41 protein-coding genes, 3 rRNA genes and 2 pseudogenes are annotated in these 57671 nt (G+C 72.4%); 20 read left to right on the top strand and 26 right to left on the bottom strand.

Annotated features, from left to right (window positions below; all coding sequences use genetic code 11):
- The first annotated feature begins 899 nt into the window (after positions 1-899).
- The 3 genes from FRADC12_RS01675 (at position 900) to rrf (ending at position 6104) form a co-directional block, all read left to right on the top strand.
- A 16S ribosomal RNA gene (locus FRADC12_RS01675) occupies positions 900-2405 on the top strand.
- 364 nt (positions 2406-2769) lie between these two features.
- Positions 2770-5879 (top strand): 23S ribosomal RNA (locus FRADC12_RS01670).
- A gap of 108 nt (positions 5880-5987) precedes the next feature.
- Positions 5988-6104, top strand: a 5S ribosomal RNA gene (gene rrf / locus FRADC12_RS01665).
- The 16S, 23S and 5S rRNA genes sit together here, the layout of an rRNA operon.
- A 69-nt stretch (positions 6105-6173) precedes the next feature.
- Here rrf and FRADC12_RS01660 read toward each other — a convergent pair.
- Positions 6174-7661 carry an amidohydrolase family protein gene (locus FRADC12_RS01660; protein ID WP_045875276.1) on the bottom strand — a complete coding sequence of 496 codons (1488 nt, stop codon included), beginning with the start codon at positions 7659-7661 and terminating at the stop codon, positions 6174-6176.
- 192 nt (positions 7662-7853) lie between these two features.
- The gene (locus FRADC12_RS01655) at positions 7854-8645 is read right to left on the bottom strand and encodes a CTP synthase C-terminal region-related (seleno)protein (RefSeq protein ID WP_045875275.1); all 792 of its coding nucleotides are present in this window, start codon (positions 8643-8645) and stop codon (positions 7854-7856) included.
- 89 nt (positions 8646-8734) lie between these two features.
- On the opposite strand from FRADC12_RS01655, the gene FRADC12_RS01650 reads away from it, so the two are divergent.
- The 4 genes from FRADC12_RS01650 to FRADC12_RS01635 all read left to right on the top strand — a co-directional run bounded on the left by FRADC12_RS01650 (position 8735) and on the right by FRADC12_RS01635 (position 14692).
- On the top strand, positions 8735-9622 hold the full coding sequence (locus FRADC12_RS01650) for a LysR family transcriptional regulator (RefSeq protein WP_045875274.1): 888 nt from the start codon (positions 8735-8737) through the stop codon (positions 9620-9622).
- A gap of 148 nt (positions 9623-9770) precedes the next feature.
- Positions 9771-9977: an antitoxin gene (locus tag FRADC12_RS01645; protein ID WP_045875273.1), complete on the top strand. Its 207-nt coding sequence runs from the start codon at positions 9771-9773 to the stop codon at positions 9975-9977.
- Positions 9978-10184: 207 nt separating this feature from the next.
- Positions 10185-10604: a MarR family winged helix-turn-helix transcriptional regulator gene (locus FRADC12_RS01640; protein ID WP_232303544.1), complete on the top strand. Its 420-nt coding sequence runs from the start codon at positions 10185-10187 to the stop codon at positions 10602-10604.
- A gap of 62 nt (positions 10605-10666) precedes the next feature.
- Positions 10667-14692: an ABC transporter ATP-binding protein gene (locus tag FRADC12_RS01635; protein ID WP_045878938.1), complete on the top strand. Its 4026-nt coding sequence runs from the start codon at positions 10667-10669 to the stop codon at positions 14690-14692.
- On the opposite strand, the pseudogene FRADC12_RS01630 reads toward FRADC12_RS01635, so the two are convergent.
- A pseudogene (locus FRADC12_RS01630) lies at positions 14632-15517 on the bottom strand (SAM-dependent methyltransferase). The gene FRADC12_RS01635 and the pseudogene FRADC12_RS01630 sit on opposite strands and share 61 nt — an antisense overlap.
- A gap of 324 nt (positions 15518-15841) precedes the next feature.
- Between FRADC12_RS01630 and FRADC12_RS01625 the strand changes: the two are divergent.
- On the top strand, positions 15842-17344 hold the full coding sequence (locus FRADC12_RS01625) for an AAA family ATPase (protein WP_045875272.1): 1503 nt from the start codon (positions 15842-15844) through the stop codon (positions 17342-17344).
- 18 nt (positions 17345-17362) lie between these two features.
- Here the strand turns inward: FRADC12_RS01625 and eutC are convergent, their stop codons facing one another.
- The 3 genes from eutC to FRADC12_RS01610 all read right to left on the bottom strand — a co-directional run bounded on the left by eutC (position 17363) and on the right by FRADC12_RS01610 (position 21697).
- Positions 17363-18208 (bottom strand): ethanolamine ammonia-lyase subunit EutC, encoded by an 846-nt coding sequence (gene eutC / locus FRADC12_RS01620; protein ID WP_084010387.1) that lies wholly within the window; start codon positions 18206-18208, stop codon positions 17363-17365.
- On the bottom strand, positions 18205-19650 hold the full coding sequence (gene eutB / locus FRADC12_RS01615) for an ethanolamine ammonia-lyase subunit EutB (protein WP_045875271.1): 1446 nt from the start codon (positions 19648-19650) through the stop codon (positions 18205-18207). The genes eutC and eutB overlap by 4 nt, the downstream gene beginning before the upstream one ends.
- Before the next feature lie 418 nt (positions 19651-20068).
- Positions 20069-21697: an APC family permease gene (locus FRADC12_RS01610; protein ID WP_045875270.1), complete on the bottom strand. Its 1629-nt coding sequence runs from the start codon at positions 21695-21697 to the stop codon at positions 20069-20071.
- Positions 21698-21891: 194 nt separating this feature from the next.
- On the opposite strand from FRADC12_RS01610, the gene FRADC12_RS01605 reads away from it, so the two are divergent.
- From FRADC12_RS01605 to FRADC12_RS01590, 4 genes are all read left to right on the top strand, one after another.
- On the top strand, positions 21892-23268 hold the full coding sequence (locus tag FRADC12_RS01605; protein WP_157488664.1) for an aminotransferase class III-fold pyridoxal phosphate-dependent enzyme: 1377 nt from the start codon (positions 21892-21894) through the stop codon (positions 23266-23268).
- Entirely contained in the window at positions 23265-24362 is a 1098-nt protein-coding gene (locus FRADC12_RS01600; RefSeq protein WP_084011249.1) for a phosphotransferase, read from the top strand. The genes FRADC12_RS01605 and FRADC12_RS01600 overlap by 4 nt, the downstream gene beginning before the upstream one ends.
- Positions 24362-25141, top strand: a complete 780-nt coding sequence (gene fabG, locus FRADC12_RS01595; protein WP_045875269.1) for a 3-oxoacyl-ACP reductase FabG — start codon at positions 24362-24364, stop codon at positions 25139-25141. Before FRADC12_RS01600 ends, fabG begins: the two co-directional genes overlap by 1 nt.
- 119 nt (positions 25142-25260) lie before the next feature.
- The gene (locus FRADC12_RS01590) at positions 25261-26025 is read left to right on the top strand and encodes a GntR family transcriptional regulator (protein WP_045875268.1); all 765 of its coding nucleotides are present in this window, start codon (positions 25261-25263) and stop codon (positions 26023-26025) included.
- Between the two features lie 64 nt (positions 26026-26089).
- Here the strand turns inward: FRADC12_RS01590 and FRADC12_RS01585 are convergent, their stop codons facing one another.
- From FRADC12_RS01585 to FRADC12_RS01565, 5 genes are all read right to left on the bottom strand, one after another.
- Complete coding sequence (locus FRADC12_RS01585; RefSeq protein WP_045875267.1) at positions 26090-26749, bottom strand: DsbA family oxidoreductase; 660 nt, start codon at positions 26747-26749, stop codon at positions 26090-26092.
- Between the two features lie 31 nt (positions 26750-26780).
- Positions 26781-28130, bottom strand: coding sequence for an ATP-dependent 6-phosphofructokinase (locus FRADC12_RS01580; protein ID WP_045878934.1), 1350 nt, complete (start codon positions 28128-28130; stop codon positions 26781-26783).
- Between the two features lie 270 nt (positions 28131-28400).
- Positions 28401-28976 carry an ABC transporter permease family protein gene (locus FRADC12_RS01575; protein WP_052710631.1) on the bottom strand — a complete coding sequence of 192 codons (576 nt, stop codon included), beginning with the start codon at positions 28974-28976 and terminating at the stop codon, positions 28401-28403.
- A gap of 7 nt (positions 28977-28983) precedes the next feature.
- Positions 28984-29889 (bottom strand): metallophosphoesterase, encoded by a 906-nt coding sequence (locus FRADC12_RS01570; RefSeq protein ID WP_045875266.1) that lies wholly within the window; start codon positions 29887-29889, stop codon positions 28984-28986.
- Entirely contained in the window at positions 29877-30929 is a 1053-nt protein-coding gene (locus FRADC12_RS01565; protein WP_198152752.1) for a MurR/RpiR family transcriptional regulator, read from the bottom strand. Before FRADC12_RS01565 ends, FRADC12_RS01570 begins: the two co-directional genes overlap by 13 nt.
- 153 nt (positions 30930-31082) lie before the next feature.
- Between FRADC12_RS01565 and FRADC12_RS01560 the strand changes: the two genes are divergently transcribed.
- Positions 31083-32375 carry a bifunctional o-acetylhomoserine/o-acetylserine sulfhydrylase gene (locus tag FRADC12_RS01560; RefSeq protein WP_045875265.1) on the top strand — a complete coding sequence of 431 codons (1293 nt, stop codon included), beginning with the start codon at positions 31083-31085 and terminating at the stop codon, positions 32373-32375.
- Between the two features lie 93 nt (positions 32376-32468).
- The gene (metX, locus tag FRADC12_RS01555; protein ID WP_045875264.1) at positions 32469-33551 is read left to right on the top strand and encodes a homoserine O-acetyltransferase MetX; all 1083 of its coding nucleotides are present in this window, start codon (positions 32469-32471) and stop codon (positions 33549-33551) included.
- Positions 33552-33600: 49 nt separating this feature from the next.
- Here the strand turns inward: metX and FRADC12_RS01550 are convergent, their stop codons facing one another.
- Positions 33601-34734, bottom strand: coding sequence for an IS630 family transposase (locus FRADC12_RS01550; RefSeq protein ID WP_045878932.1), 1134 nt, complete (start codon positions 34732-34734; stop codon positions 33601-33603).
- Positions 34735-34880: 146 nt separating this feature from the next.
- Between FRADC12_RS01550 and FRADC12_RS01545 the strand changes: the two genes are divergently transcribed.
- Positions 34881-35216, top strand: coding sequence for a hypothetical protein (locus FRADC12_RS01545; RefSeq protein WP_045875263.1), 336 nt, complete (start codon positions 34881-34883; stop codon positions 35214-35216).
- Between the two features lie 234 nt (positions 35217-35450).
- On the opposite strand, the gene FRADC12_RS01540 is transcribed toward FRADC12_RS01545, so the two are convergent.
- The gene (locus tag FRADC12_RS01540; RefSeq protein ID WP_232303542.1) at positions 35451-35966 is read right to left on the bottom strand and encodes a hypothetical protein; all 516 of its coding nucleotides are present in this window, start codon (positions 35964-35966) and stop codon (positions 35451-35453) included.
- A 162-nt stretch (positions 35967-36128) separates the two neighbouring features.
- Here FRADC12_RS01540 and FRADC12_RS01535 point away from each other — a divergent pair, with 162 nt between their 5' ends.
- Together FRADC12_RS01535 and FRADC12_RS01530 are read left to right on the top strand one after the other, a co-directional pair.
- Positions 36129-37058 (top strand): proline dehydrogenase family protein, encoded by a 930-nt coding sequence (locus FRADC12_RS01535; protein ID WP_045875262.1) that lies wholly within the window; start codon positions 36129-36131, stop codon positions 37056-37058.
- Between the two features lie 221 nt (positions 37059-37279).
- Positions 37280-38077: pseudogene (locus FRADC12_RS01530) on the top strand (DMT family transporter); the annotation flags it as partial.
- 102 nt (positions 38078-38179) lie between these two features.
- On the opposite strand, the gene FRADC12_RS01525 reads toward FRADC12_RS01530, so the two are convergent.
- The 3 genes from FRADC12_RS01525 to FRADC12_RS01515 are packed head-to-tail and all read right to left on the bottom strand — an operon-like array spanning position 38180 to position 40878.
- The gene (locus tag FRADC12_RS01525) at positions 38180-39040 is read right to left on the bottom strand and encodes an ABC-2 transporter permease family protein (protein WP_045875261.1); all 861 of its coding nucleotides are present in this window, start codon (positions 39038-39040) and stop codon (positions 38180-38182) included.
- Between the two features lie 48 nt (positions 39041-39088).
- A complete protein-coding gene (locus FRADC12_RS01520; RefSeq protein ID WP_045875260.1) occupies positions 39089-39928 on the bottom strand; it encodes an ABC-2 transporter permease in 840 nt (279 codons plus the stop codon).
- On the bottom strand, positions 39925-40878 hold the full coding sequence (locus FRADC12_RS01515) for an ABC transporter ATP-binding protein (protein WP_045875259.1): 954 nt from the start codon (positions 40876-40878) through the stop codon (positions 39925-39927). The genes FRADC12_RS01520 and FRADC12_RS01515 overlap by 4 nt, the downstream gene beginning before the upstream one ends.
- A 460-nt stretch (positions 40879-41338) precedes the next feature.
- Here FRADC12_RS01515 and FRADC12_RS01510 point away from each other — a divergent pair, with 460 nt between their 5' ends.
- Together FRADC12_RS01510 and FRADC12_RS01505 are read left to right on the top strand one after the other, a co-directional pair.
- Entirely contained in the window at positions 41339-41623 is a 285-nt protein-coding gene (locus tag FRADC12_RS01510) for a hypothetical protein (protein WP_157488663.1), read from the top strand.
- 73 nt (positions 41624-41696) lie between these two features.
- Complete coding sequence (locus FRADC12_RS01505) at positions 41697-44735, top strand: helix-turn-helix transcriptional regulator (protein ID WP_045875257.1); 3039 nt, start codon at positions 41697-41699, stop codon at positions 44733-44735.
- Between the two features lie 46 nt (positions 44736-44781).
- On the opposite strand, the gene cas6 is transcribed toward FRADC12_RS01505, so the two are convergent.
- From cas6 to FRADC12_RS01465, 8 genes are all read right to left on the bottom strand, one after another.
- Positions 44782-45708, bottom strand: a complete 927-nt coding sequence (gene cas6 / locus FRADC12_RS01500) for a CRISPR system precrRNA processing endoribonuclease RAMP protein Cas6 (protein ID WP_045878929.1) — start codon at positions 45706-45708, stop codon at positions 44782-44784.
- A 255-nt stretch (positions 45709-45963) separates the two neighbouring features.
- The gene (locus FRADC12_RS01495; protein ID WP_045875256.1) at positions 45964-46359 is read right to left on the bottom strand and encodes a DUF2267 domain-containing protein; all 396 of its coding nucleotides are present in this window, start codon (positions 46357-46359) and stop codon (positions 45964-45966) included.
- Positions 46360-46470: 111 nt separating this feature from the next.
- Positions 46471-47544 carry a mycofactocin-associated electron transfer flavoprotein beta subunit gene (locus tag FRADC12_RS01490; protein WP_045875255.1) on the bottom strand — a complete coding sequence of 358 codons (1074 nt, stop codon included), beginning with the start codon at positions 47542-47544 and terminating at the stop codon, positions 46471-46473.
- Positions 47545-47547: 3 nt separating this feature from the next.
- Positions 47548-47997 (bottom strand): ferredoxin family protein, encoded by a 450-nt coding sequence (locus tag FRADC12_RS34740; RefSeq protein ID WP_198152751.1) that lies wholly within the window; start codon positions 47995-47997, stop codon positions 47548-47550.
- A complete protein-coding gene (locus FRADC12_RS01480) occupies positions 47994-49382 on the bottom strand; it encodes an FAD-dependent oxidoreductase (RefSeq protein WP_232303541.1) in 1389 nt (462 codons plus the stop codon). Before FRADC12_RS01480 ends, FRADC12_RS34740 begins: the two co-directional genes overlap by 4 nt.
- Complete coding sequence (locus tag FRADC12_RS01475; RefSeq protein ID WP_232303540.1) at positions 49375-50553, bottom strand: mycofactocin-associated electron transfer flavoprotein alpha subunit; 1179 nt, start codon at positions 50551-50553, stop codon at positions 49375-49377. Before FRADC12_RS01475 ends, FRADC12_RS01480 begins: the two co-directional genes overlap by 8 nt.
- 221 nt (positions 50554-50774) lie before the next feature.
- Complete coding sequence (locus tag FRADC12_RS01470; RefSeq protein ID WP_045875254.1) at positions 50775-52766, bottom strand: mycofactocin system FadH/OYE family oxidoreductase 2; 1992 nt, start codon at positions 52764-52766, stop codon at positions 50775-50777.
- Positions 52763-54814, bottom strand: coding sequence for a mycofactocin system FadH/OYE family oxidoreductase 1 (locus FRADC12_RS01465; protein WP_052710629.1), 2052 nt, complete (start codon positions 54812-54814; stop codon positions 52763-52765). The genes FRADC12_RS01470 and FRADC12_RS01465 overlap by 4 nt, the downstream gene beginning before the upstream one ends.
- A 252-nt stretch (positions 54815-55066) precedes the next feature.
- Here FRADC12_RS01465 and mftR point away from each other — a divergent pair, with 252 nt between their 5' ends.
- The gene (gene mftR, locus FRADC12_RS01460; protein WP_045875253.1) at positions 55067-55693 is read left to right on the top strand and encodes a mycofactocin system transcriptional regulator MftR; all 627 of its coding nucleotides are present in this window, start codon (positions 55067-55069) and stop codon (positions 55691-55693) included.
- A 15-nt stretch (positions 55694-55708) separates the two neighbouring features.
- On the opposite strand, the gene FRADC12_RS01455 is transcribed toward mftR, so the two are convergent.
- Entirely contained in the window at positions 55709-56482 is a 774-nt protein-coding gene (locus FRADC12_RS01455) for a DUF4232 domain-containing protein (RefSeq protein ID WP_045875252.1), read from the bottom strand.
- A gap of 175 nt (positions 56483-56657) precedes the next feature.
- Entirely contained in the window at positions 56658-57359 is a 702-nt protein-coding gene (locus FRADC12_RS01450; RefSeq protein WP_084010386.1) for a TetR/AcrR family transcriptional regulator, read from the bottom strand.
- Positions 57360-57671: the final 312 nt, after the last annotated feature.

The raw sequence follows: 57671 nt of genomic DNA, 5'->3' as shown, positions 1-57671 counted from the left end.
GTCCGGGAAACGCCGAAGCCGTCCGAGTCGCCTGTATCCGGCCGTCGGTCTCGCGACCGCCGGCGCGGCAGGCGCCGTAGTGAGGCGGCGGGACGTTCGCCGCGCCGGGTCCGGCGGCCGCCGCGCGCCTACGGACCGGGGCTCGGCCAGGCCGGACGCGCTGGGTGCGGACCGTCACAGCGGCCCCCCGTCATACCGGGTTTGCCTGGGTGTAACGTTACGTCTCGCCTCACCGGCCGGGACGAGTCCCGGCCCACCGGGCCGGCGACATCGCAGGAGCTCCGTGACATCGGACCCCGGTGAGACCGGCGAAAAGGGGATGAGGTACGGTTCTTCAGGTCCCGTAGGTGGCGGTTCACCGGTGCAAGCCGGAGAGAACCGACACGGGAACTCGCTCCGAGGACAGATCCGGAAATGGCTCAACGCAGGTCGCAGGACCGGCGCGAAAGCCCATCTGGTAGGTTCTCGGACACGGCGAGAGCGGCGCCAAATCCAGCTAGCGGCGGGATTTGACAGGCTCTCTCGAAGCTCCGTAAGGTGCGATCGACACGGCGGGCCGGGTAACCGGTTCCGGGAAATGTCGAAATCACCTCACCGGCCTCGGCCGGGAAAGTGGTAGCGTGAGTCCGGTATAAACCGGAACGCGCCGGTGAAGCACTCCGAAAGAGTGTCCAGCCGGTTCATGCGTCCGCTCCTTGAGAACTCAACAGCGTGCCATAGAAGTCAGTGCCATATAACCCCGTCTGTGGGTGGTGCTGGTCTGGGTCCTTCTTTTGGGGGGTTTGGGCTGGTGTTGTCTGCAGGTGGTTTTGTAATTCCTTTGGCATATGACGGGACGATCTACTTGATCTTCTGTCTTTATATGCCGGGGCATCTCCCCGTCGAGGGGTTTTAAAGCATCGATGGAGAGTTTGATCCTGGCTCAGGACGAACGCTGGCGGCGTGCTTAACACATGCAAGTCGAGCGGACCTTCGGGTTAGCGGCGAACGGGTGAGTAACACGTGGGCAACCTGCCCCAGGCTCTGGAATAACTCCGGGAAACCGGGGCTAATGCCGGATATTCACATGCTCGGGCATCTGGGTGTGTGGAAAGATTTATTGGTCTGGGATGGGCCCGCGGCCTATCAGCTTGTTGGTGGGGTGACGGCCTACCAAGGCGACGACGGGTAGCCGGCCTGAGAGGGCGACCGGCCACACTGGGACTGAGACACGGCCCAGACTCCTACGGGAGGCAGCAGTGGGGAATATTGCGCAATGGGCGAAAGCCTGACGCAGCGACGCCGCGTGAGGGATGACGGCCTTCGGGTTGTAAACCTCTTTCAGCAGGGACGAAGCGAGAGTGACGGTACCTGCAGAAGAAGCACCGGCCAACTACGTGCCAGCAGCCGCGGTAATACGTAGGGTGCAAGCGTTGTCCGGAATTATTGGGCGTAAAGAGCTCGTAGGCGGCTTGTCGCGTCGGCTGTGAAAACCCGGGGCTCAACCCCGGGCCTGCAGTCGATACGGGCAGGCTAGAGTCCGGTAGGGGAGACTGGAATTCCTGGTGTAGCGGTGAAATGCGCAGATATCAGGAGGAACACCGGTGGCGAAGGCGGGTCTCTGGGCCGGAACTGACGCTAAGGAGCGAAAGCGTGGGGAGCGAACAGGATTAGATACCCTGGTAGTCCACGCCGTAAACGTTGGGCGCTAGGTGTGGGGGACCTTCCACGGCCTCCGTGCCGCAGCTAACGCATTAAGCGCCCCGCCTGGGGAGTACGGCCGCAAGGCTAAAACTCAAAGGAATTGACGGGGGCCCGCACAAGCGGCGGAGCATGTGGCTTAATTCGATGCAACGCGAAGAACCTTACCAGGGCTTGACATGCGGGGAAATCCTCCAGAGATGGGGGGTCCTTAGGGGTCCCGCACAGGTGGTGCATGGCTGTCGTCAGCTCGTGTCGTGAGATGTTGGGTTAAGTCCCGCAACGAGCGCAACCCTTGTCCTATGTTGCCAGCGGTTCGGCCGGGGACTCATAGGAGACTGCCGGGGTCAACTCGGAGGAAGGTGGGGATGACGTCAAGTCATCATGCCCCTTACGTCCTGGGCTGCACACATGCTACAATGGCCGGTACAATGGGCTGCGATGCCGTGAGGTGGAGCGAATCCCAAAAAGCCGGTCTCAGTTCGGATCGGGGTCTGCAACTCGACCCCGTGAAGTCGGAGTCGCTAGTAATCGCAGATCAGCATTGCTGCGGTGAATACGTTCCCGGGCCTTGTACACACCGCCCGTCACGTCATGAAAGTCGGTAACACCCGAAGCCGGTGGCCCAACCCTTGTGGAGGGAGCCGTCGAAGGTGGGACCGGCGATTAGGACGAAGTCGTAACAAGGTAGCCGTACCGGAAGGTGCGGCTGGATCACCTCCTTTCTAAGGAGCGCATGCCGTTTCCGGATGTTCATGCCGGACGGTTGCTCACTGGCGTGGAACACTGACTTCCAGAGGCTGTCGACGGCCTGGTTTGTGTCTAGTACTCCCTATCTTTTTGCGGGGTGGGGGTGGAACGGGCGGCCGGGCTGGTGGATGGTTCTTGTATGGTGCGCTGTTGGGTCCTGAGGGAGCGGAAGCTTCTTCGGTGGCCATGGAGCCCTCGGGTCCTCGTTGGTTGAGGGTTCGGGGGCTGGCTGCGGTACGGACCATGTCCTCCGTGAAACTGCCCTTGTGGGTGTGTCCGGGTGTGGGTGTGGGGTCGTCCGTTCTTTGAGAACTGCACAGTGGACGCGAGCATCTTTGTGGCCAAGTTAGTAAGGGCGCACGGTGGATGCCTTGGCACCAGGAGCCGATGAAGGACGTGGGAGGCTGCGATATGCCTCGGGGAGCTGTCAACCGAGCTGTGATCCGAGGATTTCCGAATGGGGAAACCCGGCAGGATGCCAAGTCCTGTCACCGCCATCTGAACTCATAGGGTGGCTGGAGGGAACGCGGGGAAGTGAAACATCTCATTACCCGCAGGAAGAGAAAACAACCGTGATTCCGCGAGTAGTGGTGAGCGAAAGCGGATCTAGGCTAAACCTGTGTCGTGTGATAGCCGGCAGGCGTTGCGGCATGGGGGTCGTGGGATTTTCCGGGTTGGGCTGCCGCCCTTCCAGAGAGTCAGAAAACAGTGTGTTAGTCGAGCGGTCTGCGAATGGCCGGCCATAGTGGGTAACAGCCCCGTAGGCGAAAACATGCTGTCTCTCGGAGATATTCCCAAGTAGCACCGAGCCCGTGAAATTCGGTGTGAATCTGGCGGGACCACCCGCTAAGCCTGAATACTCCCTGGTGACCGATAGCGGACTAGTACCGTGAGGGAAAGGTGAAAAGTACCCCGGGAGGGGAGTGAAATAGTACCTGAAACCGTGTGCCTACAATCCGTCGGAGCTGGGTTTCGGCCTGGTGACGGCGTGCCTTTTGAAGAATGAGCCTGCGAGTTTGCGGTGTGTGGCGAGGTTAACCCGTTGTGGGGTAGCCGTAGCGAAAGCGAGTCCGAACAGGGCGTTTGAGTCGCATGTCTAAGACCCGAAGCCGGGTGATCTACCCATGGCCAGGTTGAAGCGCGGGTAAGACCGTGTGGAGGACCGAACCCACCAGTGTTGAAAAACTGGGGGATGAGCTGTGGGTAGGGGTGAAAGGCCAATCAAACCCGGTGATAGCTGGTTCTCCCCGAAATGCATTTAGGTGCAGCGTCGTGTGTTTCGTGCCGGAGGTAGAGCACTGGATGGGCTAGGGGGCTTACCAGCTTACTGAACTCAGCCAAACTCCGAATGCCGGTACGTGAAGCGCGGCAGTGAGACTGCGGGCGATAAGGTTCGTAGTCGAGAGGGATACAGCCCAGATCGCCAGCTAAGGCCCCTAAGCGTACGCTAAGTGGAAAAGGATGTGGAGTCGCACAGACAACCAGGAGGTTGGCTTAGAAGCAGCCACCCTTTAAAGAGTGCGTAATAGCTCACTGGTCAAGTGGTTCTGCGCCGATAATGTAGCGGGGCTCAAGCGTACCGCCGAAGCTGCGGCATTCGCACGTGTAGCCTAGCTGCCTCATGCGTGGGGTGGTTCAGGTGTGTGGATGGGTAGGGGAGCGTCGTGTGGCGTGTGAAGCGGCCGAGTGATCGAGCCGTGGATGCCATGCGAGTGAGAATGCAGGCATGAGTAGCGAATGACGGGTGAGAATCCCGTCCGCCGGATGACCAAGGGTTCCTGGGGCAGGTTCGTCCGCCCAGGGTGAGTCGGGGCCTAAGGCGAGGCCGACAGGCGTAGTCGATGGATAACGGGTTGATATTCCCGTACCGGCGCTGGTGCGCCAATACTGAATCTTCCTGTACTAACCTCCTGTCGAGGTCCTTTCGGGGGCTGAGATGGTTGGGATCTTGGGGGGTAGTAGGTAAGCGATGGGGTGACGCAGGAGGGTAGTCCATCCCGGGCGGTGGTTGTCCCGGGGTAAGCGTGTAGGACGATGTGTAGGTAAATCCGCATGTCATGTGTCTGAGACGTGATGCCGAGCCGATTGTGGCGAAGTGGATGATCCCATGCTGTCGAGAAAAGCCTCTAGCGAGTGCCAGGGCCGCCCGTACCCGAAACCGACACAGGTGGTCAGGTAGAGAATACCGAGGCGATCGAGTGAACTGTGGTTAAGGAACTCGGCAAAATGCCCCCGTAACTTCGGGAGAAGGGGGGCCACCACTGGTGACGGCACTTGCTGTCTGAGCTGGTGGGGGCCGCAGAGACCAGGGGAAAGCGACTGTTTACTAAAAACACAGCTCCGTGCGAAGCCGTAAGGCGATGTATACGGAGTGACGCCTGCCCGGTGCTGGAACGTTAAGGGGACGGGTTAGCTCTTCGGGGCGAAGCTCAGAACTTAAGCGCCAGTAAACGGCGGTGGTAACTATAACCATCCTAAGGTAGCGAAATTCCTTGTCGGGTAAGTTCCGACCTGCACGAATGGCGTAACGACTTTCCTGCTGTCTCAACCACAGACTCGGCGAAATTGCACTACGAGTAAAGATGCTCGTTACGCGCGGCAGGACGGAAAGACCCCGGGACCTTTACTGCAGCTTGATATTGGTGTTCGGTCCGGCTTGTGTAGGATAGGTGGGAGACTGTGAAGCGGCCACGCCAGTGGTTGTGGAGTCATTGTTGAAATACCACTCTGGTCGTGCTGGATGTCTAACCTAGGCCCGTGATCCGGGTCAGGGACAGTGTCAGGTGGGTAGTTTAACTGGGGCGGTTGCCTCCTAAAGAGTAACGGAGGCGCCCAAAGGTTCCCTCAGCCTGGTTGGCAATCAGGTGTCGAGTGCAAGTGCACAAGGGAGCTTGACTGTGAGACCGACGGGTCGAGCAGGTGCGAAAGCAGGGACTAGTGATCCGGCGGTGGCTTGTGGAAGCGCCGTCGCTCAACGGATAAAAGGTACCCCGGGGATAACAGGCTGATCTTGCCCAAGAGTCCATATCGACGGCAAGGTTTGGCACCTCGATGTCGGCTCGTCGCATCCTGGGGCTGGAGTAGGTCCCAAGGGTTGGGCTGTTCGCCCATTAAAGCGGTACGCGAGCTGGGTTTAGAACGTCGTGAGACAGTTCGGTCCCTATCCGCCGCGCGCGTAGGAGTCTTGAGAAGGGCTGTCCCTAGTACGAGAGGACCGGGACGGACGAACCTCTGGTGTGCCAGTTGTCCCGCCAGGGGCATGGCTGGTTGGCTACGTTCGGAAGGGATAACCGCTGAAAGCATCTAAGCGGGAAGCTCGCTTCGAGATGAGGTCTCCCACAGGGTCAACCTGGTAAGGCCCCCGAGAGATGATCGGGTTGATAGGCCAGAAGTGGAAGCACTGCGAGGTGTGGAGCTGACTGGTACTAATAGGCCGAGGGCTTGTCCTACAAAGATGCTACGCGTCCACTGTGCGGTTCCCGAGGAACGGCAGACCACCCCAACCCCCCTCTGCTAGGGGTGTGGGTTGGGGTGAGGTGCCGATATCTCGATAGTGTTTCGGTGGTTTCAGCGGGGAGGGTACGCCCGGTCCCATTCCGAACCCGGAAGCTAAGTTCCCCAGCGCCGATGGTACTGCCCGGGAGACCGGGTGGGAGAGTAGGACACCGCCGAACAATCATTCCGGAACGCCCCCACACCTGACGGTGTGGGGGCGTTCCGCATTCCCGGGAACACTCCACTGCCTACCGGCCCGCCCCGGCCAGCGTGGCGACGGCCGGACTCGCGGCGGCGTGCCCGGCCTCGACGAGCCCGGCCGCGGCGGCGAGCCGGGCCGCGAGCGGGCGGCACCGCGCGATCTGGGCCCGCTCGTCGACGGTGACGCAGCTGTGGCCGACGACAACCTGACGCCCGTCGACCCAGACGTCCCGCACGGAGCGCGGCGACGCTCCGTAGACGACCTGGCCGATCGGGTCGTGCAGCATGGCCACGTCGACGGTGTCCTGGAGCAGCACCAGATCGGCCCGCTTGCCCGGCGCCAGGCTGCCGACCAGCTGGTCGAGGCCGAGCGCGCGGGCGCCGTCGATCGTCGCCATCGCCAGCACGTCGAGGGCGTCGATGACCAGCGCGTCCTGATGGTGCACCTTCTGCAGCAGCGCCGCGGCCTTGACGGCCTGCAGCATGTCCTGGCTGTCGTTCGACGCGGCCCCGTCGGTCCCGATGCCGACCGCGATGCCCGCGGACCGCAGCCGCGGCACCGGGCAGACCCCGGAGCCGAGGATCATGTTCGCCACCGGGTTGTGCGCGACGGCGACCCCGTGGGCGGCGAGCAGCGCGACGTCGGCCTCGGTCAGCCAGACGCAGTGCCCGGCGATCAGCGGCCGTTCCAGGTAGCCGAGCCGGCGCGCGTGCTCGACGGTGCGGTGGCCCCAGCGCAGTCGGGCCATCGTCACCTCCTCGCGCACCTCGGCGAGATGGGTGTGCACCGCCCAGCCGTGCTCGCGGCACAGTGCCACCCCCCGCTCCAGCAGCGGGTCGGACTGGCCGAGCAGCGTGCCGATGCCGTATCGGAAGCCCAGCAGCGGCGCGTCGTCCACCGCCGCGGCGAGCGCCCGCTGCTCGGCGACGACGTCCTCGATGATCTCGATGGCCCGCGCCGGGTCCTCGATGCCGGGCGCCATCGCGTCCTCGGCTCCGTACGACACGACGCCACGCATCCCGGCACGCACCATGCCGTCGACCACGCCGAGGCTCGCCCGCGAGCCGATGTTGGCGTGGCAGAACATGTCGTTGACGGTCGTGACCCCGGACAGCAGCATCTCGACGGCCCGCAGCGCCGTGCCCTCGGCCGCGTCCTCGCGGGTGAGGACGGTGCCGAGCGGCCCGACGATCTCCGCCCCCCACTCGAAGAGGGACAGCTCGCTGCCCATCCCGGTGGCGAGCGCCTCGGACAGGTGGGTGTGCGTACTGACCAGCCCGGGCAGCACGATCCCCGTCCCGTCGCCGTGCACCGGGACGCCGGGAAGGCCCGCGGCCAGCTCGGCGAACGGCCCGACCGAGACGATCGCGCCGTCGTGGACGTGCACCGCGCCGTCCGCCACCACGCCGTCGAGCCGGACTCCCGGCGTCCGGTCACGCACACCCGGGTCCGGTAGGCCGGCCATCGTCAGCACGTAGGCGCCGCGGACCAGGAACTCACCGGGCGGACCAGCGGCGTCCATCAGGTCACTCATCGGTGCACCGGCCTCCCGCCGTCTCGGAGGTCGGTCGTGGCCGACCCTGCCGTGCGGCGACACTAAGCGCGGAGTTTGGCGATCCGGTTTCGTTCCGTCGCTTGTTGACACCTACCGGGGATACCGGGCCTGCCATGCCGCGGTGCGCCGCGCGGGCGCCGGAGCCCGCGAGCCAGGCCTGGCCCGGTCCGGTCAGGCGACCAGGTCCGACAGGGCGGCGTGCTTCGCGGTCCGCCGCCGGGCGGCCTGAGAGATCGCGGCCGTCGCGAAGGCCCGGATCACCGGGTGGACCCGCGGCCGGTCCGAGGCCAGCTCGGGCTGGAACAGCGTGGCCAGGAAGAAGGGGTGGTCGGCGAGCTCCAGCACTCGCGCGCCGCCCGCCTCGTCCACGCCGCTGAACCGCAGCCCGGCCGCCCGCAGCCGGTCCAGATGCCCGGCCGATACGCCGTAGGAGCAGTGGTAGCGCTCGACGGTCCGCTCGACGCCGAACACCCACTCGGCCAGCGAGCCGCGCTCGATCCGCACCGCTGCCTCGTGCCCCTTCAGCGAGCACTCCAGCGGCACGACGACGTGGTCCGCGGCCTCCGGCTCGACCTCGGCGTGCCCGGCGTCCGTGAGGCCGCAGACGTTGCGGGCGTACTCGACGACCGCGTGCTGGAAGCCGCCGCAGGTGCCGAGGAACGGCACCCGCCCGGTGCGCGCGTGCCGGGCCGCCTCGACGGCTCCGGCCTGCTCGACGTAGGGGCTGCCGGGCAGCAGCCAGACCGCGTCGAAGCCGTCGAGCATGCCCGGCTGCGCGGCGTCCGGGGTGGGCACCCAGTAGGCGTCGAGGACGAGGCCGTCGCGGTCGCGCAGCTGGCGCAGGATCGCCGGGACCCGCCCGTGGGCGGCAATGTCGGCGGACCGGTCGCCGACGAGCGCGACCCGGGCGGTGGCGGAGACGGGAGTGGCGGCGGCGGAAGGGCTGGTGGTCGAGGAGGCCATGCCTTGATGCTGGGCAGCCGGCTGGTTCAGGTCCAACGATTATCACTGGTCCCTCGATAAGCGGTCCTGATGTCGGTGACACTGGCCCGGTGGACCTGGTGCTGCTTCGGACCTTCACCGCGGTCGCCCGCTCCGGCTCGTTCTCGGCGGCGGCCCGGGAGCTCGGCTACACCCAGAGCGCGGTGTCCCAGCAGATCGCCGCGCTGGAGGCGTCGCTGGGCGGGGTGGCGGTGCTGACTCGGCGTCCGGTCGCGACGACCGCCGCTGGTGCGCGGCTGCTCGAACACGCCGAGCCGCTGCTGCTGCGGGCGTCCGCCGCCCGCGCCGACGTGCTGCGCGCGGCCGGCGGGCCGCCCGACCAGCTGCGGGTCGCCGCCTGCCCGCTGGCGCTGCCCCGGCTCGCGGCCGCGTTCGGCGCGGCGATGGGCGCGCTGCCGCGGCTGGACGTCACGATCACGGTGGCCGGCCTGGAGACGGTCGCGATCGACGTGGCGCGCGGCGCCTGCGAGCTGGGCCTGGCCGTCGGGCTCGCCACGCCGGGCGACCCGCTGCGGCTGCCGGACGTCGGCCCGCTGCGGGCGGTGGAGATCGTCACCGACCCGGTCAGCGTCATCCTGCCGGCCGACCATCCGCTCGCCCGCCGCCCTGGACTGCGGCTCGCCGACCTCGCAGACGCCCGTTGGCTGGACGCGCCCGCGGCGGCGGCGCCGGCGGTGGACGTCCGTCGTGCTGTTGGCACCGAACGGCTGCCGCACTGCGCCGTCTACGCGGGCACGGACCTCGCCGGCCTCGCGGCGCTCGTCGCCGCCGGCGCCGGCCTCGTCCTGCTGCCGGCCTGGACGGTCGCGGGGCGCGCCGACCTGGCCGCCGTCCCGGTGGCCGAGCCGCGCCTGGAGTACCGCGTCGAGGTGCTCGCCGGGGTCACCGCCGATACCGGCGCCGCCGGCCGGGCCCTCGCCGTCCTCCTCGGCGCCTGACGACGGCCAGCCGGTGTGCGTACGCCCTTTCGTGCCGGCGGGGACGCCGGGAACCAGCTGATCAGACGCTGGATCGGCCAGCAGACCCGCCCCGCTTCCATAGGCTCACTTTTGCCGCGTTCGGAGCCGCACGGAGAGAGGCTTACGCATGTTCGACAACCTGAAGAATCTTGGCGATCTCAAGGACAAGGCCGAGGACCTGGCCGGCGACCACGCTGACGCGATCAAGGGCGGGCTGGAGAAGGCCGGTGACCTCGTCGACGACCGGACCGGCGGCAAATACAGCGACCACATCGACACCGGCGTCGACAAGGCCCAGGACTTCGTCGAGAAGCTCGGCGACCAGAACGACTGACCGGCCGTCCCCAGCCGCTGGCGCGGGGTTCCCGCGCCAGCGCGGGCCCGGTCCTGGCAGGCATCCGCTGACCGGTCCGCGTCGGGTCAATATGGTTCGTTACCCGAACTAATTTGGTACCGTCGGGGCATGGAGAGGTCTGTCCCGGTCGAGCCGCCTGTGGGGGCCGTGGGGGCCGTGCGTGCCGGGGCCGTGTCGGTGGGGGCCGTGCGCGCGCTGGTGGGCGCGGCGCGGGTCCTGGAGCGGGCGTCGGGGGAGCTGAGCCTGGCGCAATACCGGGTGCTGGCCTCCGTCGCGGCCGGCGACGAGCGGGCGTCGCGGATCGCGGCCCGGCTCGCGCTCGGCAAGCCGACCATCAGCGCGACCGTCGAGTCGCTGCGCCGGCGCGGCCTGCTGACCCGCGCCGCCGTCGACGACGACCAGCGAGCCGCCACCCTGCGGCTCACCGACGACGGCCGGGCCGTCCTCGACGCGGCGGAACGGGCGATGCTCGACCGCCTCGGCGAGCTTGCCGCCCGGACCGCCGAACCAGCCGCCGTCCTCGCCGCCCTGCGGGCGCTCGACGGTGCCGTCGACGGCTATCTCGCCGACCGCGCCGCCGCCAGGGGACTCGGGCGGCGCGCCTGAGCCACAGCAAGCTTGGACCGCAGCGGGACTGAAAGACAGCGAGCCTGGACTACGGAGTGCCGATGACCACGAACCCTGGGGACGCCCCGAACACCGGCGCGGCGGCCCGGCCGCAGGCCACGGCTCCCGCGGCGCAGGCGGAGCCGCCGAGCGGGCCGGGGTGGATCCGGCGGCTGTGGGGCTGTCTGCTGCGGCACAAGGGCGCCGTCGTGCTGGCCCTGGTCGGGTCGGTGTTCGGCAGCGGGTCGCAGGCCTTCGTCCCGCTGGTGGCGCGGCAGATCGTCGACAAGGTGGTCGTCGCGCGGAGCGCGCCGCTGTGGCCCTGGCTGCTGCTCCTGCTCGGCATCGCGCTCGCGAGCTTCGGCTTCGCGCACCTGCGGCGCTACTACGGCGGCAAGGCGGCCCTCGCCGTCCAGTACGACCTGCGCAACGCCATGCATGACCATCTGCTGACGATGGACCAGGACAACCTGAGCCGGATGCCCACCGGCCAGCTGGTCGCCCGCGCGAACTCGGACTCGGCGCTGGTCCAGGGCCTGCTGATGTTCCTGCCGCTGCTGTCCGGCAACCTGCTGATGATGCTCGGCTCGCTGGTCGTCATGTTCATCCTGGCCCCCGGCCTCGCCGTCGTCGGCCTGGTCGTCGCGCCGGCGCTGGTCGCCGTCTCCTACCGGCTGCGGACCCGGGTGTTCCCCGCGAGCTGGGACGCCCAGCAGCGCGAGGGCGACGTCGCGCAGATCGTCGACGAGGACGTCAACGGCGTCCGGGTGGTGAAGGCCTTCGGCCAGGAGGACCGGGAGCTGCGCCGGCTCGCCGCCGCGACCGGGACGCTCTACGGCTCGCGGATGCGCGCGGTCCGGATGAAGTCCCGGTACGGGCCCCTGCTGGAGGCGGTCCCGGCGCTCGCCCAGGTCGCGATCCTCGCTCTCGGCGGGTGGATGGCGGTCCGCGGGTCGATCACGATCGGCACGTTCCTTGCGTTCTCCACCTACGTAGCCCAGTTCACCTCGCCGGCCCGGCAGCTCGCCGGCGTGCTGACGATGGGCCAGCAGGCCCGCGCCAGCGTCGAGCGGATCTTCCAGCTGCTCGAGCTGCCGCCCTCGATCGCCGACCGGCCGGATGCGGTGGAGCTCGGCGAGATCCGCGGCGAGATCGTCTTCGAGAACGTCGAGTACGCCTACCCGGATGGCCCGCCGGTGCTGCGCGGCCTCGACCTGCGGATCGGCGCCGGTGAGCGGGTCGCGATCATCGGTCCGAGCGGCAGCGGCAAGTCGACGGTGGCCGCGTTCCTCGGCCGGTTCCACGACCCGGACGCGGGCCGGGTGACCGTCGACGGCCACGACCTGCGTGACGTGCGGCTCGCGTCGCTGCGCCGCCAGGTCGGGTTCGCGTTCGAGGAGAGCTTCCTGTTCTCCGACACGGTCCGCGCCAACATCGCTTACGGCCGGGCCGGCGACGGCGTCACGCAGGATCAGGGTGTAACCCAGGAGCAGGTCGAGGCGGCGGCCCGCGCCGCCGGCGCGCACGACTTCATCGTCGGCCTTCCACTCGGCTACGACACCGTCGTCGGGGAACGCGGCCTGTCGCTGTCCGGCGGGCAGCGCCAGCGGGTCGCGCTCGCCAGGGCGATCCTCGCCGACCCGCGGATCCTCGTGCTCGACGACGCGACCAGCGCCGTCGACGCCCGGACCGAGGCGGTCATCCACGACGCCCTGCGTGACCTGCTGCCCGGCCGCACCACGCTGCTGGTCGCGCACCGGGTCTCCACGCTGCACCTGGCCGACCGGGTCGTCGTCCTCGACCAGGGCCGGGTCGTCGACCAGGGCACCCACGACGAGCTGTCCGAGCGCAGCTCCCTCTACCGGGAGCTGCTCTCCGGCCTCGACCCGGCGCTGGCCGCCCAGCTCGGCGACAGCGTCGAGGCCTTCGCGGCGATCTCCGGAACTGCCGCGATCACGACGACGGCCGACGCCTGGGACGCGGCAAAGGCCCAGCAGTCCGCCGGCCGGGCCGCCGCGACGACTCCATCCGGCAGACGGGCCCAGCTGCTCGCCGGCGGCGGGCTCGGCGCGGGCCTCGGCGGCGGTGCCGCCCGCGGCTCGGCCGGGGGTGCCTGGCGGCTGAACCTCGCGCCCACCCCGGAGCTGCTCGCCCGGGTCGACGCGCTGCCGCCGATCGGTGACGTCGCGGCCGTCGACCTCGCCGCCGAGGGCGGCCCCGAGCCGGACTTCAGCCTGCGCCGGCTGCTGATCCGGTTCCGCCGGCCGATGCTGCTCGGCCTGCTCTTCGTCGTCCTCGACGCGGTCGCGGGCCTCGCCGGGCCCACGCTGGTGAAGATCGGCGTCGACCGGGGCGTCACCGAAGGCTCGATGGCCGCGGTGTGGGTCGTCTCGGCACTCTTCCTGGCCCTGACGGTCTTTGACTGGGCGAACCAGATCGGCGAGACGTTCGTGACCGGCCGGGCCGCGGAGCGCATCATGCTCTCGCTGCGCATCCGTATCTTCGCCCAGCTGCAACGGCTTTCGCTGGACTATTACGAGCGCGAGATGTCCGGCCGGATCATGACCCGGATGACGACCGACGTCGACCAGTTCGAGGCGCTCATCGAGACCGGCCTGCTGGCCGCGCTGGTCGCGCTCGTGACCTTCGTCGGCGTCGGGGTCGCGCTGGTGGTGATGAACCTGGAGCTGGGCCTGCTCACGCTGACGGTGGTGATCCCGCTCGTCGTCGCGACGATCCCGTTCCGCAGCCGGGCGGCGAAGCTGTACGACCTGTCCCGGGAACGGATCGCGATCGTCAACGCCGACTTCCAGGAGTCCGTCTCCGGGGTCCGCGAGGCGCAGGCGTTCGTGCACGAGGCCCGCACCACCGCGCACTTCCACGGCCTCGGCCGGGCGTACCTGGATTCCCGGGTCGCCGCGCAGCGCATCGTCGCGACCTACTTCCCGTTCGTGCAGTTCCTGTCGGCGGTCGCCGACGCGATCGTGCTCGGCGTCGGCTCGGCCCTGATCGCGCACGGGAACCTCACCGCCGGCGGCCTCATCGCGTTCCTGCTCTACATCAACATGTTCTTCTCCCCGATCCAGCAGCTGTCCCAGGTGTTCGACGCCTGGCAGCAGACGCGGGTGTCGGTCAGCCGGATCGCCGAGCTGATGCGGCTGCGCACGCTCACCCCGCCGGCCCCCGACCCGGTCGTCCCGGCCCGGCTGCGCGGCGAGCTGACGCTCGACGACGTCCGGTTCGCCTACCCGACCGGCGCGGTCTCGACCGCGTCGGCCGCCGTGTCCGCCGGGCTCGGCCAGCGTGGCTGGACCGAGGCACTGGCCGCCGGCAAGGACGCGAGGACGATGGCCGCCGCCGCGGCGGCCCGGGCGGCCCGGCCACCGGAGGCGCTGCGCGGCGTCGACCTGCGGGTCCGCGCCGGTGAGACGGTCGCGCTGGTCGGCGAGACAGGCGCGGGCAAGTCGACGGTCATGAAATTGCTCGCCCGGTTCTACGACCCCGACGCCGGATCGGTCCGGGTCGACGGCCAGGACCTGCGCGGGCTGGACCTGCCGGCGTTCCGCCAACAGCTCGGCTACGTGCCGCAGGAGGCGTTCCTGTTCACCGGGACCATCCGGGACAACATCGCCTACGGCCGGCCGTCCGCGGCCGATGCCGAGGTCGAGGCCGCGGCGCGGGCCGTCGGCGCCCACGAGTTCATCGCGACGCTGGCCGGGGGCTACCTGCACGAGGTCGCCGAGCGCGGCCGGTCCCTGTCGGCCGGCCAGCGCCAGCTGATCGCCCTGGCTCGGGCCGAGCTCGTCGACCCGGCCGTCCTGCTGCTCGACGAGGCGACCTCCAACCTCGACCTGGCCACCGAGGCGAGGGTGACGGCGGCCATGCAGCGGATCTCCCGGGCGCGCACCACGATCCTCATCGCCCACCGCCTGCAGACCGCCCGTGGCGCCGACCGCATCGTCGTGCTGGACGGCGGGCGTATCGCCGAGACCGGCACCCACGACGAGCTCCTCGCCGCGGCCGGCCGCTACGCCGCCATGTGGCGCGCCTTCGAGCTGGTTACCGCGACCCCGGCGCCGGTCGACTGACGCTGGTCAGCGTTCTGGCGCGGTGTATGTGCGCAAACGGCGTCGGACTGAAGCCGCTTCCGCGGTGTGCGAAGCGCGTGTCTGTGCCGGCCTGCGTACAGGGGAGCGTCGTCGTCGGCGTACTGGTCGGCGTCGGAGTCCGGGTGCCAGCGGTGCAGGAAGGTGATTCCCGGCTCGATGAGCTCCATTCCGGCCGGGACCTGCGCCGCGACCTCGTCACGGCTGCGCATCTGGATCGATATCTGCTGTTTGCCGTAGAGGTCGACGAGGCGCTGGGTGGCATCCGGGGTCGAACGGTCATCGGTGGCGTGGCTGATCACCAGGTAACTGCCGGTCGGCAGTTCCGCCATGAGTCGCTCGATGAGAGCGCCCGGGTGGGCCGCGTCGGGCAGGAAATCCAGAACCGCGAGAAGTGACAGCGCGACCGGGCGGGACAGATCCAGCGTGCCGCTCAGCACCGGGCTGGTCAGGATGTCCGCCGGCCGGTTCAGATCCGCGTCGAGGTAGGCGGTCTGGCCCTGGGCCGAGCTGGTCAGCAGGGCGCGAGCGTGCGCGAGGACGATTGGGTCATTGTCCACGTAGACGACGCGCGACGCCGGCCGGATGGCCTGGACGACCTCGTGCAGGTTCGGACGTCGGGATTCCCATGCCGATGCCGAGGAACTGGTCGATGCCCTTCTGCTCGGCTAGGAAGCGGCTGGCCCGATGCAGGAACGCCCGGTTCTGCCGCGCCGCGGCCCGGGTGTTCGGGAAGCGGCCATGAGAAGCTCGGCGGCTTCTCGGTCCGGCGGATAGTTCGTCTTGCCGTCCAAGACGTAGTCGTATATCCGCGCGGAATGCGCAACGTCGACGCGCAGTTCGGCCACCCGAGACCTCCGCGAGAAGGCAGAGTTTTCCAGGATCCCACCGCAGGAGAACTCAAACCGCTTTCACGCCCGACCGGGACGTGCCCGCCTCGCCCCGGGCGGCCGGTCCCCCGACTACCTGCCATGCCCAGCCTCTGCGGTGTGGCGACAGTACACCACGGCCCCAAACCGGGACCGGTCCGGCGATACTCCCGCGCCGTCCACATCCTGGGCGCGCCTCCCCCGCCGCGAGATATATAACTGGAGCTATAATAAGCTCGGTTATACATGGGAGGGGTGGTCGGTGGACAGGCCGGCGGAGATGTTCGACCGGGGCTTCGAGTGGGCCGAACTGGCCCGGTTCGTCGGCTATGACGGCGCAGAGCCGACCTTGGGCGTCGTCTCGGGACGGCGGCGGCAGGGCAAGACGTTCCTGCTGGACGCGGTCGCCAGGGCCACGGGCGGCTTCATGTTCACCGCGACGGAGACGACCGCGGGAGACTCGCTGCGCCAGTTCGGCGCGGCGCTCGGCCAGCACCTGGGCGAGCCGACACCGTTCCGGTTCGAGTCCTGGGACGAGGCGATCGGTCGGCTGATGGTGATCGCCGCGACCGGACCGCGCACGGTCGTCCTGGACGAGTTTCCGTTCCTGGCCCAGGCCTCGCCCGCACTGCCTTCGATCATTCAGCGGGAGTTGGATCCGGGCGCGCGGGCCGGGAACACGCCCGTCCGGCTGCTGCTCTGTGGCTCGGTCCTTTCCTTCATGGGAAGGCTTCTGTCCGGCACGGCGCCACTGCGAGGCCGGGCCGGCTTGGAACTGGTCGTGCCGACCCTGGACTACCGGCTGGCGGCCGAGTTCTGGGAGATCGACGACCCACGGGCTGCGGCGTTGACGCATGCCGTGGTCGGTGGGACCCCGGCCTACCGTCGCGAGTTCAGCCTCGGCGACACGCCCTCAGGCCTCGACGACATCGACTCGTGGATTGTCCGCGCCGTCCTCAACCCCGGCCGGCCGTTGTTCCGCGAGGGTCGTTACCTGCTGGCCGAGGAGCCCGAACTGCGGGACGTGGGTCTCTACCACTCGGTCCTGGCCGCGATCGCGGCCGGCAACGCCAGCCGCGGCGGTATCGCCGACTACCTGGGCCGCAAGTCGACGGATCTCGCCCATCCGCTCACCGTGCTCGAGGACGTCGGGCTGATCCGGCGAGAGGAGGACGCGTTCCGCAACAACCGCGCCGCCTACCGGATCGCCGAGCCGCTGGTGACCTTCTACCACGCTGTGATCCGTCCGAGCTGGGGCGACCTGGAACGCCCCGGCCGCGCGGCCCAGATCTGGCGCCGGGTCCGGCCCACCTTTCTCAGCAAGGTCATGGGACCGCATTTCGAGGACCTGTGCCGCGAATGGACCCGCTGGCACGCCTCCCCGGAGACGCTCGGTGGCTTTTCCCGCCGCGTGGCCGCCGGCCAGGTCAACGACCCGGCCGCCCGAACGTCCCACCAGGTCGACGTGGCCGTCTTCGGCGAGCCGACGGCAGGCGCCAGCGATGGCCCGGCTCCGGATGTGCTGCTCGGGATCGGCGAGGCGAAATGGAGCGACGTCCTGGACATGCGGCAACTCACCCGCCTCGCCCACATCCGCGACCTGCTCACCGCGCCCGGGGGCGCCGGGGCCCGCCGCGTCGGCGGGGGTCCGGTCCGCCTCTTCCTTTTCGGAGGTGCCGGCTTCACCGATGAACTCCGCGCGGCGGCCGCGCAGGATTCCACCATCCAACTGGTCGACCTGCCACGGCTTTACCGCGGCGACTAGCCGCCGCGAGGGCCTGTGCTAGGTGCTTAGCGCGGCCGGGCCTTGGCCTTCCTTGATGAGGACGCCTGAGGTGCCCGCGGTGCGCACGGCGGTGGCGAGGGCGAGGATGCGGGCGACGGCTGACGGGGCCTCGACGCCGCGCGGGTGGATGTTGGAGATGAGGTTGCGGTCGGCGTCGGTGTGGCCGGCGCGGGGGCGCCAGGCCAGGTAGGCGCTCAGGCTCTGAGCGGTGACGAGGCCGGGGCGTTCGCCGATGAGCAGGACGACCACGCCGGGGTCGAGCAGCTCGCCGATCTGGTTGAGAAGCCCGACGCGGGCGTTGCGGACGGCGAAGACCTGGCCGACGCTCCAGCCGGCCTCGCGGGCGGCGTCGAACAGCGCGGGCAGCAGGGCCGGGACCTGGGCGTCGACGGCGGCGACGGACAGGCCGTCGCCGATGACGACCTGCAGGTCGGCGCCCGGCGGGCACCGGCGGGTCACCTCGTCGCGCGCCTCGGCGGACAGGGTCCGGCCTAGATCGGGGCGGCGCAGGTAGGTGGCGCGATCGCCGGCGGCCGAGTCGACGGTGAACAGGCCGAGACTGTCGACCAACGGCGCCAGCGGGCCGGTGTCCAGGTCGAGGGCGGCGTGGACGGCGTCCTGGGCCGCCGCGTGGTCCGCGCGCAGCGCGAGCTGGTCGGACGTGCGGTAGGACGTGCCCGACCGGCCGAGGAACAGCCGCGCGGGAGTGACGGCCCGGACCCGTTGCTCCAGCGCGGTCCTTGCCGGGCTGACAGCCAGGTCGCCGGTGGAACCAGAGGAGACCGTTGGCGCGCCGGCCTCCTCCGTCGGTGCCGTCTCGCTGACGGCCTCCGGGCCGGTCACTGGCTGCTCGTCAGCGCGGCGCGGGCGGACGAGGGCACGGCCGCGACCGCCGCGTCGAGGCCGGCGAGGAGCCCGGCGGCGACGTCGGGGTCGGGCTCGTCGAGCCGGCCCGCGCGCATCAGCCCGCGTTCCTCCAGCCAGGCGCCGTACTCGGGGGTGGGCGAGAGACCGAACAGGTCACGCATTCCCGAGGCGTCGTGGTAGCTGGTCGACTGGTAGCTGAGCATGACGTCGTCCGCTCCCGGAACACCCATGACGAAGTTGCAGCCGGCGGCCACGAGCAGCACCAGCAGGTCGTCGTTGGTGTTCTGGTCGGCGTCGACGTGGTTGGTGTAGCAGACGTCGATGCCCATCGGCAGGCCGAGCAGCTTGCCGACGAAATGGTCCTCCAGGCCGGCCCGGGTGATCTGGCGCGCGTCCGCCAGGTACTCCGGTCCGATGAAGCCGACCACCGAGTTCACCAGGAACGGCTCGTAGACCCGGGCGACACCGTGCGCGCGGGCCTCGACGGTCAGCTGGTCGAGGCCGCCGTGCGCGTCCGCCGACAACGCCGAGCCCTGGCCGGTCTCGAAGTACATGACGTTCTCGCCGATGAACTCACCCGGCCGGGCCCGGTGATGCGCGAGGACCGCCGCGCGGCCCTCGGCGAGCATCTCCAGGCTGATTCCGAACGACCTGTTCGCCGCCTCGGTCCCGGCGATCGACTGGAACAGCAGGTCGACGGGTGCGCCGGCCGCGAGGGCTGCGAGCTGGGTCGTAATGTGCGCGAGCACGCAGGTCTGGGTCGGCAGCGAGAACCGGCGAATGAGCCCCTGCAGACCGTGTAGCACGGCGCCGATTCCCGCGACGGACTCGGTGACCGGGTTGACCCCGAGAACCGCGTCGCCGCAGCCATAGAGGATTCCGTCGAGGGCGGAGAGAAGAATGCCCTCCACGTCGTCGGTGGGGTGGTTCGGCTGGACCCGGACGCCCAGCACACCGGCCCCGCCCATGGTGTTGCGGCACCGTGTGACGGTCCGCAGCGGTCTCGCGCCGGTGATCAGATCCTTGTCGCTCATCACCTTCGCGACGGCCGCGGCCAGCTCCGGGGTGATCGCGTTCGCCAGCCCGCGCTCGGCCCAGAGCGCGGGGAAGCCGGGGGAGAGGATCAGTTCCCGGAACTCTCCGACCGTGAGGCTCGCGAGCCCCGAGTGCGTGAAGGTCGCGGCGTCGTGCGACGCCGCGATCAGCTCGGTGACGGCGTCGTCGAGCAGGGGAGTGGCGAGAATGTCGGCCAGCCGGACGTCCGCGAGCGCGAGCTTCGCCGCGACCCGCTCGGTGGCGGTGCTCGCCGCGAGCCCGGCGAGCTGGTCGCCGGACTTCTCCTCGTTCGCCTTCGCCAGCAGGGTCGCGAGGTCGGGAAAGACGTACCCGGTGCCCCGCACCGTCGCCCGGAATGTCATGGCCGCTCCCCTTCGTCGGGCTGATGGTGAACCTGGTACAAATCCGTCGGGCGCCCTGTCCCAGGGCCGGGCCGCCCGGGCGTTGATCGTTGTTTCGGCCCTCTGATTTCTGATGGCCGTAGCCGGGCCCGGCTGACGGCCGCTGGGATCCTGCTGGCTAATTCGGGAGAGCCTCGGTGATCTAGAAGAGGCGCCCAGACATACGCCGCATAACGGACGCCAAAGCGACCGCTCGCCTCCTGATCGGCGGCCAGTCCCGGCCGAGTCGTAGCTGCGTGTAATTGGCCAGCAGGATCCGCTGGAGGGCCAAAACGGCGACCAAGCCCTGCCGCCGGAGCTGCGGCCGGTCCGTCGGCATTGCCGGGCCGGGCCGGCGCCCGCCGCGGGATAGGACGGGGCGCCGGACCGGCCGGACGGGTTAGGCGGTCGCCTCGCCGGTGGGCTGGGCGGGGATGGCGCCCGCGGGGGCCGCGGCGCCCACCTCCAGTGACCGTTCGCGGCTCTCCTCCATCACGATCCGGCCGATGGTCGCGTACTTGGCGGGGTTCGCCAGCCTGATGCAGATCGCGACCGCCAGACCCAGGACGAAGAAGCCGATCACGATCCACGGCGTCGCCTTGAAGACCGGGCTGCCCGACGCGGCGCCGGCGGCGAACTCCAGGTTCTGGAACAGCAGGTAGACGACGTAGACCATGCCGGCCGCGCCCAGGATCGGTGGCAGCAGCGTCCGGTACCAGCGGGCCGTCTCCGGGTGCATCTTGCGCACGTGGAAGTAGCCCACGACGGCTATCGACGAGATCGACTGCACGATCAGGATCGCCATCGTGCCGAGGATCGCCATCAGGCCGTAGAGCTGGGTGTACGCGACGTCCGGTGCCGCGTCGGTCGGCTTCTGCAGCCAGAAGAACAGCAGGACGATGGCCAGGGTGATGACCGACTGCACGACCGAGGAGATGTGCGGCGAGCCGTGCTTCTTGTGCGAGGCGCCGAGCGTCTTGCCGAGCCCGTCGGACAGGCCCTCACGCCCGAGCGCGTACAGGTAGCGGGACGCCGCGTTGTGGAACGCCAGCGCGCAGGCGAACGACCCGGTGCAGGTCATGACCTTGTACACATTCAGGAAGAAGCCACCGAGCATGTCCTTGGTCGGCGCGTAGAACAGCGAGAAGGCGTCCTTCTGGGAGACGTCCACGGCGCCGGTCTTGCCCGCGTAGGCGACCGCCATCCAGGACACGAACGTGTACAGCACGCCGAGGCCGATGACGGCGATCAGCGTCGCCCGGGGGACGATCTTCTTCGGGTTCTTCGACTCCTCGCCGTAGACGGCCGTGGTCTCGAAGCCGACCCACGACCAGAACGCGAAGAACAGGCCGAGGCCGGCCACCATCGTCACGTCCTTGCTGCTCGGCCCGGCCTGGAAGGCGCCGACCGGGTTGATCGAGCCGAGCATCAGCCCGTCCGGGCCGCCGCCGGTGAACAGCACACCGAAGCTCATCATCAGCAGCAGCAGGACCTCGATGGTCAGGAAGACCGCGAGGACCGTCCCGGAGATCGACACGTTGAAGTAGCCGAGCGCCGCGGCGACCGCGACCGCGATCAGGGCGTACCAGATCCAGGAGATCGACCCGGTGTGGAACACGGTCTCCATCGTGGTCTTCGCGAACGACGCGAAGATGCCGACCAGCGAGGCCTCGAACACGACGTACGCCATCGTCGCGAGGAAGCCGGACGCCATGCCGACCGCCTGGCCGAGGCCGTGCGAGATGAAGCCGTAGAACGCGCCGGTGGCGGTGATGTGCTTGGCCATCGCGACGTAGCCGACGGAGAAGATCGTCAGCACGATGGTCGCGACCAGGAACGACGCCGGCCCGTGGGTGCCGTTGCCGTAACCGACGACGATCGGCAGGTTGCCGGTCATGGCCGTGATCGGTGCGGCGTTCGCCAGCACCATGAAGAGAACTCCCAGGAGACCGACGGCTCCCGGCCGCAGGCGCTGCACCTGCGTGGTGCCGTCCGCTACCTGAGGAGCGGCCTCGCTTTGAACGCTCACCTGTGGCTACCTCCCGCTGTGCGCGACCGCTCGGGCGGCTGGCGCGTGTTCGGGCGATCGTGGCCCCTCCGGCTACCCGGCCACAAGGTGGGGGCAGACCATTTCACACGCCGAAACAGGCCACAACGTGGCCGAAACACAAACGGTACGTACCTTTACCAGACCAGATCCCCTGCCCACGCTACGGTCGTGCCGTGGCCATCCCTGAACTTCCGCGCGACGACCTGGTCGACCGGCTGCTGGCGACGCCGAAGGCCGAGGTGCTCGCCACGAGCGAGCGTTACTGGAACCCCGGCAAGACCCGCTTCTGGACCGACGCCGGCACCCCGCTGGTGATCGGCGAGCGCGCGGGCTACCTGCTGCACGACCTCGCCGGAAACACGCTCGTCGACGTGCACCTCAACGGAGGCACCTACAACCTCGGCCATCGCAACCCGGAGCTCGTAGCGACGCTGACGGCCGCGCTCCAGCACCTCGACATCGGTAACCACCACTTCGCGGCGCTCGGCCGCGCGGCGCTCGCCGAGGAGCTGGTCACGTCGGGGCCGATCCCCGACGGCAAGGTCGTGTTCGGCGTCGGCGGCGGCGAGGCCGTCGACCTGGCTCTGAAGTCCGCGCGCTGGGCGACCGGCCGTCGCAAGGTCATCTCGGCCCTCGGCGCGTTCCACGGCCACACCGGCCTCGCGGTCGCGGCCGGCAACGAGCGTTACGCCGAGCGGTTCCTGGCCACCCGGCCGGACGAGTTCATCCGGGTGCCGTTCAACGACCTGGACGCGATGGCCGCCGCGCTGGCCGGCCATGACGTCGCCGCCGTGCTGCTGGAGACGATCCCGGCCACGTCCGGCTTCGTGATGCCCGAGCCCGGCTACCTCGCCGAGGTCGCGAGGATGTGCGCCGCCGCCGGGACGCTCTACGTCGCCGACGAGGTGCAGTCCGGCCTCGGGCGCACCGGCGCGCTGTGGTGTATCACCAAGCACGGCGTCACCCCGGACATCCTGGTGACCGGCAAGGGGCTGACCGGCGGGATCTACCCGGTCTCGGCGACCATCCTCGGCCCGGCCGCCGCCGGCTGGCTGGAGGAGGACGGCTTCGCCCACATCTCGACGTGCGGTGGCTCCGATCTCGGCTGCGTGGTCGGCCTGCGCACCCTGGAGATCACCCAGCGCCCGGCCACCCGGGAGCGGGTCGACGCCCTGATCACGACCTTCACCGACGGCCTCACCCAGATCGCGAAGGACCACCCGGACTGGCTGGTCGAGATCCGCCAGGACGGCCTGGTCATCGGCCTGCGGTTCGACCACCCGCAGGGCGCCCGGCTCGTCTCCCGCCGCCTCTACGAGCACGGGGTCTGGGCGATGTTCTCGGCGCTGGACCCGCGGGTGCTCCAGTACAAGCCTGGCCTGCTGGTCACCGACGAGCTGGCCGCCGACCTGCTCGACCGTACCGCCACCGCCGTCCGGCTCGCCGCCGGGGACGCCCGCTCCGGCGTCGAGCTCGCCCCAGACCGTTCCGACCCCGGTGCCCGGCCGGCGCCGCTCGAAGGCTCCCGCCCGTGGCCGGGCGCCCGGTGACCGCGGCCGGGCCGGCGGGCCGGACGGCCGCGGACGACGTCGTCACCGGCGAGCTGCACGCGCTCGAAGCGCTGCTCCCTGAGGTCCTCGCGGCCTACGACGTCGGTGCCCGTCCCGAGGCCGCGTTGCTGAACCTCTCCGAGAACGCCACCTACCGGGTCGACGACCCCGGATCCGGCCGCCGGTTCGCGCTGCGGCTGAACCGGCCCGGGTACCACACGCCCGCCGAGATCGGGGGCGAGCTGGCCTGGGTCGCGGCGCTGCGTGCCGAGGGGGTCGTGCTCACCCCACCGGTGGTCCCGAACCTGGCGGGGGAGGCCGTCACGACGGTCACGCCGCCGGGCGTCGGCGACCGGCAGGCGGTGCTGTTCGCCTGGGTCGACGGCCAGTCGCCCGAGCCGGGCGACGCCGCCGGCCTGGTCGCCGCGTTCGGCACGCTGGGCGACATCGCCGGCCGGATGCAGCTGCACGCCCGCCGCTGGTCCCGGCCGGCCGGCTTCGACCGGTTCGAGTGGGACCTGGCGCAGACCATCGGCCCGCACGCTCGCTGGGGCGACTGGCGCAGCGGCCTGGCCTGGGCGCTGGCCGGCGGCGGCGACGCGCTGCCGCCCCGCCACGGCGCACCGGCGCCCGAGCGCGACCTGATGACCCGGGCTGCCGTCGCCGTCGAGAGCCGGGTGGCGGCCTTCGGCGCGCGGCCGGACCGTTACGGCCTGATCCACGCCGACATGCGGCTGGCGAACCTCCTGGTCGACGACGGCGGCGCCCTCACCGTGATCGACTTCGATGACTGCGGCTTCGGCTGGTACCTGTACGACCTGGCCGCCGCGCTGTCGTTCATCGAGCACCACCCGGCGATGCCCGACCTCGTCGCCGCGTGGCTGGCCGCCTACCGGCGTCACGTCCCGCTCGGGGCCGACGAGCTGGCCATGGTCGCGACGTTCATCCTGCAACGCCGGCTTCAGCTCACCGCCTGGCTGGGCACGCACCCGCACGCCGACGCGGTCGACGACGTCACCGGGCACGCGCGGGCGAGCCTGGAGCTCGCGGAGGCCTACCTGTCCGGGACGCTGCTGCCAGAGGGGATCGCCTAGTGTTCACGCCCATCAAGGGCCGCACCGTCGTCGTGACCGGCGGCAGCCGGGGGATCGGCAAGGGCATCGCCCGGGTGTTCGCCGCCGCCGGCGCCAACGTGGTGATCACCGGCCGGGACCCGGCCGTCGCCGAGGCCGCCGCCCTGGAGCTCGGCAAGGCCGGCGGCACCGTGTCCTACGTCGCCGGGGACGTCGCGTCGGCGGCGGACACCGCCCGGCTGGCCGAGGAGGTGCTCGCCCGCCAAGGCGGCTGCGACGTCGTCTGCGCGAACGCCGGGATCTTCCCAGCCGCGTCGCTCGACGCCATGACCGAGGCCGACATCGACCTTGTCCTCGGCGTCAACGTGAAGGGCGCACTGCTCACCGTCCAGGCGTTCCTGCCGGCGCTGAAGGCCTCCGGACACGGCCGGGTGATCCTGACCTCGTCGATCACCGGCCCGTTCACCGGCTACCCGGGCTGGGCCCACTACGGCGCGTCCAAGGCCGCGATGCTCGGCTACATGCGGACCGCGGCGATCGAGCTCGCACCACACCGGATCACCGTCAACGCCATCCTGCCCGGCAACATCCTCACCGAGGGGCTCAGCGAGCAGGGCGAGGACTACCTGCGCTCGACCGAGGCCGTCATCCCGATGCGCCGGCTCGGCGACGTCGAGGACATCGGCAACGCGGCCCTGTTCCTCGCCACCGACGAGGCCGCCTACATCACCGGCCAGTCGATCGTCGTCGACGGCGGGCAGATCCTGCCCGAGTCCCCGGCCGCGCTGGACGAGATCTGACGGCGCCGGCGGTGGCGGCCCCGGCCATCGTCCCGCCAGGCCGCGCCGATCGCGCGGATATTCCGGGTGGGCCGGCTCACCAGGCCCGACAGCCCGGCACGGTCGGTCAGACTGGACGGATGGCGCTCGACTTCGACCCCGCCGGGGCCCTGCTGGGGCCGACGGCGGCTGACGTGCGCCGACGGCTGCGCCAACTGGTCACGGACGGCGCCCATCGGCCCGGTGAGCGCCTCGGCGGCGAGCGGGACCTCGCCGCGTCGCTCGGCGTGAGCCGCGAGACGCTGCGCCAGGCGCTCACGGCGCTGGAGCGCGAAGGCGTCGTGCTGCGGGTCCGCGGCCGGGGCGGCGGCACGTTCGTCGCCCCCCGCAAGGTCGAGCGGGACCTCACCAGGATCGTCGGCGTGCCGGAGCTGCTGCGCACCCAGGGGTTCACCGCGGGCTCGCAGGTCGTCAGCGCGGCGCTGGAGCCGGCCGACGAGGTGGTCGCGAAGGCGCTCGAACTGGAGCACGGCGACCCGGTCGCCCGGATCGTCCGGCTACGTCTCGCCGACGGCGGCCCGATCTCGCTGGAGAACGCCTGCTTCCCGGCCCGCCGCTTCCCGGGGCTGTTCAACCTTCCGCTCGGGGGCTCCCTCTACGAGCTGTTCGCCGAGGAGTACGGCATCCGCCCCGGCGAGGCGGTGGAACAGATCGAGGTGGTGCTCGCGGGTGACGAGGAGGCGGCGCTGCTGCGCTCGGCCGCGGGTGCCCCGCTGCTCGCCCTCGACCGGACCACCCGAGACCTCGCCGGCCAGCCGTTCGAGTACTCCCATGACCTCTTCCGCGCCGACCGCATCCGCATCGTCGTGCGCTCCACCGGCACCACCGTCGCGACCACCCGCTGACGCCGCCCTCGGCGGGCCGAGGCGGGCGCGAGGTGATGGCGCGGCGGCGGGGAGGGGCGGTGCCTCAGGAGGCGGCGACGTCCGCGGTGACGAGGTTCCAAGCCCTGTCGAGGGCCGCCGCGAAGGTCTCGGGGGGCTGCGCGCCGGACAGGGCGTAGCGGGACTGGACCAGGAAGTACGGGACGCCGGTGACACCCAGCTCGGCCGCGCGCGCCTCGTCGGCGCGGACCTGCGCGGCGAACTCGTCGCCCGCCGCGACGGCGCGCAGCCGCCCGCGGTCCAGGCCGAGGACGGCCACGGTGTCGGCGAGCTCGTCCGGGTCGGCGAGGTTCGCGCCCCTGGTGAAGTAGGCGGCGAACAGCTCCTCGGCGGCCGCGGCCTGGAGGTCTTCGGTGGCCGCGTACTGCAGGACGCGGTGCGCGGCGAAGGTGCTCGTCGGCTTGATCGCGTCGAAGTCCAGGGTCAGGCCGACGGCCGCGGCCATCCCGGCGACCCGCTCGTTCATCGCGACGGCCTGCTCCCTGGTGACGCCGTACTTCGCCGCGAGCAGCTCGTAGATCCCACTCGCCGGGACGGTGGGCGCGTGCGGGTCCAGCTCGAAGCTGTGCCAGCGGACCTCGACCTCGTCGGCATGCTCGAAGGTCGCCAGGGCGCCCTCGAAGGAGCGCTTCCCGATGTAGCAGAACGGGCAGGCGACGTCCGACCAGATGTCGATCTGGAGCATGGCTCCTCTGTCCTCCTACTGAGAGCTCGGCCTACTGGAAGCGGGCCGGCTGGCCGGTGGCTTCCAGGACCGACATCCACAGGTCGCCGGACGGGTCGACCTGGTTGCGGTGGCTGATCGCCAGCGGGATCGGGATGTGGATGAACCGGCGCCGCCAGCGGCCCACGACCATCTCGGTGCGACCCGCCATCGCCGCGTGCACGGCGGCGTGCGCCAGCCGGATGCAGTAGACGCTGTCGTACGGGTTGGCCGGCACGCTGCGGATGACGTAGCTCGGGTCGATGTACTTCAGGTTGATCTCGACGCCGACGTCGGTGAAATAGTCGACGATGCGGCCGCTGAGGAACTGGCCCACGTCGGACAGACGCCGGTTCCCGGAGGCGTCGGTGCCGGGCCCGAGGCCGTTGCCGTGCGCGGCGAACAGCTCCTGGCCGGCACCTTCGGCGGCGACGACCACTGCGTGGCCGGTCTCTTCGATCCGGCGGCGCAGGTAGCGCAGCAGCCCGTTCTCGCCCTCGAGCGCGAACGGCACCTCGGGGATGAGCACCACGTCCGCGTCGGACTTGGCCAGCGAGGCGTAGCACGCGATGAACCCGGAGTGCCGGCCCATCAGCCGGACGAGACCGAGACCGCCGGGCGCGGACGTGGCCTCCGCGTGCGCCGCGGCGATGGACTCGCTCGCCTTCGCGAACGCGGTCTGGAAACCGAAGCTCTGGTCGATGAAGGGGATGTCGTTGTCGATGGTCTTCGGAATCCCGACCACCGCGATCTTCTCACCGCGCTCGGTGGCGACCCGTGCGATCTCACCGGCGCCGCGCAGCGTCCCGTCACCGCCGATGACGAACAGGATGCTGATGTTCATGCGGGACAGGCAGTCGACGATCTCCTCCGGGTCCTGCTGGCCCCGGGAGGTGCCGAGAATCGTGCCGCCGTCCTCGCCGATCGTCGCGACCCGCTCCGCCGTCAGGTCGACGACGTCGTGGCCGTACCGCGCGATGAACCCCTGGTAGCCGTTGCGGAAACCGAAGATGCGGGTCACGCCATAGTGCGTGGTGAGCTCGGTCACCAGGCCGCGGATGACGTTGTTCAGACCGGGGCACAGGCCGCCACAGGTGACGATTCCGACGCGGGTCTTCGCCGGGTCGAAGTAGATCTTCCGGCGCGGCCCGGCCGCCTCGAAGCTGGGCAGCTCGCTGAGCGGCACGTTGCGCGACGAGACCATGGCCAGGGTGTCGTCGAGCAGGACCTTGTCGGCCTCGTCGATGTAGTGCTCGGTGGTTGGCCGTTCGCCCAGCAGGGGGAGCAGGGGCGACGTCACCCGGCTCGGCCCGAGGCTGCGGACCGCCAGCGTCGACTGATCGACGATCAGTGGTTCGCCCAGCGTAGCCACCGTGCCCCGATCCTCTCCCCGCCTGCCGCCAGCCCTGAAGATCCTGCCCTTCCAGGACTTTCTGCGAGCCTACAGGCGCCGGAGTGTGACGCCGGACCGTGCTCGGCTCAGCGCAGTCCGGAGCGGACGAAGGCGTCGTCACCTGCCGCTGCAGCACGACGTACAGCGCGAAGATCGGCAGGCAGGCCAGGCCGGACGCGGTCATGATCGCGCCCCGGTCGTTGCCCTCCTGGGTGAGGTATCCCTGGATGCCGAGCTGGATCACCGAGTTCGCCCCCTGCAGACCTGGAACGGGACGAGCCAGGTCACGACGAACAGCAGGAACAGCACGTTCTTGCCGCGGAAGTCCCAGGCCGCGAAGGCGTAGGCGGCGAGCAGGCAGACCAGCAGCTGCCCGACCGTCGACGCCGCCGCGATCACGAGGGTGTTGGCGAGCAGCACCGGGACTTCGAGCGAGTGCAGGACGTAGTCGTAGTTGCGCAGCGAGAGCGGCCACGGCAGCGGGTTCTGGCTGAGGATGTCGCCGGGCCGGCGCAGCGAGCTGGCGTACATCCAGTAGATCGGGACGATGCTGAGCAGGCTCAGCACGACTATCACCGCGTGCCGCCCGGCAGCGCCGGCCCAGGCCAGCCGCGCTTTCGGCGGCCCGGCGAGGCCCGCCTCGTCCGCCGCGCCCGCGTCGGCCGACAGGACGCTCATCTGGTGCTCCTTATAGGGCGGGGCCGCGGCCAGCAGCCGCCGGGCCGGCGCGGGCCGGGCCGCCACGGGCTGGGAGACAGCGGTGGCGGCCCGGCCCGCGCCGGCGAGCGCTGCCGGGGCGGCGAGCTCGATGAACATCGGGTGCCTACGCCTTCGTGAGCTTCTCGAGGTCCTCGTGGCTCAGCTCGGCCTCGGTGTCCAGCTCGTCGGCGTACTTCGCCAGCATGTCGGGGGTCAGCTCGTAGATCGAGTCGCCGACCGTCGTCGGGATGACGGTGGCGACGGCCTGGTCGGCGTAGACGTCGATCCGGGTGAACACGCCACCGGTGACACCCGCGTAGCCGCCGGCCGGGCCGAGAGCGCGGGCAGCGTAGGCGGTCGCGCCCGCGACCCAGACCGGCACGCCGCCGAGGATCCCGGCCGAGCCGTGGTGCGCGTGCCCGGCGAGCACGATCTTCACGTCGGTGCCGGCGATCACCTGGCCGAGGCGCTCCGGCGCCTCCAGGACCATGGTGTTGAGCATGCCGATCGGCGACGGCACCGGCGGGTGGTGCAGCGCGAGGATCGTGCCGGCCGGCGCCGGGCTGGCGAGCTCGGCGGCCAGCCAGGCCAGCTGCTCGTCGGAGAGCACACCGAGGACCTCGCCGGGCTCGGTCGAGTCGAGCGCGATGATCCGCAGGTCGCCGGACCAGAACACGTAGTCGTAGGGCTCGGTCGTCGGCTCGGCGCCGAGCAGGCCCTCCCGGAACGGGCCGCGGCTGTCGTGGTTGCCCATCATGTACAGCACTGGCAGGCCGAGCGCGCCGGCCCGCTGCTCCACGTAGGCACGCAGCCGCTGGTAGGAGGCCAGGTCGCCGGCGTCGGCGAGGTCGCCGGACAGCACCAGCGCCGCCACGTCGACGCCGGACTGCTCGATCTGGTCGAACGCGGCCGCGACGTTGCCGAGGGTGTCGAGCACGCCGTGGTACAGCTCGCCATCGGGCACGATGTGGGTGTCGGAGAGCTGGATGACGGTGTGCGTCGGGGTCGGAGGGTCGGTCAGAAAGCGCACGGAGAGCTCCGGGTGATGGGTCGGGCGGGTGTCGTCGTCAGGCTGGGCCGTCGTCGGGCTGGGTGTCGGCCGCGGTGTCGCCGCCGGCCGCGACCGGGCTGTCGGTCACCAGCAGGGCCTCGGTGAGGCGCGGACACCGCGCGGGCCTGGTCGCCGAGGCCGTGCATCGCGGCGGAGCGCAGCAGGGTCCGGCGCCGGACCCGGCGGCCGTCGGCAGCCCGGTAGTCGCCCACGTCGCGCAGGTTGAGCGAGCCGGCCAGCCGCAGCACGCGGTCGGCACCCGCCGCGGTGTCCAGGCCGGTGGCGGCGACCGGCCCGGCGGCGTAGCTGGTCGGCAGGACGATCGACGCGCCCGGCTCCCGCGCGATCGTGGCCACCCGGAACGTCAGCTCGTTCACGCCGCTGCCGGTGATCAGGAGGCAGATGTCGGCCGCGGACAGGCCGGCGGCGGCCAGCTGCTGGGTCTGCGCGTCCGCGGGAGCCTCGACCGACCGGCTGACCGAGAGGAACCGCAGCGCCGTGTCCTGCGCGACCGGGGCCGAGCCGCCATTGCCGACGACCAGCAGCCGGCGCGCGCCGTCGAGCAGGTCCACGGCCAGCGCGACCTGGGCCTGGTCGAGCGCGGTCAGCGAGTCCGTGAGTACGGCCTGCCCGAGCTCGAAGACGGTGTCGACGATCTGGTCCGGCGGGTCGCCGGCCCGCGGCTCGCGCAGCGCGATGCGAGCCCCGGCCCCGGCGGCTCGCCCGTCGCGCAGGTACGCGCCGGCCTCCCGGGCGAACGCCACCCGCAGCTGCTGGAAGCCGCGGAACCCCATCGACTGGCACGCGCGCACGACCGTCGCCGCCGACACCTCGGCCGCCGTCGCGAGCTGCGCCGCCGACCAGTCGGCGACCTCGTCCGCGCGCCGCAGGCACACCTCCGCGCCCCGACGCTCGCTGGGGATCAGCGCCGGCAGGGTCGTCCGGATGGCCGCGAACAGGCTGCCGGGACTCGGCTGCGCCGTCGGGGCCGCGGGCTGTGACGCGGCGGAGCTGACCACGCGTACGTCTTACCCGACCTGTGTGGCATCCGTCGCGACTGTTACGGAACTGCGGCGACGCCATGTCGGCAACGTGACGGCACTCTTGTTGACCATTTTGTTCATCGGTACGGTCGGAATGCCGCATCCAGAAACCCCGGAGAGGACCCGCAGATGGTCGCCGACAGCTGGTCGTTCGAGACCCGCCAGATCCACGCCGGTGCTCAGCCGGACCCGACCACCGGCGCCCGCGCGGTCCCGATCTACCAGACGACGAGCTACGTCTTCCGGGACACCGACCACGCGGCGGCCCTGTTCGCGCTCGGCGAGCCGGGCAACATCTACACCCGGATCATGAACCCGACGCAGGACGTCCTCGAGCAGCGGATCGCCGCGCTCGAAGGCGGCGTCGGGGCGCTCGCGGTGGCCTCCGGGCAGGCGGCCGAGACGCTGGCGATCCTCAACCTGGCCGAGAGCGGCGACCACCTCGTTGCCTCGGCCAGCCTCTACGGCGGCACCTACAACCTGTTCCACTACACGCTGCCGAAGCTGGGCGTCGCGGTCTCCTTCGTCGAGGACCCGGACGACCTGGCCGCCTGGGAGGCGGCCATCCAGCCGAACACGAAGGCCTTCTACGGGGAGAGCGTCGGCAACCCGAAGGGCGACGTGCTCGACACCGAGGGGATCGCCGAGGTCGCGCACCGCCACGGCATCCCCGTGGTTGTCGACAACACGCTGACCACGCCGTACCTGTACCGCCCGCTGGAGCACGGCGCCGACATCGTCGTCCACTCCGCGACGAAGTTCATCGGCGGCCACGGCACCGCGATCGGCGGCGTCATCGTCGACGGCGGCAGCTTCGACTTCGGCGCCTCCGGGCGGTTCGCGAACTTCACCACCCCGGACCCGAGCTACCACGGCCTGGTCTACTGGGACGCCCTCGGCCACGGCTCCTACATCGCCAAGGCGCGCGTCCAGCTGCTGCGCGACATCGGCGCCGCGATCTCGCCGTTCAACTCGTTCCTGCTGATCCAGGGCCTGGAGACGCTCTCACTGCGGATCGAGCGGCACGTCGCGAACGCGCAGAAGGTGGCCGAGTGGCTGCAGGCGCGCGACGAGGTCAGCTGGGTGAACTACCCGGGGCTGCCGTCGTCCAGGTGGTACGACCGGGCCCAGCGGGTGCTCCCGCGCGGCGCGGGCTCGATCCTCTCCTTCGGCATCCGCGGCGGCGCGCCGGCCGGCCGTAGGTTCGTCGACGGCGTCGAGCTGTTCAGCCACCTGGCCAACGTCGGCGACGTCCGCTCGCTGATCATCCACCCGGCGACGACGACGCACTCCCAGCTCACCGAGGCCGAGCAGGCGGCCACCGGCGTCACCCCGGACCTGATCCGCCTCTCGGTCGGGATCGAGCACATCGACGACATTCTCGCCGACCTCGACGCCGGCTTCCGCGCGGCCAAGGACTGAGTCACGACCGCCGTCAGCGTCGACGGGCCGGCGGACGGCGCGCCGCCGGCCCAGGCCGAGCCGATCCCGGCCTCGGGCGCGTGGCGTTCCGGGGTGGACCCGGCCGGCCGGCGCCGTTTCGTGGTGCTCGACGGTCCCGTCGAGCTGGAGCTCGGCGGGACGCTGCCCGCCGTGACCGTCGCCTACGAGACGTGGGGGCGGCCACGGCGTGACCCCGCCGGCCGGATCGCGAACGCGGTGCTGGCGGCGCACGCGCTGTCCGGTGACAGCCACGCGGCCGGGCCCGCCGGGCCGGGGCATCCGAGCGCGGGCTGGTGGGACGCGCTGATCGGCCCCGGCCGCCCGATCGACACCGACCGCTTCCACGTGGTCTGCCCCAACGTGCTCGGCGGCTGCCAGGGGACGACCGGCCCGGCCTCGGTGGCCCCGGACGGTGCGCCGTGGGGGAGCCGGTGGCCGGAGATCACCATCGCCGACCAGGTGCGGGTCGAGGCGTCGTTCGGCGCGGCCCTCGGGATCGGGCGGTGGGCCGCCGTGCTCGGCGGGTCGATGGGTGGCATGCGGGCGCTGGAATGGGCGGTGGCCTTCCCGGAGCGGGTCGAGCGCGCGGTCGTGATCGCGTGCGGGGCGACGGCGACCGCCGACCAGATCGGCCTCTACGCCGCCCAGCTCACCGCGATCACGCTCGACCCCGGCTGGCGCGGCGGCGACTACCACGACGTCCCGCCGGGTGGGGGCCCGCACGCGGGGCTCGGCCTGGCCCGCCGGCTGGGCCAGCTCAGCTACCGCAGCGAGCCGGAGCTCGCGGCCCGGTTCGCCAACCGGGTCCAGCCCGACGGCCGGTTCGCCGTCGCCTCCTACCTCGACCACCACGCGGCCAAGCTCGGGCGCCGCTTCGACGCCGGCAGCTACGTGACGCTGACCCGGGCGATGATGACCCAGGACGCCGGCCGGGGCCGAGGCGGGGCCGCCGTCGCGCTGGCCGCCTGCCCGGTCCCGCTCACGGTCGCCGGGGTCGACTCGGACCGCCTCTACCCGCTCTACCTGCAGCGTGAACTCGCCGGTTGGGCCGGCGCCGCGGGGCCGACGGTGATCCGCTCGCCCTACGGGCACGACGGGTTCCTACTTGAGAACGACCAGATCGGGTCTGTGGTGGCGGCGGCACTCGACGTCTAGTGCAGCGCCTCAGTAGTTCCTTTCCGGCGTCTGGTGACGATAAGTGATGTCAGGCGGCGGTCGGCAGGGCGTCGGTGGCGGGCTGCGGTTGCGGGGCGGGGTGGCGGTCGAGGTAGCGGGCGTGCTCGGCTTCGGCGTCGTAGCGCCACTGGTAGGGCGTGGCGGTCGTGTTGTGGTCGAGGGTGAAGTCGATGATCTGCTGTTCGAGGTCCTCGCGGCTCGTGAAGTCGCCGCGGCGTAGCAGCCTGCGGGTCAGTGCCCCGAACCACTGCTCCACCATGTTCAACCAGCTCGCGTGCTTGGGCGTGTAGGTCACCGTGAACCGGGGGTGCGCGGCGAACCAGGCCCGGGTCGCGGCCGAGGTGTGACTGGACCCGTTGTCGAGGATCAGGTGGATCCGCAGATCAGGGGCGGTGCACTGGTCGAGGGTGACCAGGATGTCGAGAAACGTCCGCGAGTCGTTGCGCCCGATGCGGTGCGCGAGGACCTGTCCGGTGAACACGTCCATCGCCGCGAGGATCGAGACGGTGCCGTGGCGGACGTACTCGAACTCGCGGCGCGCGTCGCGGCCCAGCCTGGCCGGGATCTCGGGATGCCTGCGGCTTTTGGCCTGGATCCCGGTCTTCTCGTCGACCGAGAGCAGCAGCGTGCCCTCGGCGGGCCCGTCGAGGTAGAGCCGACAGACCTCGCCGGCCTGCCGCCAGAAGTCGAGGTTGTCGGCCCGGTGCAGCCAGCCGCGGACCCGGTGCGGGCGGACCTCGGCCTCGGCCAGGACCCGCCCGACGGTCGCCGGCGAGACCCGCAGGCCGCGGCCGGCCAGATGGCCGGCCAGCGTCCGGTGCGTCCAGACGCTCGCCCCGGACGGCGGGAACGAGGTCGCGGTCGCCACGACCGCGAGCCTGGCCGACGGGCCATGCACCGGCGGGCGGCCCGGCCGTGGCCGGTCGAACAGGCCCGGGATCCCGCGCGCGGCGAACCGTGCCGGCCACACCCGGGCCGTCGGCAGCGAACAGCCCGACACCCGCGCGATCTCTGCGGGGCCCGCCCCACCGGCGGCGAGCAGCACGATCCGCGCCCGCCGCACGAGGCGCGCCTCGCTGCTACCCGCCGCGAGGATCTGGTCGATCTTCCTGCGCCGTTTGACGGTCATCGCCTCGGCGACCGTCCGCCGACCAGGGCCCATCAGCTGCTCACCGCTCCACAAGCCCCAGATCACAGGCCCGCGGGCCGCTCACCGGGGGCAGGCGGTGAGCCGCGGGCAGCGGCCCCTGGCAAACCGGCCACGGACGTGATCCCATCACGGCATCGGAGGCAGCCCACACTGGTGGCATGCCCGTACCGGCCAAACGCCTCAAGGACCTCGTCGAGGGGACTGTCGACCACCACGCCTCCCAGACCCACCCAACCCTGCAGGAGATCACGATCCGCTGGCGCGGCGGGTCCGGGTACCTGAGCGCCTGGGCCGGCGAGGGCGACGAACACGACGAACAGATCCGGCTCTGCCGGATCGAGTACCTCGGCGGCGACGCCTGGGCGTTCGCCCTCTACGACCCGGCCACCGAGAGCTACACCCCGGCCGTACTCGTCACCGGCAGCCGGATCGGATCGCCCACCGAGGCGTACGACACCGCCGCCCTCGTCCACCTCACCGACTACCAGAAGTAACGATCAATCCGGACGCTCACAGCAAGGAACTATTGAGGTGCTGCACTAGTGGTTGTCCCCGGATACCATGATCGCGAACTGCGTAGGGGGAACCGGCGTTCGCTGTCCAATGTGCACCTTTTATCTCTGCGCAACCGGCGATCATGACCGGCCAGTCGCGCGGCAGCGGCTGCGGATACCGACCAGGCGCGGCTGGTCGGCTCGGCTAGGTCGCGCCGGGCGGGCTGGAACGTCCTAGCTGGTGGCTGCCGGCCTGGTCGCGGCCCAGCAGAGGTCGGACCAGCCGGGCGGGGCGTCGTTGCCGAGGTAGTACCAGCCGGGCGGCAGGAATGTGCCCCAGAGGGGTGGCGATCCGGCGACGGTGGGGCCGAGGTCGTTCGGGATGAGGAAGGGCAGGGTGCCGGTGGCGCAACCGCCCCGGCCGGCGCGGAACAGCGGGTGGTGGGTGCTCGGGGGCTCCTGGCACAGGATCGCCGTCGTCGGCGGCCAGTAGAGGCCGGTCATCGCGTAGAAGCCGCCCTCGACCCGGGCGGCCCTTCCTGCCGCGGCCGGGCCGTCCGCCGGGATGTCGGTGCGGGCGCTGCCGGCGCAGTAAGGGCCCGGGGAGCCGCCGGCCAGGGCCGGCGTGGCCGGGCCGATGGTGGCTCCGCAGGACGCGGCGACGGCGGCGGCCACCGCGATCTCGGCGGCCCGGCGGCCCGTCCGGCTGCGATGGCGCGCGTCGGGCGGTGTGGCTGTCCCCTTATTCACGGAGTGTAATTTAGTGATCTCTATGGGACGTCATGGCCCGTCGAATGGGCATGTCGTCATCGAAATGTGGTCTCGATGTAACTAGACAGAAATCATTTCGCCGAATGGACGCGGCGGGTGACGTGCCCGAAGCTTGCTGTGTATCACCAGAGGAGGCGTCGGATGATCCGTCGGGTGCTGCTCGCGGCCTCGCGCAGCGCGCGAGCGCGCGAGCTCGTGGTCGCCACGCCGGTGACGCGCCGGGTCGTCGACCGGTTCGTAGCCGGTGAACGGCCGCTCGACGCGTTGGCGGTCGTCCGGGAGCTGGCCGGCGAGGGGATCCGCGCGACCGTCGACCGGCTCGGGGAACGGGGTGCCGACCTCGCCGACGCGCGGGAGGCGACGACCGCCTACCTGGGCCTGCTCGACCTCGCCGAGGACGCGGGGCTGGCCGGCGGGCTGGACGTGTCGGTCAAGCTCTCGGCGCTCGGCCGGCTGATCCCGTGCGGCGGATGGAAGATCTGCTACGAGAACGCGGCCGAGATCTGCGCCCGCGCAGCCGCGCTGGGCGCGACCGTCACCTTCGACGCCGAGGAGCACACCAGCGTCGAGCCGGCGCTGCGGCTGCTCGCCGACCTGCGTCGCGACCACCCGGCGACCGGGGCCGTGCTGCAGGCCTACCTGCGCCGCACCGAGGACGACTGCCGGCGGTTCGCCGTCGCCGGCGCGCGGGTGCGGCTGTGCAAGGGCGCCTACCGCGCGCCGCGCGACGTCGCCTGGACGCGGCGGCCCGAGGCCGACGCGGCGTACGCCCGCTGCCTGGGGATCCTGATGGCCGGCGACGGCTACCCGATGGTGGCCACCCACGACCCGAGCCTGCTGGCGCTGGCCGCGCGGCTGGCCGAGGAGCACGGACGGGCCGCCGGCAGCTTCGAATACCAGCTGCTGCACGGGATCCGCCCACACGAGCAGCTGCGCCTCGCCAGCAGCGGCGCCCAGGTCCGGGTCTACCTGCCGTACGGGCCCGACTGGTATCCGTACCTGCTGCGCCGGATGGCCGAGCGTCCCGCCAACCTCGCCCTCTTCCTGCGCGCGTTGCGCAGCCGCGCCTGAGCCGTCCGTTCCGGACGCGCCTCGATGCGGCGTCGGCAACCGGTTGAGCTCGCCGGTGCCGTCAGGTGGCGCCTCGCGCCCGACCGCGTTCGGCAGCCTGCCCGCTGACCTTCACGTCCGGGTCGCCCGAATGATGACCGGGGGCGACGTTTCCCGCCTATCGTGACCGCCATGCGAGGCGCTGACGGCGCGGCATCCGCCGCCGGTGCGAGTCCCCAGCTGTGTTGATCGTCGTCGCGCTCAGCCTCGTCGCCGCCTTCCTGTTCGCCTGCTCGGCCGTCCTGCAGCAGCACGCCGCGACGCGGCAGGACGGGCCGGGCTCGTCCGCGCTCGCCCGGGCGGTCCCGGGCGTCGGCCTGCTGCTCGCGCTGGTCCGGGACCCGTGGTGGCTGGCCGGCTGGGGAACCAACGTCTGCGGGTTCGTCGTCGAGGCCTCGGCACTGTACCTGGGCTCGGTGTCGATCGTGCAGCCGCTGGTCGTCACCCAGCTGTTGTTCGCCCTGTCCCTCGGCACCCGCCGGTCGGGCCGGGGGATGCCGGCCGGCGCCTGGTGCTCGGCGGGCGCGGTGTGCGCGGGGCTCGCCGTCCTGCTGGTCGTGCACGGCCGGCCGCCGGTGGACGAGCGGCTCGACGACCGCCGGCTGCTCGCCATGATCGTGGTGCTCGTCGCCGCGGCGGCGGCGCTCCTCGCCACCTCGGCCTCGCTGGGCCGACGGCTGGCCGCGCGGGCCGGGCTGCTCGGGGTCGCCTCCGGGTTCTGCTTCGCCCTGACCGCGGTGCTGCTGAAGCGCTCGGCCGGCCTGCTCGTCGACGCCGGCCCGGCCGCGCTGCTCCGCGGCTGGTACCTCTACGCGCTGGTCACCTCGATGCTGTGCGGCATGGCCACCGGCCAGACGGCGTTCGCGACCGGGCCGTTCGCCGCCGCGATCACGGGCATGAACATCACCAACCCGGTGGTGTCCTACGTGCTGGCCGTGCTCGTCTACGGCGTGCCCGCGCCGACGGGCGCCCCCCGGCTGGCCGGCGTGGCGCTCGCCGGCGTGCTGGTCGCCATCGGCGTCGCGGGCCTCGCCCGCGGCATCCCCCCAAGCCATCACCTCGGGGAGGAGCTCTTCGCCGGGTCAGGCGTCGCGGCGGACCAGCGTGTAGGCCGCGGCGCCGAGGCCGACGGCGAGCCAGACCAGCAGCACGATCAGGCCCGCGAGCGGCGGGAGCACTTCGTCGCCGGGCGCCCTGGTGATGGTCACCAGGGCCTGGCCGGCGCCGTCGGGGATGTACTCGTGGATGCGGGACCAGCGGCCAGGCAGGAAGTTCGTGATGATCGGCACCACGAAGACCAGGCCGAGCAGGCTCGCGATCGAGCCGCCGGTGCTGCGTAGCAGCGTTCCGAGCGCGAGGCCGAGCAGGCCGATCGCCGTCACGAAGAACGCGGCACCGAACAGCACCCGTACGGCGCCCGGGTAGCCGAGGCCCACGCCGATGTGCTTGTGGGCGAAGATCGCCTGCCCGGTGAAGAACGCGACGAGCACCGCGATGAACGCGACCGCGAAGCTCGTCACCGCGAACACGGCGGCCTTGGCGAACAGCACCCGCAGCCGGCGGGGAACCGAGCCGAGCGAGGTGCGGATCATCCCGGTCGAGTACTCACCGGTGATCAGCAGCACGCCGAGCACACCGATCGCGATCTGCGAGAAGTAGGCCCCGGTCAGGCTCTGCAGCACCGGCTGGAACGTGATCTTGTCCTGCGGGCTGGCCTTGTCCCAGTGCGCGACGACCGCCCAGCAGATCAGGTCACCGAGGCCCACCGTCACGACGAACGCAGCCAGCAGCGTCCAGACGGTGGAGCGCAGCGACGTCAGCTTGGTCCATTCGGACCGCACCACCCGCGGGATCGTCACCCGCGCGGTCCGGTGGAAATCAACCGGGGCGCGGACGCCCGCGACCGGCGCCGCGACGGGGGACGCCTCAGGCGTGGCGGTCATGCCTGTCCTTCCAGCGGGATGACTAACGCGTGCGGGTGGCGCCGGCCGTCAGGCGTCGCGCCGCAGGAGCACGAAGGTGGCCGAGCCGAGGCCGACGGCGAGCCAGACCAGCAGGACGACGAAGCCGCCCAGCGGGGACAGCAGGTCGCTGCCGCGATCACCGATGGTCACGAGCGCGCCGCCGGCGTTGTTGGGGATGAACTTCTGGATGTCGCCCCAGCGGCCGGGCAGGAAGCTGGTCACGATCGGAACCACGAAGATCAGGCCGAGCAGGGCGGCGATCGAGCCGCCGGTGCTGCGGATCAGGGTGCCGAGCGCGATCCCGAGCAGGCCGATCGTCATGACGAAGAACGCCCCGCCGAGCAGCACCCGCACCACGCTCGGGTCCCCGATCGAGACGCCGGCGTGGATCTGGTTAAGGATCGCCTGGCCGCCGAAGAACGCGACGAGGATCGCGGCCAGTGAGACGACGTAGGTCGTCACCCCGAACACGATCGCCTTGGCCGCCAGCATCGGCGCCCGGTGCGGGATGGCACCCAGCGAGGTGCGGATCATCCCGGTCGAGTACTCGCCGGTGATCAGCAGCACGCCGAGCACGCCGACGGCGATCTGCGAGAAGTACCCGCCGACCAGGCTCGTCATCACCGGGTCTTTGAGGTCGTCGGGGTTCGCGGAGTGGTGGAAGTCCGCGACGGTGATCGCGCTGATGAGCAGGCCGAACCCGATCGTGACCACGACGGCGGCCAGCAGCGTCCACACGGTCGAGCGCAACGAGGTCAGCTTCGTCCACTCGGACCGCAGGATCCGGGGGAGAGTGACCTTGGCCGTCCCGTGGAAGCCGGCGCCCCGGACGGTGGCCGGGCCGGCGTCGGCGGTACTGGCGGTCACGCGTGGGCTCCCGTGGAGGTGGCGGCCGAGACGCGCTGCCCCGGCGGCTGGCCGTGGGTGTACTCGACGGCGTCCTTGGTGATGTCCATGAACGCGTCCTCGAGCGAGACCTGGCGTGGGGTGAGCTCGTAGACCGGGACGCTCGCGGCGAACGCGGCCTCGCCGATCTGCTGGGCCGTCAGGCCGTTGACGTCGAGCGTGTCCAGGCCGCTGGTGGTGACGGTGACGCCGTCACGGGCGAGCACCTCGCCGAGCCGGGCCGCCTCGGGCGACCGGACGTGCACCAGGTCGCCCGAAGCCTGCCGGATGAAGTCCTCGACGGTGGTGTTCGCGATGAGCCTGCCGCGGCCGACGACGATGAGGTGGGTGGCGGTCAGCGCCATCTCGCTCATCAGGTGGGACGAGACGAAGATGGTCCGGCCCTCGGCGGCGAGCGCCTGCAGGAGGGTGCGGATCCAGCGGATGCCCTCGGGGTCGAGGCCGTTCACCGGCTCGTCGAGGATCAGCACGCCCGGGTCGCCGAGCATCGCCGAGGCGATGCCCAGCCGCTGGCCCATGCCGAGGGAGAAGCCGCCGACCCGCTTGCCGGCGACCTCGGTGAGCCCGACGAGGCCGAGCACCTCTTCGACGCGGCGGCGCGGGATGCCGTGGGTCTGGGCGACCGCGAGCAGGTGCTTGTAGGCCGACCGGCCGGTGTGCACGGCCTTGGCCTCCAGCAGCACGCCGACCTCGCACAGCGGCGCGGCGAAGTCGCGGTAGGCCTTGCCGTTGACGGTGATCGTGCCCTTCGTGGGCCGGTCGAGGCCGATCGCCATCCGCATCGTCGTGGACTTGCCGGCACCGTTGGGGCCGAGGAACCCGGTGACGACGCCGGGCTGGACGGTGATCGTCAGGTCGTCCACCGCCGTCTTGCTGCCGTACCGCTTCGTCAGGCCACGCGCCTCGATCATCCGGCCACCTCGGTCTTCCGTCCCCTCAACGCATTGCGATTCGAACGGCGTAGCGGTTCGAACGGTTGCCCGTCCCGTCCACCTTAGGACCACATCGCCGCGGCTCCGGCGGCGCCGGGTTGCGACAGGCCGACGATGACATGGCCATCCGATGACGCCGCGTCGGCACCGGAGCGCCCGGGTGCGCCCCTGGCGGCGGTGCGGTCTGGGTTATCGCCGCGTCACCACAGGTCAGCGGCCCGGTGGGTGCCGGCCCGCGGCGGCCGGCGCCGCGCCGCCGCGGGCCGGGCCCGCCGAGGCCTGTCAGGAACTCGACAGCTCGGCCGTGCCGGGCTCCGGGCCGGGCCGGGCCGCGAATCGGGCAGGCGTCCGAGGGCGAATCGGGCAGCTGCCCGATGCCGGAGGCCCCGTCCGACGGTGATCGTGGGTTACGCGACGACAGCACCGAGATACGCGCCGGGTGGCGCGAGAGGACGTGACCAGCATGTGGTCCTGGCAGATCATGGAAGCGGCCGGGCGGGAGCACACCGAGGACCTGCGGCGGGCCTCCACCGCGGCCCGGGAGGCCCGCGCGGCCCGGGAGGCCCGCGCGGCCCGGGAGGCCCGGGAGGCCCGGGAGGCCCGGGAGGCCGACGACGCCCCGGCGCGCCGGCCGCCCGCGCTCGGCCCCGACGACGTGTACCCCGACGATCCGGAGTCCGACCGGGCCGGGCGGGGACGGTCGGCGAGCCGGCGCCGGGGCTGAGCCTCGCGGACCCGGCTTCGCCAACCGGAAAAAACGAGTGGAGTTGTCACACCTTGAGGCCAGACTAGAGGGCATGACCCCACTGGCCAGCCCCGTGTTCGTGGGCCGCGCTGCCGAGCTCGGCCGGCTCGACGACGCGTTGCGCCGGGCCGAGGCTGGCGAGGGGGCGGCCGTCATCGTCGGCGGCGAGGCCGGCGTCGGCAAGACCCGCCTCGTCGAGGAGCTGATCGCCCGGGCGGGCGAGGCCCGGCACACCGTGCTGATCGGCGGCTGTGTCGAGCTGGAGGGCGACGGGCTGCCGTTGGCGCCGGTGGTCGAGGCGCTGCGTGGGCTGGCCCGCCAGCTCGGGCCAGACGGCCTGGTCGGGCTCGTCGGCGACCGGCGCGACGAGCTGGCCCGGCTGCTGCCGGAGCTGGGCCGCGGCGCGCCGCCGGCGCCCGGTGAGGACGCGCACAGCTCCGGGCGGCTGTTCGACCTGGTACTCGGCCTGCTGGAGGCGCTCGCCGCCGCCCGGCCGGTCCTGTTCGTGATCGAGGACCTGCACTGGGCGGACCAGTCCACCCGGGCGCTCGCCGCGTTCCTGCTGCGCAACGTGCGCGGCTCCCGGGTGACGCTGGTGCTCACCTACCGGGCCGACGGGGTCGGCCCCGGCCACCCGCTGCGGACCTTCCTGGCCGAGGCCGAGCGGCTGCGCTGGGCCGCGCCGTCGGGGCGGGAGCGGACGCGCTGGGTCGATCGGGTCGAGCTGGACCGGTTCGGCCGCGGTGAGGTCGCGGAGCTGGTCGGCGCGATCCTGGGCGCCGCCGCGCCGGACGGCCTGGTCGACGACATCCTGGCCTGCTCGGACGGCAACGCCTTCTTCGTGGAGGAGGTCGTCGCCGCCTCCCAGACCGGCAGCCTCGGGGTCGTGATCAGCCCCACCCTGCGAGACGCGCTGCTCGCCCGGGTCGACGCGCTGCCGGCCGCGACGCGCGACCTGCTGCGGGTCGCGGCGGCCGGCGGCCAGCGGGTCGACCACCGGCTGCTCGCCGTGGTCGCCGGGCTGTCGGACGAGCAGGTCTGGGAGGCGCTGCGGACGGCCGTCTCCGCGGGGGTGCTGCTGGTCGACCAGGGCGCGGGCGGCTACGCGTTCCGGCACGCGCTGACCCGCGACGCGTTGCACCACGACGGTCTGCCGGGTGAGGGCATGCACCTGCACCGCCGCTACGCGCAGGCGGTCGAGGCGGACCCGTCCCTGGTCGGTGGCCCGGCCCAGGCCGCGGCGACGGTGGCCTATCACTGGTACTCGGCCCACGAGCACGTCCGGGCCCTGCCCGCGCTGCTGCACGCGGCCGAGGCCGCCGAATGCTCCTACGCCTACGCCGAGGCGCTGCGCCACTACGAGCGGGCGCTCGCGAGCTGGGACGAGGTGGCGGACCCGGGCGCGCTGACCGGCAAGGACCGCCTCGCCATCCTGGAGGCCGCGATCCTGGCCGCGCGGACCGCCGGCGAGCTGCGCCGCGAGGACGAGCTGCTGGCCAGGGCGCGGGTCGAGGCCAGCCGGCTCGGCGACCCGGTGCGGCTCGCGCTGGTGCTGACCGAGCAGAGCAAGTTGCAGCGCAAGCTGGGCCGCTCCGACGGCGTGCCCGAGGCGCAGGAGGCGGTCCGGCTGGTGCCGGCGGACCCGCCGACGCCGGCGCGCGCCACGGTGCTCGTCGCCCTGGGCAAGGCGTTCTCGACGGTGCCGCGGCGGGCCGCCGGCCAGGCCGCGATGGACGAGGCGCTCGCCGTCGCCCGGGCGACCGGGGCCCGCCGGGCCGAGGCGTCGGCGCTGCTGATCTCGGACTGCCTGGCCGCGGTCTGGAGCGAGCCGGTGGACGCGCGCCGCGGCCGGGAGATCGCCGTCGAGCTGGGCGCCGACGACCTGATTCTCGCGAGCTACACCATCGAGTCCGACACCTGGCTGGGTGCCTGCCGGTTCGACGAGGCGATCCTCGTCGGCGAGGAGGGCCTGCGCCTGGCCAGGCGGCTCGGCCAGGAGCGGGCCAGCATGATCATCGCGGGCAACGTGGTGGAGGCCATGATCGGCGCGGGCCGCTGGGCCGACGCCGAACGGATGCTGGCCCAGCAGGCGGAGCTGGTGCCGGTCGGCATCAACGCGATGTTCCTGAGCGGGCTGCGCGGCGAGGTCGCCCTCGTCCGGGACCGGCTCGACGAGGCCGCCGCCGCGCTGGCCACGGCCGACAGCCTGCGTGCGAAGCGGTTCGTCGACTGTCAGTACGTGCTGCCGTCGACCCGGCTGTGGGCCGAGCTGGAGCTGCGGCGCGGCGACCCCGGTGCGGTGCCCGCCCGGGTGCTCGAGACGCTCGCGCAGTTCGAGCTGCCGGACGTGGTGCGTTACGTCGCGCCGCTGCTGGCTGCCGGCATGGCGGCGGCCGCCGAGGCCGCGGTCGTCGCCAGGGTCCGCCGCGACGCCGAGGGGCTGCGGCGGGCGCTCGACGGCGCCAGCCAGCTCGCCGAGATCGCCGCCCAGCTGCCGTTCGAGCGCTACCCCAGCGGCGAGGCCTACCGCGCGACGGTCGCCGGTGAGCTGGCCAGGGCGCAGGGCGGCGGGGATCCGGGCGCCTGGGCGAGCGCGGCGAAGACCTGGGGCGCGCTCGGGGTGACCTACCAGCGCGCCTGCGCGCTGCGTGGCCTGGCCGAGTCGCTGCTCGCTGTCGGCGACCGGGCCGCGGCCGCGGCCGAGCTGCGCGGTTCCGCGGCGATCGCCGACGAGCTGGGCGCCCACCTGCTGCGCCGGGAGCTGGCCGAGCTCGCCGTCGCCGCCCGGGTCGTGCTGTCTGGCCCGGTAGATCGGGGCGAGGGGCTGGCGGCCGGGGAGACCGGAGGGCAGTCCTGCGCCGGGGACGAGCTGCCGCTCGGCCTGACCGCTCGGGAGCTGGAGGTGCTCCGGCTCGTCGCGGCGGGCAGCTCCAACCCGCAGATCGCCTCGGCGCTGTTCATCAGCCGCAAGACGGCGAGCACGCACGTCTCGAACATCCTCGGCAAGCTCGGCGTCGCCACCCGCGGCGAGGCGGCCGCGGTCGCCCACCGGCTTCACCTGTTCGACCGGGTCCGGTCCAGCGCCGTGTGACGCCGCGGCCGGCCCGTGACCGAGCCGGTGGGCCGCTCCCGCGGGCTCAGTCCAGCGGGCCCCAGGCGGTCAGCCGGGGCGGCCGAGTGGGCGTGAGCGTTCCCGCCCGGCGCGGCCCGTTCGCCGCGGGCGCCGGGCGGCGCGGGACGGGCACCTCGACGACGTCGACGTCGACCGCGCCGAACCCGTAGGCGGTGCGGGCGCCGACCCCCGCGTAGGCGGCGAACCGGGTGAGCGCGGTGAACATCGTGGCGATGTAGTCGGACGTGGCCGCCAGCAGCCGCAGGTCGGCCTGGCCGACGAAACCGGTCTGGCGCAGGCCATGGCCCAGCTCGACGTCGGCGCTCGCGCCCCACATCCCGTCGAGGTAGACGGCGTCGACGAGCGCCCGGGCGTCGTCCGCGCCGATCCGCAGTGGGCCGGGCGCGTAGCTGTTCCACCGGGCCAGCAGGCCCCGGATCACCAGCGCCGGGTCCGGCAGCGGCAGGTCGCGGCCGTCCCGGGCGAAGAAGGTCGGGGTGGTCATCGTCAGCCGGGCGTGCCGGGCCGGTGTTCCCTGCGCCAGCTCGGCGTAGGACCGGCGGCGCAGCTCGGCGCCGAGCACGGTCCGGACCTGGGAGCCGAACCGGGCCTCGGCCGGTGGCCAGCCCGGTGGCAGCGCGTCGTCGTCCAGCCAGCCCAGCCGCCAGGACGCCCCGAGCACGGCGCGCGGGACCTCGGAGCGGTCCGTGTTCCGCTGGCCGGCGCCGCCGCGGTCCGCGTCCGGCTGAACAGGCGCGTTGCCGGCCTGGGGAATCTCCGGCCGGGTGTCCTCGACGGCGACCGGCACGACGGCGGCCACGCTGAAGGGGCGGGCCTGGGTGAGCGCCTCGGCGGCGCTCGGCTCGCAGATCGCGCTGGCCGCGCCGAGCAGCCAGCGTGGGGCGATGTCCGGAATGGCGCCCGCCAACCGGAGAACAAGCATCGACGGCATCCGGGCCTCCGCCATCGGTCCCGCACGGTCGGCGACCGGCCCTCTACGATCCGTCGCCCCGCAGGCGGGGAGCGTAGCCGACCGCGTCGTCGACGCTGTGGTCGGGGTCACCGTGAGAAGACATCGAAACCGATTTTCAAAGGAGAACGACCGTTTCGTCCCACTGGGCGGTTAGCGGCCCCAAAGAAAGGCTATAGGCCGAAATTTAACCAGCGACGACGGCTCCGTTACGGCCGCCCGACGGGGTCACCGGAATCAGTAGTGGATCACAGGTTCGCGGCCGATCAGGTCGGCGTAGTCGCCCGGCAGCTGGGCCGCGACGTCCTCGAACTCCGACGGCGAGACGCTCGCCTTCAGCGCGGCCACGACCGCGCGGGCGTGGCGACGAGCCTTGGGCGCCGTGCACGAGTCGCCCTCCATCGCGGCGACCCGCCGGTAGAACTCGTTCACGTCGAACCGCTCGCCGGCGCCGACCGGCGGGAGGGCCTCGGCGAACGCGGCGGGCAGCTGGGCGGCGAGGTCTCGGGTCTCGCCGCCGGAGAGCCGCTCCCCGAGGACCGTGAGGGTGGCTCGGGCCGCCATCTCGGCCTGGCTCCCCGACACGAAGCCACCGGTCGCGCGGATCGCGGACACAAGCTCGTCCTGCTTCATGCTTGGCACCCTCTCGGCTCGCGGACCTGGCCCCGCGTCCGCCTGGCCCGGAGCCGACAACTAAGGGCCATCCCCGCGGCCTCGGGGACAAAACCCCAGGCCACGGCGCCGTCAGCCGGTCAGATAGCCGGCGCGGGCGAGGTAGGCCAGCAGGGCGTCGGCCGCCTCGGCGGCGGTGGCCGGACCGACGATCGTGGGGGGCTCGTGCGCGACGAGCGCGCCGGTCAGGGCCAGCAGCCGGTCCCGGGGCGTCGCGCCGGCCGGCGGCTCGACCACCCGGGTACGCGGCCGGTACGCGCGGACAGACTCGACCAGGACCGCGCCCGCCGCGCCGGCCGGTTCGACCACCGGGACCGCCGCGTCACCGGTCGCGAGCAGCGCTGGCAGCGACGCGCGCCGCAGCCGGACGCCGGCCGCCTCGGCCGAGCAGACCGCCGGCGTCGGAATCCGCAGCCGCTCGCGGCGCCCCTCGTCGAGCCGGCGCTCACCGAGCAGCCGGAGCTCGCCGGGCGCCTGGGCCTCCCCGGGAAGCTGGGGCTCGTTCGGGCGCTCGACGCGCAGGTCGACGAGGCCGAGTGCCTGCGCGGCGCCGAGGGCGTGCGCGAGCTGCGCGGGCAGCGCGCCGGTGCCGCGGTCGGGGGAGTGGCCGCCGCAGAGCACCAGCGCGGGCTCCCCGACCGTCCTGATCGCGTCGACCAGCGCGGCGGCCAGCGCGCGGGTGTCGCCGGCCACGTCCGCGAGGTAGCCGGCCGCCGGGCCGAACGGCTCGGGGTCCCGGTGGTCGGGCCCGCCATGACCGTGCGCCGGGCCGCTGTGGGTGGGGCCGCCGTGCGCCGCGGGATCGGCGGGCGGCCAGGCGACCCGCAGCGTCAGGGCGCCGAGCGCCGCGGCGGCGTGCAGTGCCGCGGCCGCGATCGGCGGCCCGGCGGCGAGTGCCAGCACCCGGCCCGACCAGGCCGCGGCGATCGTCAGTGCCCGCTCCAGGGCCGCCTCGTCCGCGGCCGACAGCCCCGCCCCGTGCGCGGACTGGGTCAGCGCGCCGGTCAGCGGGTCGACCTCGGGCCGCAGGTCGGCCACCCGCAGGCAGACCACGACCAGCGGCTCATCGGCAGCGCCGCCCTGGGCCGGCACCAGGGCCAGCGCGGCCGCGGGGAGGTCGGACGGTTCGTTCGTGTGCACGTTCATCCCTCAGCCCTGGCGGAAGACGACGCCATGGCCGCCGTCGGGGTAGGTCCAGGTGATCGCGCCCTCGCCGTCGCAGACCAGGTAGCAGGTGCCGCACTCGAAGCACTGCTCGTAGTTGAACAGGATGCCGCCGTCGGACGTCGGGGCGAACAGGTTCGCCGGGCAGGCCGTGACGCAGGCCCGGGTGGTGCACGACCGGCAGACGTCGGAGTCGACGACGATGTGCGCCCGCTCGGCGACCCGGAAGTCCACCGTCGCCATCCGGTCGTCGAACGCGAGGTCGCCGTACCGCTGGCCCGCCGCGGCGGCTGGCGGGTCCGCCGGGGCGGGGGCCGCCACGGTCGTCGGGGCCAGCGGGGTCGGTGCCGGGACGGCCGGGCGTACCGCCGGCGCGGCCGCGGGGACGGCGCCCGCGTCGGCCGCCGCGGCCTTTCGGAACCCGAAGCGGCTCAACGGAACACCCTTCCGATCTTCATTCCGTCGCTGGCGAGCTCGCGCAGGCTCACGCCGTTGCGCTTCGCCGCGCGGCGCAGCAGGGCGAGCGCGCCCGGCTTCGGCTGCGGGTTCGTGACCGTGAACAGGCTCTCGACCAGGTCGGCCATCAGGCCCGGGTAGCGACGCTGGATCCGCTCCGAGAGGATGATCTCCGGCGCGTCGCGCAGCCGCTTGTGGTCGGCCAGGACGAACTGTTTCTCCAGCTGGGCGCGGTAGGCGCCGAGCCGCTTCTTCGACGCGTCGCCCGCCGCGGCGGCCTCGGCGGCGACCCTGCCCGCGACCAGCCCGGAGCCGAGCGCGAAGTTCACGCCCTCCAGCCAGATGCCGGCGGCCAGGGTCATCCCGGCTGCGTCGCCGGCGACGAGCAGCCCGTCAAGGGCGAGTGGCGGCATGTGGTCGTAGCCGCCCTCCGGGATCAGGTGCGCCGCGTACTCCTTGACTGTCGCGCCGCGCAGGTAGGGCGCGATCGCCGGATGCGCCTTCAGGCCGGCGATGATCTCCTCGGGCCGCACCTTCGCGGCGGCCAGCCCCGGCAGGGCGAGCACCGCGCCGATGCTGACCGTGTCGCTGTTCGTGTAGAGGAAACCACCGCCCGGGATGCCGCGGGTGTTGCCGAGCATCTCGATGTCGAGGCCCTCGAGGCCGCGCAGGCCGAACCGCTCGTCGATGACCTCGCGCCCCAGCGACAGGACCTCCTTGACGCCCAGCGTGTGGTGCGTCGGGTCGGCCTTCGGCAGCAGGCCGGACTCCTTGGCCAGGAAGGAGTTGACGCCGTCGGCCGCGATGACGACCTTGGCCCGCAGCTCGCCGTCGGCGCGGTCGGTGCGCACGCCGACGACCCTGCCGGCCGCGTCGCGCAGCAGCCCGGTCGCGACCGTCGAGGTGACCAGCCGGGCCCCGGCCGCCGTCGCCTTGGCGGCGAGCCAGCTGTCGAAGTCGGCCCGGTAGGCGGTCATGCCGTTGTAGGGCGGGCCGGCCCAGGCCTGGGTGCGGAAGTCGACGGTGAGTGCCTGGGTCGGGGTGAGGATCATGGTGGAGCGGCGGACCACCCAGCGCTCGACCGGCACCTCCTCCCACCAGCCCGGCAGCACCTCGTCGAGGATCCGGCCGTAGATGACGCCGCCGTAGACGTTCTTCGACCCGGGGAACGGGCCGCGCTCCAGCAGGACCACCGAGGCGCCCGCGCGGGCCGCCGTCAGCGCCGCCGCCGCGCCGGCCGGGCCGGCGCCGACGACGATCACGTCGACGTCGGGCGCCTGGTCGGCGACGGGCGAGCCCGGGGTGTTCCCCGGCCCCGCGTGCCAGGGCCGCGCGCCGGCGCCGGGCAGCTGCTCGTCAGGCACTCGTGGCCTCCCCACGCGGGTCGGGAACGGCGGCGGCGTCGACGCCGGCCGGGAGCGGGACGCCGAGCCGGCGGGCCAGCTCGGCGAGCAGGCCGCCCGCGTCGGTGACCAGGCCGAGGTCGGCCATCGATGTCATCGGGCAGCTCGGGTCGGTGTTGACGGACACGACGTGGCCGGGTGCGCCCAGGCCGCCGGTGTGCTGGCTCGCGCCGGAGACCCCGAAGGCCAGGTACAGCTCCGGGTCGAGGGTGACGCCGGTGGTGCCGATCTGGCGGTCGTAGCTCATCCAGCCGGCGTCGGTGACGACCCGGGTCGCCCCGGCCGAGGCCCCGAGCGCCGCGGCGACACCGGCGAGCAGCTCGAACGCCGCGGCCGGGGCCACGTTCGCGAGCGCGCCGGTCCGGGCGACGAGCCCGGCGCCGCCGCCGAGCACGCGCCGCGCCTCGCCGAGGTCCATCGTCGCCGGGTCCGGCTCCAGCACCTCCAGCACCTCGACGTCGAGAGTCCCGCACGGGGCCGGCGGGAGGGTGACGGCCGCCGGGCCGCCGGCCGGCTGCGCCGGGATCGTGGCCGGGCCGGGAGCCTGCGCCAGGCCGTCGTAGACGGCCCGGGCACCGGGCAGCAACGTGGCGACGGCCGGCGCGGCGCAGGTCGCCGTCGCGAGCAGCCGCCCGTCGATCCGGGCCAGCTCGGCGCGGACCTCGCCGTCGGGGGAACAGGCCACCGCGACGGCACCGGCCAGCAGCGGCACGTCGAGCACGGCCGCCAGCCGTGGCGCGAGGTCGCGCCCGTCGGCGGACGCGGGCAGCACGAGGAGATCCGCGGCCGCGAGCAGCTGTGCGAGCGACCCGGCCAGGGCGCCGGCCCGCAGCCCCAGCCCGGTGTCGGCCCACCAGACCTCGGTCGCGGGCCCGCCCCCGGTGGCCCGGTGCAGCGCCGCGGCTGCCTCGGCGGCCCCGGAGCCGACGACGAGCGCCCGTCCGCCGGCCTCCGCCGCGGCCTCGGCGCCGCCCGGCGGCACCGCGCCGCCACGGGCCACCACGACCGCGACGGTTCCTGCGATGGCGGGCGCGGCCGCCTCACCAGCCGCCGCCGTGGCCGGCGTTGCTGCCGGGTCGGTGGAGCCGGTCTGGCTGGTCTGCAGCTCGGTCTCGGAGATCATCTCCGTCATTGTGCCCTCGTTCACAGCGTCCCGAGTTCGCTCCGTCGCTTCACTCATCGCCCCCCCGTTCGTCGCATCCGCGCCGAACGGGGATCCCTGCTCGCGGCCGTCCTCCGGGGTTCCTGCGGGATCGGCGAAGCCGATCTCGGAGGTCCGCCTCGGACGACCACTCCGCTCGCTCACTCCCGGGGTGCCTGGCCGATCGGCGGAGCCGATCGGGTAGGTCCGGCTCACAGGCTCACCGCCGCGCGCTGGCCCTCGACCACGGCGGCGTGGGCGCGGCGGGGCGACAGGCAGTCGCCGACGCGCGCAAGGGTGAAGGGCAGCTCGCCGGCCGCGCGCAGCGCCCTGTACAGGGCGTCCTCGGCGCGCTGGTGCACGGCGCAGACCACCCAGTCGACCTCGCGGGTCTGGTCGGTGCCGGTCGGGTGGTGCTGCAGGTTGAGCACCACGCCCGCGCCGTCGCCGGCCGGCGCCGCGCCCATCGGGACCAGGTCGGTGGCCTGGGTGACGCCCCGGGCCGCCGCCTTGACGTTCCACTGCTCCATGTCCAGGGTGACGCCCAGGTCCTGGCCGACAACCATGCCGTTGGTGATCACCTCGACCTGGCAGCCGCGGTCGGCGAGCAGCTCGGCGACCGACGTCGCCTGGTGGAAGCCCAGCTCGTCGATGACGACGACCTTTCCTGTCGGCGCCGCCCGGCCTTCGAGCACGTCCCGGACGTCGACGACCCGGCGGTCCGGGCCTGACCCCGCCTCGCCGGCCCACCACGGCGGGTTCGGCGCGGCCCCGGTCGCGAGGATCACCGCGTCCGGCTGCTCCGCCAGCAGCAGGCCCGCGTCGACCTCGGTGGACAGCTTCACGTCGACGCCGACCCGCTGCGCGTGCGCGATCAGGTTGCGGACGATGTCGAGGAACTCGGCCCGGCTCGGCACGCTGGCCGCGAGCTGGACCTGGCCGCCGAGCCGGTCGGAGCGCTCGAAGAGGGTGACGTGATGGCCGCGCTCGGCGGCGCTGACGGCGGCCTGCAGCCCACCGGGGCCGCCGCCGACGACGAGCACCCGCTGGCCGCGCCGGCGCGGCGCCGGCAGCGGGACGGCCTCCCGGCCGGTCCGCGGGTTCTCGATGCAGCCGAGCCAGCGGTTCAGGCCCATCCGCCCGACGCACTCCTGGTTGCAGGACAGGCAGGTGCGGATCTCGGTGGCGTGCCCGGCCCGGGCCTTGGCGACGAAGTCCGCGTCGGCGATCTGGCCGCGGACCACGCCGATCAGGTCCGCCTGGCCGGCGGCCAGCGCCCGGTCGGCCTGCAGCGGGTCCTTGAACCGGCCGACCCCGACCACCGGCAGGCTCACCGCGGCCCGGATCGCGCTCGGGATGAACATCGCGTAGCCCGGCGGCACCTGCATGCTCGCCTCGATCATGTAGAGCGTGGCGGTGGCGACGCCGATCGAGGTGTTGATGTAGTCGACCTTGCCGGACTCCTCGACCATCCGCGCGATCTCGACGGCGTCGGAGATGGTGGTGCCGCCCTCGATCAGCTCGTCGCCGCAGATCCGGACGCCGAGCACCAGCTCGCGCCCGATCGCGGCGCGGACCGCGTCGACGATCTCCAGCAGCAGCCGCGCCCGGTTGGCCAGCGACCCGCCGTAGGAGCCGGTCCGCTTGTTCGTCGCGGGGGACAGGAAGCCGCGCACGATCGACGAGTGCGAGCACTGCAGCTCGATCCCGTCGAAACCGCCGGCCGCGCAGTGCTCGGCGACCTGCCCGTAGCCGGCGACGACCGCGCGGATCTCGTGCGGCTCCAGCGCCTTGGGGACCTCGCGGAACAGCGGGTCGGGCACCGGGCTCGGCGCCCAGACCGGCTGGCGGGAGAACATCGACGACGCCTGGCCGCCGTTGTGGTTGATCTGCGCGAGGATCGGCGTGCCGTGCGCGTGGACCGCGTCGGTGATCCGCCGGTAGCCGGGGATGACGGCCGGGTTGAAGCCGTGGATGAGCTTCTCGTACGGCCAGTCGGTCGGGTGGGTCGAGTGCTCCTCGGTGATGATCAGCCCCGCGCCGCCGGCCGCGCGCGCCGCGTAGTAGGCGGCGTGCTGCTCGGTGGGCAGCCCGTCGGCGGCGTAGTTCGTCAGGTGGGCCGAGAAGACGACCCGGTTGCGAACCGTCAGTGGGCCGATCCGCAGCGGGCTGAACAGGTACTGGTACCGCGAGGTCGCACTCATCGGGCCCCTCCCGCGCTCGCCGCGGCCAGCGGCACGGTGCGGGCCGGGGCCCGCCTGGCGACGTCGAATGCCCGGCGCCGGCCTTCCAGCACGGCCTCCAGCGCGGTGCGCGGGGCGACACAGTCGCCGGCCCGGGGGGTACCGGGGCGAGCCAGGTAGAGCGCCTCGTCGGGCAGCCGGTGGCCGCAGTCGACGAGAGCGGCGCAGGGGATCTCGCGGCGGGCACCGGTCCAGACGTCCTCCAGCACCACGTGGCCGTCGCCGATCTCGCGGACCAGCGCGCGCAGCTCGCGGCGCACGCTGGCCTGCGCGAGCCGGGTGTTCGCCGGGGCGAGGTCGCCGGTCAGCGACAGCAGCGTGCCGGCGACCTGGTCGGGCGCCACGAGGGCGACCTCACGGCCGGCCGCGGCCAGCCACTCGGCGATCCCGACCGCCACCGGCCCGCCAACCGGGTCGTGCACGACGACCGGCCCGGCCACCAGCAGGTCGGGACCGGCGGCCAGCAGGCTCAGCGCGTCGACGACCTGGGGTGCGAAGGCGTCCGCCGTCGCCGGGTAGTCCCGGTCCGCGGCCACCGAGCCGGTGGCGAGGACGACGGCCTGACCGGCGGCCTCGGCCGCGTCCAGCTCGGCCGCGGTCACCGTCCGGCCCAGCTCGACGGCGACCCCCAGCCGCGCGCACTCGGCGGCCAGCCAGTCGACCAGCAGCACGAGCCGGTCGCGGCCGGGGCCGACCGCGGCCGTGCGCAGTGCGCCGCCCAGCCGCTCGCCGGCCTCGGCCAGGGTCACGGTGTGCCCACGCCCGGCGAGCACCCGGGCGGCCTCCAGGCCGGCGGGGCCGCCGCCGACGACCAGCACCGCGCGCGGCCGGGGGTCGGCGCCCTCGACCGGCGCGTCCTCGGTCTCGTGGCCGCTGCGCGGCTCGCCGACGCAGGACACGATCGGGTTGCGGTTGTCGCGGACCCGGCAGGCCTGGTTGCACAGCAGGCAGGGCCGGACCCGCTCGGGCGTGCCGGCCCGGGCCTTCGCGACCAGCTCCGGATCGGCGATCTGCGCCCGGGTCATCTCCACCAGGTCGGCGACGCCGTCCGCCAGCGCGGCCTCGGCGGCGTCGACGTCGACGACGCTGCCCTGCAGCGCCACCGCGACCCGGCCGGCCGCCGTCGCGCGGATGGCCGCGCACAGGTCGCGGTTGAACGTCGGCGCGGTGTGCGCCGTCGGCCGGTAGGCGGCCGTCGAGTACGGCCCGCCGCGGACCACGACCAGCAGGTCGAGCAGGCCGAGACCGGCCAGCGCGTCGGCCTGCTCGGCCGCCTGCTCGGGCGTCACCCCGGCCCAGGGCGCCAGCTCGTCACAGCTCAGCCGCAGGGCGAGCACCTTCTCGGCGCCGATCGCGGCCCGGACGGCGGTCAGCACCTCGCGGGTGAGCCGCAGCCGGTCGGCGTAGCCGTCGCCGCGGTGGTTGGTCAGCCCGGAGTGGAACTGGCGCAGCAGCGCGAGTGGGCCGGCGTCGATCTCCACGCCGGCCAGGCCCGCCTCGACGGCGAGCGACGCGCCGGCGGCGAAGCCGGCCACGATGGCGTCGATGCCGTCCTGCTCCAGCTCGGCGGGAAGCTCCCGGCTGGCCGCGTCCGCGACCGGCGACGGCGCCCACAGCACCGACTGCGAGTAGGCGCTCGACCCCTGCCCACCCGCGTGGCCGAGCCCGGCCAGCACGACGGTGCCATAGGGCCGGACCGCTTCGGCCAGCGCCGCCCAGCCGGGCCCGCAGTCGGCCGCCAGCGGCGCCCGCTCGTACGGCCAGTCGTCCGCGGTGACGGACGCCGTCTCGGTGACGATCACCCCGGCGCCACCGGCCGCCCGGCGGGCGTAGTAGGCGACGTGCCGGTCGGAGATGTCGCGCCGGCGGGCCAGGTTCGTCTCGTGCGGGCCGAACAGGACCCGCGACGGCGCCTGGTGGCCGCGCAGCGTCAGCGGCGCCCCGAGCGCCGGGCCGGCCGGCTCGCGGGAGCCCGTCGCCGCGGCGGGATCACCGTCGATCGCGGTCATAGGTTGGCCATACCGTGTGTCCGTCCGCCTCGCAATGGGGTTGGTCGCCAGCCGGCAGGCTGGGCGGCCGCGGTCCGGCCGACTATGGCACTCGGTGCCATAGAAGCTGGACTGGGGCGAAGCATATTGGCACTGGGTGCCGGAGGAAAGGGATGCCGCCGGCGGCGCCCGGCCCGCCGCCGAGGCGCGACGTTCTGCCCGCCATGGACGGACGCTGCGCGGCGTTGGAACGATCTTCGGGGGTACGGTGACGTGGTGCACAACGGCGCGCCCCCGCAGGAGCCCAGGGCCTCGACCGGCCGGGCCGGCCGGCGGCCGGTGACGACCGCCGCCGAGCTGGAGCGGCACGCACTACTGATCTTCGAGGAACGTGGCTTCGACGCGACGACGGTCGACCACATCGCGGCCGCCGCCGGCATCGGCCGACGCACGTTCTTCCGCTACTACGCCTCCAAGAACGACGTCGCCTGGGGTGAGTTCGACGCCCACCTGGACACGATGCGCGCCGCGCTGGCCGCCACCCCGGCCGAGGTACCCGTGCTCGCCGCGCTGCGCCGGGCGATCCTGGACTTCAACACCTACCCGGCCGCCGAGGCCGACTGGCACCGGCGCCGGATGGCGCTCATCCTGCGCACGCCGGCGCTGCAGGCGCACTCGACGCTGCGTTACGCGGCCTGGCGCGCCGTCGTCGCGGACTTCGTCGCCGCGCGCACCGGCCGGGAGCCCGACGCGCTGGAGCCGCGGGCGGCCGCCTGGGCGTTCCTGGGCGTGGCGGTCGCCGGCTACGAGGAATGGCTCGCGCGCCCCGGCGCCGACCTCGGCCCCATCCTCGACCAGGCGCTGCGCCTGCTCACGGACGGACTGGCCGCGACGCTCTGAGGCCGGCCGCCGCGGTCAGCGGATGACCGGGCCGATGGAGGTGCTGGGCCGGGTGTCGGCGCGCTGGTCGACGACCGGGCCCGCCGGCCAGTCCAGCCGGACCGCCTCGCGGTCGTCCGGCGGGGTCACCAGGACGTAGGCGGGAGTGAACGCCGAGACGGACGGCGTGGCGGTGGCGACCGGCGCGTCGGCGAGGCCGGTCAGCGGCAGCGGGTCGGTCGGGGCGGCGGCGGGGACCTGCAGACAGGTCAGCAGGGCCGAGGCCGAACCGCCGGGCGGGAGGTACACGGTGGCGGCCCGCTGGTCCGCGCGCCGGGGCAGGTCATAGGTCTCGCCCGCGGCCGTCACCAGCGCCACGCCCGGGAACCCGAAGATCGAGCAGGTCAGCCCGTAGTGGTTGGTGAACGTCACGGCGAGCGCGAACTGGAGCAGCCCGGGGTCGGAAGGCGACATCACCACCGGGGTCCCCAGCTCGACGTCGACCTTCGCGCCCGTGCACCGGGTGTCGGTGATCTCCAGGTCGCCGGTGGTCGCCGAGCCGCGGGCCGTGGGCGGGGCGCTCGTCGACGGCCGGCCGGGCGGACTGGTGGTGACCGGCGCGGCGGCGGCGGGCGGCGAGCCCTGGATGTTGAAGCCAGTGTCCTGGGCCGGCTGCGAGCACGCCGCCAGGCCGGCCAGCGCGATCACCACGGCGGCGCCGACAGTGGCGGAGCACGAAACGGTCCGGCGGACGGCGGTGGCGTGGCCGCCGCCGGCAACCCGGCCGGCGCGCGCGGCGAACGAGTGCATCCGCGACCTCCTGGGCATCGCGGCTGCCCGGGGGCGGGGCCGCTGACCAGGGATTATTCGGCGCGACGCGGCCGTTCCCGGCCAACCCGGCGCGACTCGCCCGTCCGGGTGCGCGACCGGCCGTGGATGTCCGGTTAAGTCCGGCCGGCTCAGCCGGCCAGCAAGGGGCGCCTGGTCAGCGCGCGCCCAGGACGCGGTCGAGGCCCGTCTCGAACTGGTCGTCGAGGTCCGCGTGCAGGAAGGGCGCCGCGGCCGCGAGCCGCGGGTAGCGGGAGCGCGGCGGGTTCACGGTCGGCATCGGCGCGCCGACCCGGTCCGTCGCGAGGTTCTCCGCCAGATGGCGGGCCTCGACCAGGGCGTGGCCGACCACGAAGAACAGCAGCGTCTGCCAGAGCGCCGCCGCGTCCGCCTCGGACCGGCCGTCCGCGTGCAGCGCGCCGACGGCGTGCTCCATCCGGTCCCACCAGGAGCCGCTGCCCGGCGGCTGGCGCAGCACCGACGGGGCCAGCGTCGGGTAGCGCAGCAGCTGGCGGCGCAGCTGGCGCATGCTCTCGCGCAGGTCCGCGCCCGGGTCGCCGGTGGCGGGCAGCGCGCCCTCGCCGCGGATCATCAGGTCGGCGAGGGCGTCGAGCAGCTCGTTCTTGTTCTGGAAGTGCCGGTAGATCGCGGTCGGGTCGACCCCGAGCCGGGCGCCGAGCGCCCGCATCGACAGCGCGTTCACCCCGCCGATGTCGACGATCTCGCGGGCGCTGTCCAGCAGCACCTGCCGTGACAGCGTGCCGCGCGGCGTGCGCCGGCTGGCCGCCGCGCTGACGGTCACCCGCCCGCCCTCGGCGGGCCCCGTCTCGTCGAGGCCCAGGTCCTGCTCGTCCGACATGCCGCACCTTCCGCGTTGACGCGCCGTGGAGCCGATCAGGGTCATTGCCGATCAGGGTCAGCCGATCAGGGTCATTGCCGATCACAGCCACTGTAGACAACGATGTTGACAGCCGGGCGTCGCCCACCTGGCCAAGACACGCCCGGGGCCGGGCACCAATCAGCCGTCGCGGTTCGGCCGATCGGGTACACCCGAGCAGCCGGAGAGGAAGCTGGAGGGAGGAAGCCAGGAATGGATCCATGCCAGCGCCGCTTGGTCCAGGTGAGTGGGAGCACGGCCTGGCCGGGAGTACCGCGGGCCGGTCCGGACGGC

The organism is Pseudofrankia sp. DC12 (assembly GCF_000966285.1).
GTDB lineage: Bacteria > Actinomycetota > Actinomycetes > Frankiales > Frankiaceae > Pseudofrankia.
This window is presented reverse-complemented; position numbering and strand designations above follow the sequence as displayed.

Bases quoted from the DNA above. Each gene is read 5' to 3' on its own strand.
- FRADC12_RS01525 (WP_045875261.1), bottom strand. From the start codon at position 39,040: ATGACCGCCACGCCTGAGGCGTCCCCCGTCGCGGCGCCGGTCGCGGGC.
- FRADC12_RS01475 (WP_232303540.1), bottom strand. From the start codon at position 50,553: ATGACGGAGATGATCTCCGAGACCGAGCTGCAGACCAGCCAGACCGGC.
- eutB (WP_045875271.1), bottom strand. From the start codon at position 19,650: ATGACATTCCGGGCGACGGTGCGGGGCACCGGGTACGTCTTTCCCGAC.
- FRADC12_RS01575 (WP_052710631.1), bottom strand. From the start codon at position 28,976: ATGTTCATCGAGCTCGCCGCCCCGGCAGCGCTCGCCGGCGCGGGCCGG.
- FRADC12_RS01505 (WP_045875257.1), top strand. From the start codon at position 41,697: ATGACCCCACTGGCCAGCCCCGTGTTCGTGGGCCGCGCTGCCGAGCTC.
- FRADC12_RS01535 (WP_045875262.1), top strand. From the start codon at position 36,129: ATGATCCGTCGGGTGCTGCTCGCGGCCTCGCGCAGCGCGCGAGCGCGC.
- FRADC12_RS01560 (WP_045875265.1), top strand. From the start codon at position 31,083: ATGGTCGCCGACAGCTGGTCGTTCGAGACCCGCCAGATCCACGCCGGT.
- FRADC12_RS01470 (WP_045875254.1), bottom strand. From the start codon at position 52,766: ATGAGTGCGACCTCGCGGTACCAGTACCTGTTCAGCCCGCTGCGGATC.
- FRADC12_RS01455 (WP_045875252.1), bottom strand. From the start codon at position 56,482: ATGCACTCGTTCGCCGCGCGCGCCGGCCGGGTTGCCGGCGGCGGCCAC.
- FRADC12_RS01660 (WP_045875276.1), bottom strand. From the start codon at position 7,661: ATGAGTGACCTGATGGACGCCGCTGGTCCGCCCGGTGAGTTCCTGGTC.
- FRADC12_RS01495 (WP_045875256.1), bottom strand. From the start codon at position 46,359: ATGAAGCAGGACGAGCTTGTGTCCGCGATCCGCGCGACCGGTGGCTTC.
- FRADC12_RS01550 (WP_045878932.1), bottom strand. From the start codon at position 34,734: ATGGGCCCTGGTCGGCGGACGGTCGCCGAGGCGATGACCGTCAAACGG.
- FRADC12_RS01585 (WP_045875267.1), bottom strand. From the start codon at position 26,749: ATGCTCCAGATCGACATCTGGTCGGACGTCGCCTGCCCGTTCTGCTAC.
- FRADC12_RS01490 (WP_045875255.1), bottom strand. From the start codon at position 47,544: ATGAACGTGCACACGAACGAACCGTCCGACCTCCCCGCGGCCGCGCTG.
- FRADC12_RS01450 (WP_084010386.1), bottom strand. From the start codon at position 57,359: ATGTCGGACGAGCAGGACCTGGGCCTCGACGAGACGGGGCCCGCCGAG.
- FRADC12_RS01655 (WP_045875275.1), bottom strand. From the start codon at position 8,645: ATGGCCTCCTCGACCACCAGCCCTTCCGCCGCCGCCACTCCCGTCTCC.
- FRADC12_RS01635 (WP_045878938.1), top strand. From the start codon at position 10,667: ATGACCACGAACCCTGGGGACGCCCCGAACACCGGCGCGGCGGCCCGG.
- cas6 (WP_045878929.1), bottom strand. From the start codon at position 45,708: ATGCCGTCGATGCTTGTTCTCCGGTTGGCGGGCGCCATTCCGGACATC.
- FRADC12_RS01465 (WP_052710629.1), bottom strand. From the start codon at position 54,814: ATGACCGCGATCGACGGTGATCCCGCCGCGGCGACGGGCTCCCGCGAG.
- FRADC12_RS01545 (WP_045875263.1), top strand. From the start codon at position 34,881: ATGCCCGTACCGGCCAAACGCCTCAAGGACCTCGTCGAGGGGACTGTC.
- FRADC12_RS01645 (WP_045875273.1), top strand. From the start codon at position 9,771: ATGTTCGACAACCTGAAGAATCTTGGCGATCTCAAGGACAAGGCCGAG.
- FRADC12_RS01515 (WP_045875259.1), bottom strand. From the start codon at position 40,878: ATGATCGAGGCGCGTGGCCTGACGAAGCGGTACGGCAGCAAGACGGCG.
- FRADC12_RS01590 (WP_045875268.1), top strand. From the start codon at position 25,261: ATGGCGCTCGACTTCGACCCCGCCGGGGCCCTGCTGGGGCCGACGGCG.